Raw genomic sequence first — 56,651 nt, 5'->3', positions numbered from 1 at the left:
CTCCGGGCCGTCCCCGGCCGAGCGCCAAACGCATGCTGGTGATGAGCGGATTCATCCCGCTCTTCGCACTTGTCCAAGGGATCCACTGGATCGGCTTCCTGCTCGACGAGATCTTCTACCGCGGCTATCGTCGTGTCGCGGTCCGCGAGCCGCTGTTCGTGCTCGGGGTACCCCGCAGCGGAACCACCTATTTGCATCGCGTCATCGCGGACGACACCGCACTGACGACCTTCTCGACCTGGGAATGTCTCTTCGCACCCTCGGTGACGCAACGGCGCTTCTGGCTCGGCCTCGGGCGACTCGATGCGCGCGTCGGTCGCCCCCTCGGGCGGATGCTCGACTGGATCGAGCGACACGCCTTCAAGGGCCTCGATGCGGTCCACGCCATGCGCTTGAGCGACCCGGAGGAGGACTACTTCGCGCTCATGCCCGTGCTGGCCTGCTTCATCCTGGTTCTGCCCTTCCCGCACTCGGATCTGTTGTGGCGCATGGGCCTGTTCGACCGGGACATGCCGGAAGCACGGCGCGCACGGTTGATGGACTTCTATCATCGGTGCCTGCAGCGACATCTCTACGTCCAGGGCCCCGAGAAGAGGCTCTTGTCGAAGAACGCCGCCTTCGCCCCACTGGCCGGCACTCTGGCGGCGCGCTTCCCGGACGCGCGCTTCATCGTCTGTCTGCGCGAGCCGCATGCCACGCTCCCGTCTCAGCTGAGCTCGCTCGCGGCCGGAATCGACTTCTTCGATGTCCTCTCGGCGAGCCCCGATTTTCGCGAACGCTTGACCGAGCAACTGAGCTTCTACTACAAGAATCTGGAAAGGGCGTTGGGAGAACTTCCCGAAGAGCGCTGCGTATGGGTTACGATGCGCGCGTTGCAGTCGGACCCGGCTTGTCGGATGCCGGAGATTTACGCGCAGCTCGGGCTCCCGGCGAGCTCGGAATTCCGCGCCGCGATCGCCCGCCGCGCGGCCGAGGCCGGAACCTACCGAAGCGCTCACGGCTACAGCCTGGAGCAGTTCGGACTCTCTCGAGGGGACATCGATCGCGATCCGGGACCCGTCTTCGCACGGCTTGCCGCCCGGTCGGTATGGACCGCGGCCGATGCATCGTCGATGCACCGGGGAGCGAGGCCCGGCGACGATCCCATGGGCTCATCCTCAACCAGGACACCCGTGCGCCATGCTGAACCTATCCACTGCGGAGACCAGTGTTAGGACACCCGTGCAACCCTGCGCCGCCGAGCTGCGTGTTGCCATCGTGTCCGACGCCGCACCCGAGCGCAACGGTGTGGGCGCCTATTACCGCGACCTCGCCGACCATCTCAGAGGCGCCGGCGTTCGCGTCGATTTAGTCGCCCCGCGCTGTCGCGCGGGATCCTGGTCCGGAGGTCTGACACTCCCGCTGCCCGGCGACCCGACGCAGAAGATCGTCTTGCCCGCCCCTTGGCTCGTGAGCCGACGTCTGGATCGCCTGCGCCCGAACGTCGTCATCGTCCCGACTCCCGGCCCGTTCGGCATGCTCGGAATGCACTTGGCCGAGCGCTGCGGGGCGTCGCTGGTGGTCGGATTCCATACCCATTTCGAGGCGCTGACGACGCTGTTCCAGGACTGGGGTTTCGGCGCACGCATCGCCAACGGATACCTCGCTGCCTGTCATCGGCTGCTCTTCCGCAAGAGCGATCTGGTCTTGGCAAACTCCGAAGAAATGATGGCGGTGGCGCGATCGATCGGTGCGCGCAGCGTCAGCCTGATGGCAACCCCCATCCCGCGGCGGTTTCTCGAAATGCCTCCTGTCCCCGCAAGCAGGCAAGTTGCTCGAGTGCTTTTCGCCGGGCGTCTGGCACCGGAGAAGAATCTGGACGCCATCGTCGCGGCAGCGCGTCGACTCCCGGACATCGAGTTCCTGATCGTCGGCGACGGCCCCCTGCGCGCGTGGGTCGAGGAACAGTGCCGAGGCTTGCCCAACCTCGGACATTCCGGCTGGGTCAGCCGCAGTCGGGTCATGGCCCTGATCGACGAGATGGACGCCTTGATCCTGCCCTCGACGGTCGAGTCGTTCGGCACCATTGCATTGGAAGCGATGGCGCGCGCACGCCCGGTGCTGGTGTCCTCGGCCTGCGGCATCCTGAGCTGGGATCTACTGAGCCGAGGCATCTTCCGAATCCAGGAGGGCGAGCACCTCGCAGATGCATTGGCGCGGCTGCGTGACCTGGACCCGGCCATCCGCGAGCGCAAGGCGCGTCTGGGACGCGAAGGCGCTCGGGAGATCAACCAGCGCAACCTGCAACATTGGCTCGCCGTCTTGTCGGGCGACTATGCCGAAACAGTCGATGTCAAACGCTGAACCCACAAGCGGCTCGAGCGCCGGACGCATCCGCGCGCTGGTCTCGGTGCACGACGTCATGCCCGAGACCCTTCCGCAGGTCGAGCGCATCCTGACTCTGCTCGACGCCGACGGGATCGCGCCTGTCACGCTGTTGGTGGTTCCCGGCACCGGTTGGAACAACGAGGGGATCGAGCGGCTGCGCGGATACCAGGCGAGGGGCTGCGAGCTTGCCGGCCACGGCTGGGTCCACCGCGTGGAGCGCATCACCGGGTTCGCGCACCGCGTGCATTCGCGCGTCATCTCGCGCAATGTCGCCGAGCACCTCGCGCTCGACCGGATCGGCATCCAAAGCCTGATCGCGCGCTGCCACGCCTGGTTCGTGGACCGGGACCTCGGTGCTCCGGCGCTCTATTGCCCGCCGGCCTGGGCGATGGGCTCCATCCCGCGCTCGACGCTCGCAAGCCTGCCGTTCACACGCTATGAATTATTCAGCGGTGTCCTCTCGGCCCAAACCGGACGGATGCATCCGGTCCCGCTCACGGGCTACGAGGCGGATACCACCCTACGCACCCTGGCCATCCGGATCTGGAACCGGCTCAATCGTCGGCGCGCCCACCGGCGGGGCTGGATCCGCATCGGGATCCATCCCAACGACCTCGACCTGCGCCTCGCCGAGGATCTGCGTCGGGACCTTCGCCGCTTTCGGTCTCATGCCGGTTACTCCGAGGTCGGTGCCCCGTAAACCGCGTCCAGTCGGGCCTGCACTGTCGTCGCATCGATTCGAAGGCCATTGTGACCTGGACGTCGCGGGCTGCGATCGCGCATCCGTGTGCCACGGACGCGGTTACCGAAGGCGCTGCATCAGGTCTTCCAACAGCCCTTGAGATGCCGCCTCGACCAGATCGAAGACCTGATCGAAACCGCGCGCTCCTCCGTAATAGGGATCGGGCACGTCCCGTACCCCGAGATCGGGCGCAAATTCCATAAAGAGCCGCAGCTTGGACTCCATCCCCGGCGGGCATAGGCCAGACAGAATGCGGTAGTTGTCCCGATCCATCGCCAGCACATAGTCGAAGGACTCGAAATCGGCGCTCTCGGCGAGACGGGCACGCAGATCGCCGATATCGATCCCGCGCTCGAGCGCGGTCGCACGTGCGCGCCGATCGGGCGGCTCGCCGACGTGATAGGCATGGGTGCCGGCGGAATCGATCTCCACGCGATGCGACAACCCCCGCGCGACGACCAGCTGTCGAAAGACACCGTGCGCCGTGGGAGAGCGGCAGATATTGCCCATGCACACGAAAAGCACCCTGACCTTCTGCGATTCAGCCTGTTTGGATTCACTCATGATGGTCTTCGCCCGACGAAATCGATCATGGCTGGTATGATATACCGGCCTCACACGAATATTTCGGTGCAGTGCCGATCCCGCGCAAGGCGCAGCAGCGCCCGGGTCCCGGCGACGGGACCGCGGGGCCGCAGGTCGACTCGAGCATCGGATTAACTGAAGGACGCGGCTTCGATGGAGAACACGCCAGACACGGCCACGTTGGCCGATCAGATCGTCTCGTTGTCGGAGGCGTTGGCGCGCCATCGGCTTGAGTTTCAAGCGGCCGAGAACGCGCTCGTGACGCGAATCGCGGATGTCGACGACGACCGACGGCTGACGACCAATCGTCTGCAGCGCGCTTGGCAGACACATCACGAAGAGACCAACGCCAGACTCAAGCATCAGGTATCGGTCTTTATCGGAGCACTCCTGTTGGTCGCCGCCCTGCTCGGCGGCGCTTTGTTCTTCGTCTACGGCCATCTGGATGCCGTGCAACGCACGCTGATCCAAGATGTTGCCCGGTTGCGTGTCGACTACGAGCAGCTCTCTGCCGTCGCGGCCCAAGATGCGGCCCTGCAGGCGGGATTGGCGGATCTGCGCGCCTCGGTTGCGGCGATGTCGGAGTCCTTGCCCCCGCGCGGCGAGGCCACGGAGCCGCAGGCGCCGCCCGAAGGGTCGGCATCGGCCGATCAGGTGCAGATGCGGCTCGCCCCCGAGCCCACCGATGAGACTGAACAGACCGACGACACGATCGCGATCACCGCCGAGGAGACCCCGAGCGCGCCGGCCGAACCCGAATCAGCGCCGATGGCGCAAGCAGTACCCGATGCCGAGGTCGAGGAATCCCCGTCTGCGGCCGCGATCCGAGACGACACCGCCCCGGCGCCAACGCAAACACCGGAGGAACTCGCCGGTCAAGACACCGAGCCAGCTGCCGTACCCTCGCCCGAGCCCTCGCCCGAGCCCTCATCCGAGACAGTCCCCGAGGCCGCCCCCGAACCCGACCCTGCGTCCGACCTCACGCCGAGCGCGTCACCGACCGGCGACCCGTCCCCGGGCAACGAGGATGCCCGACCACAGAGTATCGAGCCGGTTGCACGGAGCCTCGACGCGAATAGCGAACAGGCCCGGCCGGTTTCGGCTCGTATCCTCGACGAACCCCTGACCGTCGGGAATACACCGTTCGCTTTGCAGCTGATCGGCTTTTACTCGCTCGACGAGCTGCTTGATTTCGCACGCCGCGAAGAGCTGCCGTCGCGTGTTTATTTCCGCGAAGAGAGCTACCAGGGCCGCCCTTGGTTCGTCCTGATTCACAGTCTTTATTCGGGCTACTCCGACGCCTCCGCCGCCATCGACAGGCTGCCGACGCAGCTGGCGATACTCGACACCTGGATCCGCAGCTTTCCCCCCGAGACCAGGCTCGGAATCCTCCACATCGAGCGGTAGCCGCTTTCGGCCCGACCGCTCCCGACGGGTGGTACGCATGTATGTATTGTTGCTCAGTATCCATGGCTTGATTCGCGGACACGACCTCGAGCTCGGTCGTGACGCGGACACCGGCGGCCAAACCAAGTACGTGGTCGATCTCGCCCGTGCACTCGCCGAACGCCCGGACATCTCCCGAGTCGATCTCGTCACCCGGCGGGTGATCGACCCCGCCGTCAGCCCGGATTATGCCGAGCCCATCGAGACCCTGAACGACAAGGCGCGCATCGTCAGGATCGACGCCGGACCGGAAGGCTACATCCCGAAAGAGCAGCTTTGGGACCACCTCGACGGATTCGTGGACAATCTGACCGCCTTCCTGCACGACGAAGGTCGGTGGCCGGGGGTCATCCACAGCCATTACGCGGATGCCGGTTACGTCGGGGTACGGCTCTCCAACCTGGCGGGTATCCCCCTGGTCCACACGGGCCATTCATTGGGGCGCGATAAACGCCAGCGCTTGCTCGCCGCCGGACTCGACGGCGAGCAGATCGATGCACGCTACAACATGGTGCGGCGCATCGAGGCCGAGGAGAGCGTCCTGGGCACGGCGGAGCTGGTCATCACCAGCACCTACAACGAGATCGAAGAGCAATACGCCCTCTACGATTACTACCAACCCGAGCGCATGGTCGTCATCCCGCCGGGCACCGACCTGGTCCAATTTCATCCGCCGGCCGAGGACGATCCGCCGATCGGTTTCGCCGCGGACGTCGATCGCTTCCTCGACGAGCCCGACAAGCCGTTGATCTTGGCACTGTCCCGCGCCGATCACCGCAAGAACATCGTCGCGCTGCTCGAAGCCTACGGCGAATCGCCTGAGCTTCAGGCGCTGGCCAATCTGCTGATCATCGCCGGCAACCGGGACGATATTCGCGACCTCGACGAGGGTGCACGGACCGTTCTGACCGACGTCTTGCTGACCATCGACGCCTACGACCTCTACGGCAAGGTTGCGGCCCCCAAACACCATCGCTCCGAGGAGGTGCCCGAGATCTATCGCCTCGTCGCCCGTTCCGGTGGCGTCTTTATCAATCCGGCCCTGACAGAGCCCTTCGGACTGACCCTCTTGGAAGCCGCGGCAAGCGGACTGCCGCTGGTCGCCACCGAGAACGGCGGTCCGGTCGACATCATCGGCAACTGCAAGAACGGCCTCTTGGTCGACCCCTTGGATCGCCGGGCCATGGCCGACGCCTTGATTCGTGTCCTGGGCGACGAGGACTTCCGCCGCGAGCTCATCCGAAACGGCCTGAGTGCCGTACGCGACCGCTATTCCTGGCAGGCTCACGCCGAGACCTATCGCGAGCGCGTCGCTCCGCTCACCAAGCGGGCCGCGCCGATTCCGGCCACGCCGCCCTTGCGCCGTCGGCTCATCTACCGCGACCGTGCACTCTTTACCGACCTGGATCAGAGCCTGCTCGGCAATGCCGAAGGCGTCCGGCGGTTCATCGAGATGATGCGGACCAACAAGCGCTGCGCGAACTTCGGGATCGCGACCGGCCGCCGACTCGATACACTTCTGGTGGAGCTGAAACGGCACGGCATCCCGGTCCCCGACGTCATGATCACCAGCCTCGGGACCGAGATCCATTACAGCGCCGCACTGGTCGTGGACGACTTCTGGAGCGAGCATGTCGACCATCTCTGGAATCCGCGGGCGGTGCGCCGCGCCCTGGAGGATGTGCCCGGTCTCGTGCCCCAACGCAGGACCGAGCAGAGTCGCTTCAAGATCGCCTATCACTACGACCCCAACGTCGCCCCGCCGGTCGATGAGATCACGACCCTGCTGCGCACCCGCGAGCTGACGGTGAACGTGATTCACGCCTTCGGGCAGTTCCTCGACGTCGTGCCGATCCGTGCGAGCAAGGGCCAAGCACTGCGCTATGTCGCCCATCGCTTCGGGATCCCGCTCGAGCACATCCTGGTCGCCGGCGGCTCGGGTGCGGACGAGGACATGATGCGCGGCAACACACTCGCGGTCGTGGTTGCGAACCGTCACCACGAGGAGCTCTCGCAGCTCGTGGAGATGGACAACATCTATTTTGCCCGAGAGGCCCACGCGCTCGGCATCCTGGAAGCCATCGAGCACTACGATTTCTTCGGGACCTGCAGCGTCCCCGGCGCCAATCCCGGGCGCGGCGCAGGCACGGTTCAGGACGTCCCCGGTACGGCATCATGAAGCCGTTGTTGCTCTGTACGGATCTCGACCGCACCCTCGTCCCCAACGGGGCGGAACCCGAGTCGCCCGACGCACGCCCGCGCTTTCGGCGCTTCGTGTCACGGCCGGGGGTGACGCTCGCGTACGTGTCGGGCCGTCATCAAGGACTGGTGCGCGAGGCGATCGCCGAATACGACCTGCCTGTTCCCGACGTGGTCATCGGCGACGTCGGGACCAGTATCTTCAGGGTCACGACAAGCGACTGGGAGCCGCTCGCGGACTGGCAGGAGGAGATCGGTCGCGATTGGGCCGGCATCGGTCGCGACGGACTCGCCGAGCGCTTGGTCGATATCGATCTTCTGCGGCTTCAGGAGCCGGAGAAGCAGGCGCCTTTCAAGCTCAGCTATTATGCGCCCGTCGATGTCGACAGCGAGGCACTCAAGGCCGAGGTGAACACCCGCCTGATCCTGTTGGGGGTGAACGCCAGTCTGATCTGGAGCATCGACGAAGCGGCGGAGATCGGGTTGCTGGACGTGCTGCCCGCGGGGGCGACCAAGTATCACGCCGTGGATTTTCTCATGCGCCGACTCGGTCACGACGAGACCACGACACTCTTCGCCGGCGACAGCGGCAACGATCTCGAGGTCTTGATCAGTCCGATCCCTTCGGTTTTGGTCGCCAACGGCCACCCCGAGGTGCGCGCGCAAGCGCTGCGTCTGGCCGCAGCCAACGGACAGGCCGACCGACTCTACTGCGCACACGGCGGCTGGTCGGGGATGAACGGGAACTACAGCGCGGGTATCCTCGAAGGCGTGGCCCATTTCAGGCCCGACCTCATGCCCTGGCTGGATCAGTGAGCCGCTCTGGACTCCCATGACCCCGGAGGTCGGATGAGCGAAGCGTCCTCCGACACGCAATATCTCAGCTGACCGCCGAAGTCGAGTTACGGCGCGCACCGGCCTTGGCGCAATCGCCATGCGTTGTGCAAGCGCGCCTAACCCGACCTACGCATCGACACACTCGTTTTCGGAAGATCGAGGAACCAGCCAATGGCCGAGTCATCCACCAAACAGCCGATCGTCGACATCTTCGGCGAGGTCCTCTTCGACTGCTTCCCCGGCGGTCGACGCGTCCTCGGCGGAGCGCCTTTCAACGTCGCCTGGCATTTGCGTGCCTTCGGGGCCGCGCCGCGACTGATCAGCGCGGTCGGGGACGATCCGCAGGGCGAGCAGGTGCGCCGCGCGATGCAGGACTGGGGGATGGACACGAGCACCCTGCAAACCGATTCGGATCATGCGACGGGGGAGGTCCGGGTCATGCTCGACGACGGCGAGCCGACCTACGAGATCATCCCCGATCGCGCCTTCGACCATATCCGTGCCGTCGACCTTCCGCCTGCCGGGGAGCTGCTCTATCACGGCACACTGGCCCTGCGCAGTCCCGTCTCCGCCGCAACGCTGAGCGCGCTCGAGGCCCGCGGGCACGGCATCCGTTTCCTCGACGTGAATCTTCGCGATCCCTGGTGGTCTGCCGAGGCCACGCGCGGTCTGTTGCAGGATGCCGACTGGGTGAAGCTCAACCGCAGCGAGCTGGCGCTTCTGGCTGACGCCTCGGGCTCAAACGACGCCGATGCCGACGATGCGCAGCTCACCGCGCTGGCGTCGGCTTTCCTCGCGCAGCACGGGCTCACCGGGCTCGTCGTCACGCTCGGCGGCGACGGTGCCTTCGCACTCGGCCGCGACACTGCCCCGGTGCGCGTCGCACCGGCACCCGCGCTCGCGGTCAAGGACACGGTCGGCGCGGGCGACGCCTTCGCATCCGTGCTCATCCTCGGAATCATTCGAGGCTGGCCGGTCGCGACGACCTTGGAGCGGGCCCAGTCCTTCGCCTCGCGCATCGTCGAGCAGCACGGCGCCACGTCTGCCGATCCTGCACTCTATCGGCCTTACCTTGATCAATGGGGTATTTGAACCACGTTCAGCGGTTCGTGCGAAGATTGGCGCACCTAATGGAGCAGGTGCAGAGATTCCGAGACCGTCCGAGATTATTTTTATTGTGGTGGTCGTTTTCGTTGTCGTTGTCGTTGTCGTTGTCGTAATCGACCATCGGATACGACCACGATTACGACAACGACAACGACAACGAACGGTCTCGACACATCTGCCTTGCTGCACTAGAGACCGGTCAGACCACTGCAAAGATCGGCGCCGCGCGGTTCAAAGATTTAAATGCACGAATGATCTTGAACTGCATCTCCGCCGAGACGACGGGGCGCCTCCAGACCCATAAAACACGACACACAGCACTCACACACTTCGGACGCAGTTCAAATGTACGAACAGGTTTCTCACGCCCTTCTCAACGACATTCTCGATGAGCTCGATCACGAGGTCTGTCGCGAGGATCTGCGGCACTTCTTCACCCGCCTCGGTGCGAACTTCTACGCCATCCATTCGCTGTTTTTCCATCTCTACGGACACCGGGAAGACTTCAAGACCCAGATGGTGCACCTGACCGAGCGTCTGGCCCGGGCCTACATCGACCGCCCCGCGGCGCTCAAGCAGCTCGACATGGCCCGCGAGGAGGACCACAACTGGTTCCTGAGCCAGCAATGGGTCGGCATGGCGCTGTACTCGGACGGATTCGCCGGCAACCTGCAGGGACTCAACGAGCGCCTGCCCTACCTGCAGGAGCTCGGGATCAACATCGTCCATGTGATGCCGATCCTCAAATGCCCGCAAGGTGCGAGCGACGGCGGCTATGCGGTCAGCGACTTTCGCGACATCGACCCGCGTGCCGGAACCGTCGAGGATGTGCGCGCGCTCGCGGATTCCATGCGACGGCGCGGCATGTTGCTGACGCTCGATGTGGTCGTGAACCACACCTCCGACGAGCATGAATGGGCGCAGCGCGCCCGCGAAGGCGATCCGGAGTACCAAAACTTCTACTACTGCTTCCCCAACCGCGACGTCCCGGACATGTTCGAGGCGACCATGCCCGAGATCTTCCCGGAGACCGCCCCCGGCAACTTCACCTGGGACGAGCAGATGGAGAAGTGGGTGATGACGGTCTTCAACAACTACCAATGGGACCTGAACTACTCCAACCCCGCCGTTTTCATCGAGATGCTCGACATCATCCTCTTCTGGGCCAATCAGGGGGCGGACATCGTTCGGCTGGATGCGGTCGCCTTCCTTTGGAAGAAGATCGGCACGACCTCGCAGAACGAGCGAGAGGCACACCTGATCCTGCAGCTGATGAAGGACTGCTGCCAGGTGACGGCGCCGGGCGTGCTCTTCATCGCCGAGGCGATCGTGGCCCCATCGGAGATCATCAAATACTTCGGCGAGGATGCGGTCATCGCCAAGGAGTGCGAGATCGCCTACAATGCCACCTTCATGGCCCTGCTTTGGGACGCCGTCGCGACCAAGAACGCCAAACTGCTGAATCAGGGCATCAAGAGCCTGCCGAACAAACTCGACCGCGCAACCTGGTTGAATTATCTACGGTGTCACGACGATATCGGCCTGGGTTTCGACGACGCCGACATTCGCGCCTGCGACTACGACCCCTACTCGCACCGTCGTTTTCTCGTGGACTGGTACACCGGCGCCTTCGAGGGCTCTCCGGCGCGAGGACGGCCGTTCGGCGTCAATCTGAAGACCGGCGATGCCCGCATTGCAGGCGCGCTCGCCTCCCTCGCGGGTCTGGAATCGGCGCTCGAAGCCGAGGATCAACATGCCATCGATCAGGTCGTGGATCTCATCCTGATGCTGCACGCCATGATCCTTTCGTTCGGCGGCATCCCACTGCTCTGGTACGGAGACGAGATCGGCACGCTCAACGACAACTCATTCCTCAACGACACGCACAAGGCGAGCGACGCCCGCTGGGTCCATCGTCCGCGCATCGACTGGGCGCGCGCCGAACGGCGTCACCTCAGCGGTACCGTCGAGCGCCGCCTGTTCGATGGTCTGAAACGGCTCATCGCCGTGCGCAAGGACACTCCGGCCTTCGCCGACTTCAACAACCGCGAGCCGATCGACGTGGAGAACCCGCACCTCTTCGTCTTCCTACGCACCCACCCGAGCCTGGCCGCCAACGCGGTCCTGGTTGCGGCCAACTTCGACGCCAAACCTCAGTATCTGGACCTCGACACCTTGAATCGACGCGGACTCTTTCGCTACGGACAGATCATCGATCTTGCCTCGGGCGACACACCCGCCGTCTTCAACAACCGAGTGGTGGTCCCGCCCTACCATTTTTACTGGTTGGCCAACCAACGCCCCGGGGCGCTCTTCGAAGCGGGCCCGATCCGAAACTGATCGGAACATGCCCCGTAGTACGGCCTGCAGACTCTGAATCCTTGATCAGGGTCAGCGTGTGGTCACCGCCGACAACACCCCGTCGCCCGGCGGTTTACTCCAGGATATCGGAGGCGTTTCGGGCTGGCCTCCGAACGGATCACGGTATCGAGGGGATGTCCCAAGCCCTTGGGAGGGCGACTGGAGCATTGCCATCAGTCTGCGGGATGAACGGCCTGCAGGACCCAGGGAGCACAACAGGGGAGTTTGCGGTGTTGGACCCGCGACGCTTCCAGAAATGCCGCCATGCGAGATCTAGCCATTTGAGCATCGTTCGAGGAGCAACGAAGGCGTCAAGAAAACTGTACCCGAAATGGATCCGAGTGATTGTTCGACGCGCAAAGCAGTCGATCGGGGCGAACCGGATCAGCGCCGGCTCTCGCCCGGAACCGGCCATTGGCAACTCCAGTCCTCGTGTGGATTAAGGTCGACACGGTAGGTGATCGGCGGGTCCGGCAGCGCAGTGTAATAGAACGCTGCCCCCCATTGGCGTGCCCGCTGGCGGTGTAGTGGTCAAGGATCAGCTTGTGCGCGAGATCATTGTCGGCCGGCAGGTCCACCGTCGTCGAGGCCAACAACGCATTAACGAACAGCTGCAGCTTCACGGGTCGTAGGTTGAGATCTTCGCACGGGTCGATGTCGTGCTGAGGAACCCCACCCAGGGCTATTCGGTGCGGACCCTGTACCAGGCGGCTCGCTGACCATGTACGTCACGGTAGCGCAGCTCGAACAGGCGCGAATCATGCAGCAGCTGTCGCCAGCTGGCGCGTCCGTACTTGTTGGGCTGCTGTTCAGGACTCCGTTCCGTGATCCAACACCCAGCCGCTGTAACGGGTGTCCATCCGTCCACGGCGAGTTCGCTCGCCGCATCGCGCAAGGCGCGGACAATGCCTGCTGCCGGCCAGAGTACTGTGCCGTCCGGGGCGATGCCATTTAACATCCACACTCTACGCACAGTACAAGCACGGCTCAAGTTCCATGCTGTCCCACGGCCTGTGGCGACGGGTAAGTCGCCTGCTTCGGCGACCCCGTGGCGATCGCTCCAAACCGAGTGTGGAGGCATGAACTACACAGGATCGATCGTTGCCGCGCCAGATGCGCCTGCACGGCAGAGTGCCGTCTGCAAACGACCACAACGCGTCCGGAGCTGTCAGCAATCTTGGAAAAATCAGGGACAGCCAACCGCGAGGATCTGTCAAGGGCGCGCCTCGACACAACTGCTCAGCTCGCGCGACGCCAGGTTGCAACGGCATCGTCCAAGCGCGCTCGGATGCTCGACAGCAGCCGCTCGATCGGTTTCTTGCGGGCGCTGTATTTGAGCTTGAGCAGATCCATCTCGTCCATCGCGGCCAGCAGGAAGTCGTCGCTGGTCTGGATGGCATCCACCAGACCGAGCTCGACCGCACGTTGTCCGTGCCAATACTCACCGGTGGCGACGCGGCCAAGATCGAGCTCGGAGCGATAGGTCGCGACGAATGACTTGAAGAGTGCGTGTGTCTCTTCCAACTGCTCGCGCAGCTTTTGGCGACCCTCGTCGGTGTTCTCGCCGAAAATGGTTAGTGTGCGCTTGTATTCGCCGGCCGTATGCAGCTCGAAGTCGACCCCGTAGCGTTCCAGCAGGCGATGAAAGTTGGGCAGCTCGGCCAGTACGCCGATCGAGCCGACCACGGCAAAGGGTGCGGCGATGATGCGCTCTGCGACACAGGCCATGAGATAGCCGCCGCTGGCGGCGACCTTGTCGACCGCGACCGTCAGCGGGATACCCTTCTGGCGGATGCGCGCCAATTGCGACGCAGCCAGCCCGTGCTCGCTGACCAGACCGCCCGAGTTGTCCAAACGCACCAAGACCTGATCGCCCTCGTGGGCCTCCATCAAGAGCGTCGTCACCAACACCCGCAGCGCGCTGACCTCGCTGGCCCGGATGTCGCCGTTGAACTCGATGACGAAGAGCCGCTTGCGGTCGGCATGCCCCGCTTTCTCGCGGGCCTTCTCCGCCTTGTGCTCGGCCTTGCGATACGCCTTGTACGCCTTTTTCGAAAGCGAAAACGCCTTCAACTCCGAGCTCAGCGCACGATAGCGCTGGTTGAGGTCGGTGATCTCCAGCTGCTCGGAATCGCCGTGGCCGCCCTGTCGAAGCCGCATGGCAAGGATCAGCAACACGGCGATTCCCAGCAGGATCGTGATCGTCTTGGCCAAAAACAGTCCGTATTCGAGCAGGACTTGAATGAGTGATTCCATCAGCGGCAACTCCTCGCCCGGAAGGTTCGTGACTGTTGCGTAAGACCTCGCAACCTAACAGGAGAACAAACACCCGAACACGCAAATCTCGCCGCCCGACCGCTCACCATGTGCTCAATCGACTGATCAATACAATCGATGCCCCGGGATTCGATCCGTAACGTCATGCCGCGCTCCTGTCAAGCAGGACGGCCTGCAAGGATTCCCGCTGGACTTGCCTTGAGGTGAGTGCGCTGAATTCACCGGGGCCTAACGCGGCGTACCGCAATGATCGATGCATCCTCACAGTCCAAGCCTAACCGAGGCCAGGAGGACGATCCCGACCCTGAGCCTGCCCGTCACAAGCCCCATGCGATCCCACTCTGCGACCGTCAAATCGCTATCGGCGCACGAATCGCCGGTTCCGGCTCATACCCGACGATCTCGATATCCTCGAAACAGTAGTCGAACAGGCTCGGCGGACGACGCAGCAGACGCAACTGCGGCAGCGCCCGAGGCTCGCGCTTGAGCTGCTCGAAGACGATGTCGTCGGTCAGATGATTGCGGTAGAGATGCAGGTCGCCGAAGGTGTGGATGAATTCGCCGACCTGCAGATCGCACTGGTGCGCGATGAGATGGGTCAGCAAGGCATAGCTGGCGATATTGAAGGGCACACCGAGGAAGAGATCGGCGCTGCGCTGATAGAGCTGACAGGAGAGCCGCCCATCGGCGACATAGAACTGAAAGAGACAATGACAAGGGGCAAGCGACATTCGCCCGGCCTGCACGTTCTCGCGCGGACTGCGTGTCTCGTCGGGCAGATCCGCCGGGTTCCAGGCCGAGACCACCAGCCGGCGCGAATCCGGGCGGATCCGGATGGTCGCGACCAGCTCGGCGAGCTGGTCGAGGACGCGGCCGTCCGGACAAGACCAACTGCGCCACTGGGCGCCGTAGATAGGACCGAGACTTCCGTCCTCGGCCGCCCACTCGTCCCAGATGGTCACGCCGCGGTCCTGAAGCCAGCGGTTGTCGGTCGAGCCGGCCAAGAACCAGAGCAACTCGTGGATCAGACTTTTGGTATGCACCCGCTTGGTGGTCAACAGCGGGAAACCCTGCTGCAGATCGAAGCGCACCTGACGACCGAACACCGAGCGCGTCCCCGTGCCGGTGCGGTCGGCCTTGTCGATGCCGTTGTCGATCACATCACGCAGCAGATCGAGATAGACGCGCATCCGTCAGACCGTCGCCGGCCCGAGCAGGAGCGAGTGCCCGTCCATCTGCTCCGGGATGGGGATACCCATCAGGTGCAGGATGGTGGGTGCGATGTCCTTGATCCCGCCGCCGACCGAAAGACGCCAGGGCACCTCGTCGATCACTAAACAGGGCACGGGATAGGTCGTGTGCTGGGTATGGGGCTCGCCGGTCACGGGATCGACCATCTCGTCGCAGTTGCCGTGGTCGGCGCTCAGGATGACCGAGTAGCCGCACTCGACGGACGTATCGAGCACACGGCCGACCTCGCGATCCAGTGTCTCCACGGCAGCGATCACCGCCTCGCGCACGGCCGTATGACCCACCATGTCGCCGTTGGCGAAGTTCACCACGATAAAGGGAAATTCTCCGCCGCGCAGGGCCTCGATGACGGCATCGGCCACCCCGGGCGCGCTCATCTCGGGTTTTAGATCGTAGGTGGCGACCTTCGGCGATGGGATCAGGGCACGCTCCTCGCCGGGGAAGGGATCGCCTCGCCCGCCGTTGAAGAAGAAGGTTACATGCGCGTATTTCTCGGTCTCGGCGCAGTGAAACTGCGCGATGCCGTCGTCGCTCAGGATCTGCCCGAGCGTGGTCTTCGGCGTGTCGGTATCGAAGGCGAAGGGCAGCCCGAACCAGGGGTCATATTCCATCATGCCCGTGACCTGCACGCGGGTCACACCGCGGCGGTCGAATTTGTCGAAATCGCTCTGGTGCAAGGCCGTCACCAGTTGGCGCGGACGATCCTTGCGGAAGTTGATATGGATCACCTGATCGCCGTCGCGGATCGGCTCGCCGCCGGCGACAACCGTGGGGCGGATGAACTCGTCGTCTTCGCCGGCGGCATAGGCCGCCTCGATCGCCTCGCGGGCTGTCTCGGCGTGCCGGCCCTCGCCGTCGACCATGGCACGCCACGCCAGCTCCGTGCGATCCCAGCGGTTGTCCCGATCCATCGCGTAATAGCGTCCGCTGACGGTGGCGATGCGCCCGCCCGAGGTCTCCAGCGCCTCGTCGAGACACTTGAGATAACTGAGCGCCGAGCGCGGCGGGGTATCCCGACCGTCCGTGAAGACGTGGACCATGGGGCGCGCACCCTGACGCTTGCACAACTTGATCAAGGCTGCTAGATGACGGACATGACTATGGACACCGCCGTCGGAAACCAATCCCATCAGATGAATCGGCCGACCCCGCTCGGCGGCCGCACGCGCGGCGTTCACCAGGGCGTGATTGTCGAAGAAGCTGCGGTCGTCGATCGCGCGATCGATCAGAACCAGATCCTGGAGGACAACACAGCCCGAGCCGATGCACATGTGCCCGACCTCGGAGTTGCCCATCTGCCCGTCCGGGAGCCCGACCGCCAGACCGGACGCCTGCAGCGCGGTGTGTGGATGACTCGAGAAGTAGCGATCGAGATTCGGCGTGTCGGCGAGCACGACCGCGTTGTTGGCCTTGGCCGGGTTCACGCCGAAACCGTCCAGGATGATCAGGATGACCGGGCGTCCCGGAACCTTCTTCCTCGGATGACTCATCTCTCGCTTACTCCTCTGCCGTCGGGGTTGCATATTGTAGACGTTCGGGGGGCACGTCACCCCTGTTTCGGTCGCGTCCCGAAGCCCCGTCAAGTGGGCTTCCGATAATCGGGAAACCTCCGTTCGACGGGTTTATGATTCTCCAGTGCATCCAGTGGCCGGACCCACTGAAACACTCAACACAACGAAAGCTCCTATAAGCGGGGCACACGGAGGAACCATGCAGACCGATCGAATCATCGCTTTCGTCATGGCCGGTGGCCAAGGCTCGCGACTCCAGCCGCTCACGACGGCGCGCTCCAAACCTTCGGTGCCCTTCGGCGCCCGCTACCGCATTGTCGATTTCGTGCTCAGCAACCTGGTCAATTCCCAGATCCAGACCATCTACTTGCTGGTGCAGTACAAGTCGCAATCTCTCATCGAGCACGTACGCAAGGCTTGGACCATCTCGCCCTTGCTACAGAGTCAGTTCGTGACTGTTGTCCCACCTCAAATGATGTCCGGAACACATTGGTTCCAGGGCACAGCCGACGCGGTTAATCAAAACATCGCCCTCATCGAGGAGCATCGGCCTGATCTGGTCGCCGTCTTCGGGGCCGACCACATCTACCGAATGGACATCCGCCAGATGGTCGATTTCCACAAGGCGCGCAACGCCGACGTGACGATCGCCGCCCTGCCGGTCCCGCTTGCCGAGGCGTCGAGCTTCGGCGTGATCGCCGCGGACGAAGAGGGACGGATCAACGCCTTCGAGGAAAAGCCGGCGAATCCCTCCCCGCTGCCCGGCGATCCGACCATGGCCTTCGCCTCCATGGGCAACTACATCTTCGACGCCAAAGTCCTGATGCAGGCACTCAAGGAGTGCGAGGCGGCGGGGGAGTCGGATTTCGGACAACATGTCCTGCCGCGGCTGCTCAACACCCACCGACTCTTTGCCTACGACTTCGCGACGAATGTCATACCGGGCGTGCACCCCTACGAGACACCGGTCTACTGGCGCGACGTCGGCAGCATCGATGCGTACTTCGACGCCCACAAGGACGTGCTGGGGGCCGAACCGGCCTTCGATATGTTCAACCCCGAGTGGCCTGTCTTCTCCAGCGGCTATCAGGGCCCGGTGGCGCGTGTGCTGGGCGGCGAGCTGCGCAACACGCTCCTGGGTGCCGCGACCATGATCCACGACGGTGCACGCCTGACCAACTCCATCATCCGTCGCGAGGCCGTGATCGAGGAGGACGTCGTCCTCGAGGACTGCATCATCATGGACTATGTCCGCATCTGTCGCGGCGCCCATCTGCGCAATGTCATTGTCGATCGGCACAACGTCATCGAGGCCGGAGATCGAATCGGTTTTGATCCGGTCAAGGATCGGCAACGCTTCCATGTCAGTTCAGGTGGCGTCACCGTCGTTCCGATGGGGCGCGTCGGCTATTTCGCTCGCGACACCCGAGGCACCGGACGCGGCGGCTATTCCGAATAACGACCATCGACCAAGGGCCACGTATGACCGACGCGAATCGTAGGGCTGTTCTCGTCACGGGTGCAAACTCAGGTCTGGGAAAGGCGCTCGCCCGCGCCTTCGCCCGTGACGGGACGCGCGTCGGGATGCTGGTCCGCAACGAAGAACGCGGTCGGGCCGCCCGAGACGAGATCCTCGCCGCGACCGGCAACCGAGAGATCCAACTCTTCGTCGCGGACCTCGGCAATCAGCGGGAGGTTCGTCGCGCGGCTGGACAGATCCTAGACCGCTTCGAGCGCATCGACGCCCTGATCAACAATGCCGGGACCGCTTATGCGAGTCGCTGCATGAGCCCCGAGGGCATCGAGCGCTCGTTCGCGGTCAATCATCTGGGTCCTTTCCTGCTCACAAGCCTATTGCTCGAGCGGATCAAATCCAGCGCACCCGCCCGTATCGTGAATGTCGGCACCAAGATGGAGACCGCAATCGACTTCGACGATCTCGACTGGACCCGGCGCCGCTATCGCATGATGCAAGCGTACGGCCAGTCCAAGCTCGGCAACCTGCATTTCACCTTCGAGCTAGCGCGGCGGCTTGCCGGCACCGGGGTGACCGTAAACTGCGTCTTCCCCGGGATCTTCCGATCCAATCTCGGTGGCAGCGACGGCGCGCAAGGCGTTTTCTGGAAGGCTGTCGATCTGCTGCTCGGCCGATTCATCCCCACCCCGACGCGAGCGGCGGAGCGGGTGCTTTATGCCACCCGATCGCCAGACCTCGACGGGGTCACGGGTCGGTATCTCGGTGACCGATGTTCGATCAAGGCACCTGCCCAAGCACTTGACCCGGAAGCCAACAGACGACTTTGGGCCATCAGCGGGAGACTTGTCGGTTTCTCGCAAGACCCGGCGGCGTCGAGCGCCTGAGCCTCGCGAGCGTCTCCCCGGCAGTCAACGAGGCACGCGGGAATCGGAGCGACATCTCAGGCGGGCAGCAGACCCCCGGGGGGTTCATGCGCGCGGTGTTGCCGGATGTAGTCCCAAACCTTCTCATGGAAGAAATAGACAACCGTGTTGATCGCGGGCTCGACCAGGGCGATCGCCCCGCCGACCAGGAGGCTGCCGCTCAACAGGTAGGCCACGCTGAAGGCGACCGTCATGTGCAGGATCGCAAACGTGATCGTTTTGGCCATGTGAGTGCTCCTCTTCAAGTATTGGATAGGAGCATAGCGGCGACCCATCAATCTTCCTAATCGATTGTTATTAAACTATCGATCGTTATAAACAATCATAGAAGACTCAAGCGCGAGAGCCACCAACTCACCCGGCGGCCACGGCCGGCCAAGACCTCGACCCTCCCGACCCTCGGATGACTGCCTCGCTGACCCGACGACGCGGAGTGCCTCGTTCGTCAATTCGGCCCTCGTGGCACGTGGCGCGGAGCACCACGGGGCATGCGTGATACCGCGGAGCGGATGTCACGAGTCCCCCGATGAAGGTGTGGTCGCTCTAATGAGCGAGAGCACGCGAGCATCATCAGAGTCTTGCGAGAAGGCTCAGGCGAGCCTGGAGCGGGTCGATCACAGGTGTCAGCTTCCGGCGCATGAGGCTGCCGAGTACGCTGGGGTCGAGCGCGACGGCGCGGATGAGTCCATAGCCGACACCCGACAGGACGCGCATGGCGGCGACCTCCGGGGCCATCTCGGGATACTCGCGCAGCAGCCGTGCCGTGTCCGGATCCACGCTCGTCGGTGTTGCGAAGCACGCGGCCTCCGCGATCAGATCCGAAAGCGGCAGGTCGGGGTCTCCCTCCGGACGCAGAGAACCGAAATAGTCTCTGAGCACGCCGAAGGTCGCCGTCACGACGTCCTGGCTGGGCGGTTTGGACAACACGGTTGCGACTGTCGCGAGGAAGGTCTGGCCGGGCGACGAAAAGACCCGACCGAGCAGCCGAGCGCAGGGGTTGCCCGCCTCGGCGAGCGCGACAATCGGCTCGGGAAGCGCGCGCGCCGCGGACCCTCCCGCTCCCGGCAGATCGTCCGGAACGGCCTGCAGGAAACCCACGAGATAGACCTGCTTGCGCGCGGCCTTCTTCCAGAGGTCCTCGCGCCGATCGGCGTCGAGTAGACCGGTCCGCAGGATCAGACGGATCGACTCGGCGATCTTGTCGCTCTCGGTTTCGAACGGGAGATAGTCGATCAGATAGTCCACCAGGACCGGGCCCATGGCGCCCGCGACGATCGCCGGATTGCCCAACATGCGCCGGGCATTCTCCGCGTCCTCCATGGCCCACCAGGCACGCCGAGCCAGCTCGTCGGTGAGTCCGGGCGAGCAGACGGCCGCCACGACCGCCTCCGGTTCGCCGAGCAGGAGCAATTGCTCCAGGCTCTCGTCGCGCATTTGGCCCATGCGAGTCCAGCGGCTCAAATAGATGGGATAACCGCCGGGCGAGCCCAGGACGTGACCCGAAATGAGTTCTTTGACGCCTCGAAGATATTGATCCGGACGTCTGTTGGGGTTGAGACGAACTGTCGCCTCGCCCTGCGGACCTAGACCGTAGACGATCAGCTTGGATTCGTCGATGCGGATGGCTTGCGGACGATTGGCAAGCAGCACGTTCAGCCGGAAGCTGTCTTCATTGCTGAGATCCATGCCGATGCGCTCCGCTCCGGATCAGACCTCGGTCGGCGGCTTGTAGTGCGGATCCTTCGGATTCATGAAGATAAAGCTGAACTGACCCGGCTCCATCTCCACATAGTCCATCGTGGTTTCATCGAGCAGCGGGACCTGCTCGGGGGTCATGACAATATCCACGCCCTCGCAGGTCATGCGGACATCGTCCTCGGTCGGCTCGTCGAATCCGATCCGATAGTCGATCGCACCGTCCGGCATCCGAAACGCGGCCAATCGAAGGGACATGCCCTCGGTGCCGCCTTGCTGCGCGGCCTTGAGCACCTGATCGGCCGCTGCTGTCGTAAGTTTGAACATCTGAGACCTATTATCCTATTGAGTAGTCGCTTGAGATGCGTCCGATCGGCGCCGCTCCAAACCCCGACTGGCGTGATCGGCACCGCTTCAACCTCTGGCTGGGCCGTTCGCGGGCTCGACGCCTCGGCAATCGGTGCGGGTTGGAAGCTCGACTCCTTCCGGCCGGCCTCCAGACCACCTCCGCCCCGCGGGCAGCGGGAACTCACGCGACCCTGGCCGAACGAAATCAGCCGCGTTCTAGGCCCCGAGACAGCGCCGGACATGGTCGAGGAACCGCCGCGTCCAGCCGACTCCGCCCACGTCCCTGAGGTGACTGTAACAGGCCAGCAGATGACCTTGAACGATTCCGTCATGGGCGCCGTCGATTCCGACGCCTCGCAGCACATCATATCCGTACCGCCAAGCCGGGTGGGGCGCGACCACCGCGGAATGGTGAAACTCATGCGCCGGGACCTCGCGTGCACCCCCGGCTGCCTGACCCGGCCACGGAAAGTCGGCGGTTTCGCGCAGACGCACATAGCCGCGCCCCTGGGGTCGAGCGTGTAACCGGACTTCGGCCTCGAGCGCACCCACCATCTCGCGCCGCTCGCCCTTCCAACCGATCGCCTTGCACAGATACATCAGGCCCCCGCATTCGGCATAGACAGGCCCGCCGCGGGCGATGAAGTCTGCAATCTCCTCGCGCATCCCGCGGTTCGCCTCGAGCTCGGCCATGCGGCACTCGGGGAACCCGCCGCCGATGTAGAGCGCATCCACGGACGGCAGCTCGCGATCGGTCAGCGGACTGAACTCGACCAGCTCGGCACCCGCTGCGGCGAGCGCTCGAAGATCATCCGGATAATAGAACCCGAAGGCGGCGTCGCGCGCGACACCGATGCGCACCACATCCCTTGCGGGTGCACCGATCAACAGAGACGACGCGGGCAACGGCGGACGCGGGGCATCCTCGGCGATCGCGAGCAGCCGACTCAGGTCGACCTGCTCGGCAACACGCCCGCGGATGCGGTCGATCCATGCCTCGGCGGCCTCCGCCTCGTTGCTCGGCATCAGCCCCAAGTGGCGCTCGGCGATCTCGATCTCGTCGTCCCGCTGCAGCACACCGAGCACCGGCAGATCCGTATAGTGCTCCAGCGCGGTAATCAGATTACGGGCATGGCGCGTCCCGCCGACCTTGTTGAGGATCACGCCGGCAAGGTTCAGCTCGGGGTCGAAGGCTTGGTAACCAAGCAACAGTGGCACGATGCCGCGCCCCATGCCGTGAGCGTTGATCACCAAGACGACCGGTGCCCCCAGGAGCTTGGCGAGCTCGGCGTTGCTGTTGGAGCCTGCCGGATCGATGCTGTCGAACAAGCCGACATTGCCCTCGATCAGCCCCAGATCCGCAGTGTCGAACTCGTGCGCGAAGGCGTCGAGGATCTCCGCGCGCCCCATGGTATGGAAATCGAGGTTGTAGCAGGGCCGCGAGCAGGCTTCCGTCAACCATAAGGGGTCGATGTAGTCGGGACCCTTCTTGAAGGGCTGAACGCGCACGCCCGCGTCGCGCCAAGCACGGCACAGACCAATGGAGAGAGTGGTTTTTCCCGACGACTTCTGAGCCGCCGAGATATAAAGATGCGACATCGACCCGTCACCTGACCTTCGACCGCTTAGGAATCTCGATGACCGTACGCATCCGAACGGAACTGCAGACCCGAGCGTTCCGGGTGGCGTGAAGCAATGCCGGCTCCGTCCTCGACGGACGGGCCGACCGATCCGCGATCAGGCCTTGGCGCTCGCCGGACCCTGCTCCACGATCTTCTCCTCGTCGACCGGCAGGACATCGTCCGCGAGCGACTCCGGAAGAAACTGCAGGACCCGCACGCCTACGGATGTCACCAAGAGGGCAATCGCCACCCCGCCGAGCCCGAGCAGAACCTCCGGGATTGTCGGTCGATAATGCGCCGCCTCGCCTTGCACGCCATCGAAGAAACCCGAGGCCAGAACCGTCTGCCCGGGGAACATCTGCATCGGATAAGCCTGGCTGCCGATAATAATCACGTACATGCTGGCCAATCCGCCGACGATGACCAAACCGCACGCCGCTGCAATCCAGTTTCTCTCTTTGCTCAATACCGGGTGGTAGATAATCCCGAGCGGCATGAGTCCGCCGACCAGGATCCAGCCGACCCAGAACATGAAGGTGTAGATACCGCCATCGAGCAAGAGCCACCCGACCAGATCGTGGTTTTTCGCGCCGTAAAGCTTGGTCAGGTGATAGACCAGCGTGAAGTAAAATACGCCCAGGATAAAGATACCGAGCAGGTTCTTGAGCCGACACAGGATACGTGCGCCGATGGGGCGACCTTCCTCTGCGAAGGTGAACATCATCACCAGCATGAAGATGGCGAGACCGTAGGCGAAAGACATCACGACGAACATCGGTGCAAGGATGGCCGCGTCGTAGGCCTGACGTGCGACGAGGAAGCCGAAGATGGCGCCGGTACCCGTCGTCAAGGCGAGCCGCCAGAAGGTTGCGAAGATCCCGATGGCGCGGTTATAGGGCTCGCCGTGGCGATCCGCCATGCTCCAGAGATAGGCGATGACAATCGCCATGAATCCCGAATAAAGAAAGATGTTCCACGCGAAGATCGACCGGAAGTTATAAGTGGTCATCGCCACGACCAAGCGCTCGGGGCGACCGAGATCGAGCACCAGCACCAACAGACCGCCCATCAGCAGCGCCGCGGAGAGGAGTCCGGAGAGACGTCCGAGCGGCTTGTAGAGCGGTTTGCGAAAGACGGTCCCGATGGAGGCGATATTCAGCGCGCCGGAGGCTGAAATGATCAGGAATACGGCGAACACGTGGGGCGTTCCCCAGACCACCGAGTTACTCATCCCGGTGACCCAATGACCTTCGTGCTCCATATAAGCGAAGGCGAGCGCGCCGATCCCGACCACCGCGGCGAGAATGCCGAGGAGGCTCCAGTACCGAGCGGGCGGAATGCGCCACTCGCGATAGATGATTCGCTTCATGTCCTGCTCACCTCGCCCAGGTCAGATTCCGGAATACCGAACGCCCGTATTCAAGCTCAGATCTTCTCGGATCTGTCGGCTCGCCATCTCGGCGAGATGCCTTCGGATGTTGCTTTCGGGATCTTTGAGGTCACCGAAGACGATCGCCTCGTGCCCGGCTTCGCGGCAGGCATCGACGCACGCGGTCGACTCCTCGCCGAAATCGCGCCGATGGACACAGAGGTTGCAACTCTCCACGCAGCCCTTGCCGCGGGGTACGCGGGTGAGCTGATCCTCCATCACTTCGTGGATGAAGCTGCGTGCCTTGTAAGGACAGGCCATCATGCAGTAGCGACAGCCGATACAGGTGTGACGGTCGACCATGACGATGCCGTCGGCCCGCTTGAACGAGGCGCCGGTCGGGCAGACGTCCACGCACGGCGGATGCTCGCAATGCTGGCACATCAGCGGGAGATTGGTCACACGCCCGGTCTGGTTGTCCTGGAGCTTGACCTTGCGGATCCAGACGGCCTTTTGATCGTCCCAGTGCTCCTGCGGTGCGCTCGCCGGCTTGCTCTGAAGATTCAGACCGTTCTCGCGGTCGCAGGCATCGACACACGCCGAGCAGCCGTCGACACATTTGGCCGTATCGATCAGCAGACCCCAGCGCACGTCGCTGGTCACCGCCTCCGAACGCGGGGCGGCCGTGACCGAGTGCAGGACAACCCCCGGCGCGACGACGGCCGCCGTGACGCCGGCGGCGACACCCATGAAGGCGCGCCGACCCGAATCGGACGGCGCCGAATCGGACGGACCCGGGTCGGCTGAACGGTCGGTTGGTTCGTGGTGATCTTTCATCTCAGTGGTCTTCCCCATCAGGTCGAGCCTGAACCGATCGATCCACGCCGACGGCTTGAAAGGCGGCGTGCGCCGCCCGCTCGGCGCCCGGCCCTCTGGGCACGGATGCGTGGCAGTCGAAGCAGTTCAGGTTGACGGCCGTGAAGGCATGACAGGCGCCGCAGAACTCTTCCTTGTGATGAATCGGTTGCGGCACATCCTCCGCGTCGGAGCGGATGTGACACTCCACACAACCGGCGAGACTGTGCTTGCTGGAACGGATCCCGCCGTGGACCGTCTCGTCGCGCTGGTGCTTGATGAGCTCCATGTGCTTGCGACGCATCACATCGGTCGGCTCGACACAGGATTCCAAGGCCGCTGCCTTGGACCCCTCGAGCACGTAAGTCTTCGCGTCGGCCGCCAGGACGACTTGGGCGATCAGCACCCAAGCCAATCCAACGGCGACGAGGCCAGCTCTCACTGCGGCTTTTGCCATCGACGCCTCCACCTGCTTACTCGCCGAGACCCATCTTGATGTAGCCGGTCGGGCAGACATCGGCACAGATATGACAGCCGATGCACTTGGCATAGTCGGTGTCCACGTAGCGCCCGGTGGTCCGGCTGTTCTTGTCGACCCGGAAGACGGCGTCTTGCGGGCAGAAGATCACGCAGTTGTCGCACTCGAAGCACATGCCGCAGCTCATGCAACGCTTGGCCTCGTCGATCGCCTCGGCCTCGGCGAGACCGATCACGCGCTCCTTGAAGTGACCGAGCACGTCCTCGGAACTCGGCACATCTTCCTTGCGCAGATTGCGGGGATGGAAGTTGAAGTGGCCGAGGAAGAGCTCCTCATGCGGAATGACCTCGGCACCCGAGCGATCCTCGTAGTTGTGGATCGCGTAGTTCGCACTCGAGGTTCCGCGCATATCGCCGCGCTCGTCGGGAACAAACGCCTCGGGCGCGAGATTCGCCTCGGCCATTTTTTCGAGCAGATTGAAGTGATGCACGTCGACCTTGGGGCGACGCTTGTGCTCGACATGACGGACATACTCGTCGATGGAGTCGACCGCGATGGACGCCTGGCCGATGGCCGTCGTCAGCAGATGCGGACGGATGATGTCGCCCGCGACGAAGTGACCGGGCTTGTTCGGCACCTGGTAGAACTTATCGGCGTTCATCAGACCGCGCCCGTTGTCGAGCTCCTCGAGGCCGGACAGATCGCCGCCCTGACCGATCGCGGCGACGATGAGATCGGCCGCGAGGATGCGCTCGGTGCCGTCGACCGGGGTCGGACGGCCGTCGACCATTTGGCAGTCGGCAACGCGCAGTCCGGTCGCACGCCCGTTCTCGCCGAGCATGACCTCCAGCGGCATGACGCCGTCGAGGATCGTGACGCCCTCCTGGGTCGCATCGTGAACCTCATGCTCGGAGGCCGTCATCTTGTCGCGCGTGAAGAGCGAGGTCAGCGTGACATCGGCGCCTTCGGCCGCAGCGGTCATGGCCGCATCATGCGCGACGTAACCGTCGTGGATGACGGTCTCGGGCAGATCCTTAGGGCCGGTCTTGGTGATGTGACCGAGCCGGCGCGCCACCGAGACGACGTCGATCGAGGTATCGCCGCCGCCGACGCACACGACCTTCTCGGCGGTGATCTTCATGCGACCTTCGTTGAAGGCCTTCAGGAAGGCGACACCGGAGACGCAGTTCGGCGTGCCCTGCCAGCCGGGGACGGGAAGACCGCGCCCGCTCTGGCAGCCGATCGCCCAGAGCACGGCATCGAAGTCCTTCTCGAGCTGCTCGATGGAAATATCGGTGCCGACCTTAGTCTTCAGACGGACCTCGATCTGGCCCATGTCGAGGATGCGCTGGATCTCGGCGTTGAGCTTGTCGCGCGGCACGCGGTAGCCGGGGATGCCGTAGAAAAACATCCCGCCGAGTCCGTCGTTGGCCTCGAAGATGGTCGCGGCGTGGCCTTTGCGGCGCAGCTGGTAGGCCGCTGCGAGACCGGCCGGACCACCGCCGATGATGGCGACGCGCTTGCCGGTGTCGGCCGGAGCGGCCTCGAATCGGTAGCCCTTCTCGATGGCGGTGTCGCCGATGAACTGCTCGACTGCGTTGATCCCGACGAAGTCTTCCAAGGCGTTGCGGTTACAGCCGTCTTGGCAGGGCGCCGGACAAACGCGTCCCATCATCGAGGGGAAGGGGTTGGCGTCGGTCGAACGGCGGAAGGCATACTCGTGATAGTCCATCCCGAGCGGCGGCTTCTCCATTCCGCGCACGATCTGCAGCCAGCCGCGAATATCTTCGCCCGACGGACAGCTGCCCTGACACGGCGGCGTTTTGTGCACATAGGTCGGGCATTTGTGCGATGTGTCCTGAACGAAGATCTTGTCAGTCCACTTGTCCCACTCGTGCTGACCGTCCTCGAAACGGCGCCAGGAAGGTTTGGTCTTCATTTCGTCGGTTGAAGTCGCCATGTCGATCACTCTCCGTACCGGTTGAACCCTGATACATCATCAGGGGGTTCGTATCAGCTCGCAGCTCGGGGCCTTCGGGGAGACCTGCGCCTTGCGGCGCAAGCCTGCCGGGGTCAGGCGGCCTCCTCTGCCTCTTCTTCGTCGTCCTCATCGTCCAGGACAGGAGTCAGCACGATGGCGTTGGACACCAATTGGTGCAGACTGACGATCTGATCCATCTCCATACCGTAATACGGCAGGACCTTCGTGAACTGGCTCTTGCAGATGGCGCAGATGGCGGCCATGTGCGTCACGCCCTTTTCGAGCATCACGTTGTTCAGGGCCTCCACGCGTGGTTTGGCGCCCTTGACACGCAACTCCATCAGGTCGTCCGTCAACAATCCGCCGCCGCCGCCGCAGCAGAAGGTCCGGTCGCGGATGGTGTCCTCGTCCATGTCGTAGAAGTGATTGCAGGTCGCCCGGATGATCGCGCGCGGGATCTCGAACTGCCCGCCGGGCGTATTGCCCATGCGCGAGGCACGGGCGACGTTGCAACTGTCGTGATAGGTTAAAACCTTGTCGTCGTTCTCGCCTTTGTCGAAGGTCAACTTACCTTCCTGGATCAGGTCATAGGTGAACTCGCAGATGTGCTGCGGCACCGGATAACGCGGATCGAGGAAATCCCAGGGCCCTGCCAAGGTGTTCAGAAAACTGTAGGCAACGCGCCAGGCGTGGCCGCATTCGCCGAAAACGATGCGCTTGACCTTGAGCTGGATAGCGGCCTCGCGGATCCGTTGGGCGACCCGACGCATGTTCTCGTAGGAGCCGATGAACATGCCGAAGTTCGCCGCCTCGGAGGCGTGCGAGCTGAGCGTCCAAGAGACTCCCGCCTCGTGAAACACCTTGCCGTAGCCGATCAATCCGTCGACATGGGGCTCCGCGAAAAAGTCCGCCGAGGGCGTGACCAGAAGGATCTCGGCGCCGACCTCATCGATCGGGTAGCGCACGGCAACACCCGTGTCGTCGAGGACGTCCTCTTCCAAGCCCTCGAGGGTGTCTCTCAATGCGGGTCCGGGCAGGCCCAGATTATTGCCGATGGTATAGACTTTGCTAATGATCTCGTTGCAGTACTTCTGCCCCACACCGATACTGTCCATGATCTCGCGTGCGGCCATGGAGATCTCGGCCGTGTCGATCCCGTAGGGACAGAAGACCGAGCAGCGTCGACACTGCGAGCACTGGTGATAGTAGCTGTACCAATCGTCGAGCACTTCTTTGGTGAAGTCCTCGGCCCCGACCAGCTTCGGAAACAGCTTGCCCGCCAGGGTAAAGTAACGCCGGTAGACCTTGCGCATCAGGTCCTGCCGACCGACCGGCATGTTCTTCGGATCCTTGGTGCCCAGATAGTAATGACACTTGTCGGTACAGGAACCGCATTTAACGCAGGAGTCCAGATAGACCCGCAACGAGCGATACTTTCCGAGAAGTTCACCCATCTTGTCGAGTGCCTTCTCCTGCCAGTCGTCCATGAGCTCGCCGGGAAAACCGAGGGGCGCCTGGAACTCGGGCTTGGCCACAAACGGCTTGCTGTGAGCCATGGTCTGCGGCGTCACGGGCGGGACGTCGAGGTACTGACTCAGCTCGGGAACTTCAAACGTTGCCTTAGCCATGGATCAACCTTTGCTGCGGACGGGATGGCGCGAAAAATCTATTCCTGCTCGAGGCGTTTCGCCCACGGCGCAATGTGTCTGCGCTCGCGCGGGTTGTCGACCTGATTGCGGCTGGGACTGAAGAAGAGACCCGGCGCATGAAGCAGCTTGCTGTAGGGGAAAATGATCATCAACGCGGCCACGAGAAAGAGGTGCAGCAGTAGCAGCGGATCGCCGGGCAGAGGCTGCGGGTCGAATCTGTAGAGCCCGATGAAGAATGACTTCACCGCGACCACGTCGGTGTGAAAGACAAACTTCATGAGCAAACCGGTGCTGCCGATCGCGATCAGCAGCGCCAGAATCAGATGATCCGAGGGCGAGGAGATGTAACGTACTCGGTCGACGAAGAAACGTCGCGCCCACAAGCCCGCAAGACCCACGACCATCGCCATGCCGCCATAGATTCCAAAGGGCTGGACCAGCTCGATCGGCAACCACACCGGCTCCATGAAATAGCGCAGATGACGCAACGTAACGAGAAAGAGTCCGAAGTGAAAGATCCAACCGAAGATCCAGGTCCACTTGTTGCCGCGAAACAGGCTCTCGAATAGAACAACCTCGCGGGTCATTCTGAACACGACCCCGCTGCGGGTGGTCGGTGCCGGTGTCGTGGGAATCTTCAGCGGTGCCGGGGTGCGCGCATACTGGGTGACCTTGAAGGTCAAGCCGGCCAACAGGACCAGAGCCGCGAAGTAGTACAGATAGGCGTAGACCATGGTCAGGAACGACATGTGCCTGGTACCTCAGTGGATCGGAGAGTCGCCGGGGGGCGAGCTCGCAAAGAGCCCGCCCCCGGTCACGGCTGACGGATCAGACGCAGCCGGTCGGCTTCGGGAGGCCGGCGAAACGGCATGCCTGCTTGGCCGGTCCATAGGGGAACAAGCTGTAGAGATACTTGCTGTTGCCCTTGTCCTTGCCGAGCTTCTTGCCGACCGCCTTGGTGAGCACGCGCACGGCGGGAGCGATCTGGTACTCCTCGTAATACTCGCGCAGGAAATTGATGATGTCCCAGTGCTCGTCGGTCAACTCGATGTTGTCCTGCGCCGCCATGACGGTGGCGATACCCGGCACCCAATCGTTCAGATTGGCCAGGTAACCTTCCTCGTCTACACCGTATTGCTTGCCGTCGACTTCGATCGTGTCTGACATCTCGATACTCCTATCGGTTTCTAAAAAACTACAACCAGGCCTGAACTTTCCCGTTTTCCGCGGCAAGATCCACGAATCCGGCATAGTCCACGACGCTGACACCCTCGATGATGCGCTCCGCGGAGAAGCCGCGCGCCTGCAGATCAGGGCCCAGAACATAGACCTTCAAGCGGGCGAGCGCATCGTTCACATGGGGTTCGACGGCGGTCCCTTTAAGGGCCGCGTAAACGCCGTCTTCAAACAGCAACAAGGCCGACCCGTCGGTGGCGAACTTCAGACAGGACTCAAGCGCGTTGCGCTCGAACGGGGACTTGTTGACGGTGTGCAGAATACTCATGACTTCCCCCTAGAAGCTGAAGATCGCATCGGATTCGTTCATCAACTCGCCCACGCGGGCCGAATCGATCACCTCGACGATGTTCTCGATCTCTTCTTCGGTCTCGAAGTCCTCCCAGGCGATCTCGACCAGATCGTCCTGAGACAAACCGCGGGCTTCCAGCGAGGCACGATCCACGAAGATCTTCTTCACCTCGTAGTCGCCCAGGGTCCGGAAGGTCGGCGAGAAGTTCTTCATGCCGATCGCCTTGGTATCTTGGCCCTTGGTGAGCTGATAGACCCCATCGTCGATGAACATGACGCTGACGTCCTGATCGAAGGCGGCCCCGATCAGCACCACCTCTAGTGCCTCCCAGGCGTAGATGGTCCCGTACGGCGCCTTGCGATTGAGGTACATGAATTTCTTCACGACTTCCGACATCTCAGCTCTCCTTTAGTCGCCGAAGACGACGAGACGGTCGGCTTGAATGGCCGCCTCGACCAGCTGCCCGAGTCCGGAGATGCGGAACTTGGGATGAATGTTGGTGGCGTCCTTGCCGTTGCGGCTCGCTTCGCCCTCGTCGACGATTCCGCGGCGCTGAGCCGCGGCCACGCAGACCACCAGATCGAGGTTGTACTGCTCGGCCAACTCCGCCCAACGATTGACGATATGACGATCGTCCTGCGGCGGTGTCGTCAGACGCGTCGAGTTATTGACCCCGTCGTGATAGAAGAAGACCCGAAAGATCTCGTGCCCCTTCTCCAGCGCCGCCTTGGCAAATTGATAGGCCGAGTCGGATGACTGGTGCTGATAGGGTCCCTCGTTGATCTGAAGTGCGAACTTCATGCCGACCTCTCGACTGATTGCGATAGCTCTTGAACCGATCCCTCTGCCCGCCTTCAGAAGCGGATGTACGAGGAGCTGTTGAAGCTGGCCCGTGCGCCGCGCCAGGTATCGATGTGATACTTGGTGAAGGGCAGCTCGACCTCTTCGAAGAAACGCGGCCAGCCGATGCGCTCGATCCACTCGTTGACCCGCTCCCAATCCCGCGCGCCCTCTTTATACGCCTTGAGGATACGCTTGACGATGGCGGTTGCCTCGGGCCAGCGCGGCGGATTGTTCGGGATACCGGCAGCGACCAGCTTCTGGAAGGTCGGCTTGCCGCGGGCGTTGGAGTGGTTCCCGCCGACCCAGATCGCCAGCTTGGAATGCTCCGCATCATTGATCTGCATGGGCGGACAGGGCGGATAGCAGGCGCCGCAGCAGATGCATTTGCGCTCGTCGACTTCCAGCGAGGGCTTGCCGTTGACCATGGCCGGACGAATCGCCGCAACCGGGCAGCGCGCAACCACCGAGGGACGCTCGCAGACATTCGCGACCAGATCGTGGTTGATCTTCGGCGGCTTGGTGTGCTGGATGTTGATCGCGATGTCGCCCTGACCGCCGCAGTTGATCTGGCAGCAGGAGGTCGTGATGTGCACGCGATTGGGCATGTTGGCGTTGCGGAACTCGTCAATGAGCTCGTCCATCATGGACTTCACCACGCCCGAGGCGTCGGTGCCGGGGATGTCGCAGTGCAACCAGCCCTGGGTGTGCGAGATCATTGCGACCGAGTTTTGAGTCCCGCCGACCACGAATCCGGCGCCTTCCAAAGCGTCGATCAGTGGCTGGACCTTCGCCTCGTCCGTGACCATGTACTCGATGTTGGAGCGCAACGTGAAGTGCACGTAGCCTTCGGCGAATTCGTCGCCGATGTCGCACAGCTTGCGCAGTGTGAACACATCGAGGATGCGCTGAGTTCCCGCCTTGACTGTCCAGATCTTGTCGCCGCTATAGGCGACATGGAGCAGTACTCCAGGCCGAGGATGGTCGTGATATTTCCACTGGCCGAAATTCTTACGCATCATCGGATGCATGTATTGCCAGGGATCGGGGCATCCGGATTCGATCGGCTCACGCATGTCTGCCATCGCCTTTACTCCAATAGTTCAGTCTGATGGTAAGTCAGTCGGCGGCACCCGCCAGTGCCCGCGTATCGGGATCGCGATGAACCCGAGCACGGCACTGGGGGTGTCGCTGCGGATTTACTTGCCGGCTTCGGCTTGACGCTCGAACCAAGCCTCCGCCGCCTCGTCCCATCCGTCCAGTCGGACATAGGAGCTTTGGCGCGGGTGGCTCAGCATGTTCGGATCCGGCTCGATGCCGATGCCGTCGAGGAAGTTGGCCAAGCCGATACGCTCGATCATCTCGCCGCAACGCTCATGCTCGAGGCCGTTCTCCGCCCAGAAGTCGATGATGGTTTCGGCGAGCTCGACCATGGACTCGTAGTCCTCTTCGGTCTCGAGCTTCTTGAAGGGAACGACGACAGTCCCCATCAGGTCGCCGATCTTCAGAGTACGCTTGCCGCCGATCAGGATGGTCACGCCCTTGTCGTCTCCCGGATGCAATGCCTTCGGCATGACGTTCAGACAGTGCATGCAGCGCACGCAATCGCGGTTGTTGACCACTAGGGTGTTGTCGTCGGTCAAGCTCAGCGCCTGGGTCGGGCAGCGCGTGATGACGTTGTCGATGTAGTACTGGCGACCTTTGTCGGCGATGTAGTTCTTGACCTCGGCCTGGTCGACCTTCATGTCGTCGCGCCAAGTGCCGAGCACGGCGAAGTCGGAGCGCTCGATGGCGTTTTGGCAGTCGTTCGCGCAGCCCGAGACTTTGAACTTGAATTTGTAGGGGAGCGCCGGGCGATGGACGTCATCGACGAAATTGTTGACCAGCGCACGGTGCGCCTTCAGCTCGTTCGTGCAGGACATCTCGCAGCGTGCCGCACCGACGCAAGACATCGCGGTGCGTACGCACGGACCCGCGCCCCCGAGATCCCAGCCGTATTCATTAATTTCGTCGAAGAAGTGCTGGGTGTTCTTGGTATCCGTACCGATGAACATGATATTCCCGGTTTGACCGTGGAAGGTCACCAGGCCCGAGCCCCACTTCTCCCAGCTGTCGGCCAATTGGCGTAGCATCCCGGTAGAGTAGTGGTTGCCTGCCGGCGGCTGGACGCGTAGCGTGTGGAATTCCTTGGATTTCGGGAATGCCTTGCCGACCTCGGAGAAGCGCGGAATGATACCTCCGCCGTAACCGAAGACCGAAACGGTACCGCCCTTCCAATAGCCTTTGCGGGTCTCGTATGAATGCTCTAGCTGACCCAACAGATCATTGGTCATTTCATTGATGCGCGGCTCCGGATGCTCGTCGCGGAGACGCTTGATGCCCGAGATGAAGCTCGGCCAGGGGCCGGTTTCGAGCTGATCAAGCATCGGTGTACTGTGCTTCTCGATAGCCATGGCGCTGTCTCTCCGAATCAGAATGAAGCAGGAAGGGATCGGGATTTCGATAAAACCAATCGGGCATGCGTCGAGTAAAAACCGCTTGACCGAGCGTCTCGCCGTCGCGCGGACTTGTCGGCCTGCCTGGACCGCCGGCGCACAGCGGACATCGTCTTATCGAGACCCCATCGGCATTCGCTAAATTACCGGCTCCCCGGGCTGGCGCCCATTCCACGATTGGGAGGGCTCTTTCCCGACGGACTATCCCATTCGGGATAGAAATTAAGTTCATGACGAGCGCCGCAGCGGGTGTCCTCCCGATTGTTTTTTGGCGGCGATCATGCTTGAGCAAATTGACAGGAGATGCTACCTCCCGATGACTCCTAAGTCAACATTCACTAATATTCAGGTTTGCTCATTCAGGGGAGTATGAGGCTGTGGACGACCCTTTCGATCTCTCGGAAGAACGGACCTACACGCGCTGGAGGGCCCGCAAGCTCAGAGCTTATCCCTCCGAAATCAAGGATCTGCGTGTTCCGCTCCGGCGACTCGACCGACCCTCGCCGGCGGAGCGCGCAGCCCTGAAGACGCGGATCGACACCTTCAACATGGCCCTGGTCGAGGTCGATCCCGACGGGATCGAGACCGAGGCCCTGCTCTCGTTCACACGGGCGTTGGGCCTGCGCAGGACGGATGCCAACCTTTTTGCCGACGCATCGGCCGTCAGCCGAATCGCCGCAGCCCGACCCAACCCCGACGAGCAGGACCGCGCGGGCGCAGGGCACTGCTTGCACGGCCGGGCAACACTCGGCGATTTCATCCCTTACACGGACAAACCGCTGAGCTGGCATACCGACGGGTACTACAACGCTCCGGACCAGCAGGTCGGGGCCTGGTGCCTCTTCTGCGTTCGCGACGCGCGTGAGGGCGGGGAGAACGGTCTGATCGATCACGAGATGGCCTATCTGCGACTTCGCGATGAATCACCGCAGCACATCGCGGCGCTCTCTCACCCGCGAGCGCTGAGCATTCCGGCCCATGTTCAAGACGGTCGCACACTCCGGGCGGCGAGTGCCGGACCGGTATTCTCGGTGCGCAACGGACAGCTGCACATGCGTTACTCGGCGCGTGCACGCCACGTCTCATGGCGCGACACGCCCGATACATACGCGGCGCGAGCCGCACTGGATCGGTTGTTTTCCCGCCCGGATGTCTTCACGTTCAGGTACAGGTTAAGACCGGGCGAAGGGCTCGTATCCAACAACGTCCTTCACTGCCGTGCCGGATTCAGCGACGACGAGGACCCGGCGAAGGCGCGGTTGCTCTACCGCATCCGCTTCCTGGACCGCGTCGCCCTCGACTGAAGATTCACCATAACCGCGGCGCGCGTCCGGCCTGCGGCTCGGTTGCGATCCCCTCGACAGAGGACATGAAAACGACGAGACAAAGAGCCGCAGTCGCATGAGTGCCAAGCGGGCGACGCGCTCAACATCAACCCAACGACAAGGGAGCAGTAGCGGCGACCCATGCTCAAGCTCAGCGAGATACTGGTTTCCAATCAAGACATCGAATCCTTCGACGAGCTCGTTCCCGTCATCCAGGCGGTGGCGCGCTCGGGCGAGCGTTTCTTCAGGATGGACGTCAAGCCACCCTACCCCGATACCCCCGAGAACTGGGAGGACCGACTCGAGGCTGCCTTCAGCGGGCTCGTCCGATGACCCCCGGGCATTCGCCAGATCATTGGAAGGCGCCGTTATGAAGCAATTCGACATTCTGGCAACGCAGATTGCCGATACGGCGGCCGATTCGATCATCAATCGCAGCGCCGAGAACGCATCGCTCGAGTCGCACCTGACGACGCTGCAGGATCGGCTGAAGAATCTTGTCCAGATCCATGCCCCCGCGCATGCGATCGCGGACGCCCGGCTGCAGGTCGCACGCACGCTGGTGAGTCTGGAGCGCGGCGAAGAGGCTTGGCCCATCGGCCGGGCGGCCTTCGATCACTTCATCGCGCACGACTCCTTCGAGCTTGCCGCCGACGCCTGCGATGTCTTGTTTCAGGCCGGCCAAGAAGAGTCACTCTGCGCGCTCGGCCAAGGGATCTGGCTGGCGGTGACATGCCCGATCGATCCCGAGCTGACCATCGAGCTGCTCAGTCACGTGATCGACGAGACCCCGGACGACGCCGACGGTGCCGCAGTCGCCGCGACCACGGCACTCTTCATCGCCGATGTCCGCGCCCGGGAGCGTCAACGCGACGATCTGATGTTCTTCGCGACCCAGATGCTCGGCACGGTCGCACGGCGACATAGCGGGGTCGACTCACCCGAGCAGCTCGAGCAGTGGATGGAGCGCCTCGAGCTCAAGGAGCCGGAGAAGTTCCTGGTGCGCTTACGCAACGTGGTCGACGTTCTGGTGCAGGACGACTGGTGGTTCGACCGACGTGCACTGCAGGATCGCCTCCCGTTCGCATGAGCGTACAAGGCCGCACCACGCGTCGAACACACTCGATAAGCAAAGCACTCCACGGACAAAGACGATGTTTTGGAATGACGACGACAACCCCGACCGGATTCGCGTGCTGGACGACATCGTCGATCTCCTCTTCGGGATCGACTGCAAATGCATCCCGGTCGACCACGCCTACCTGCTCGCCGAGGCGCTGAGACAGACATTGCCCTGGATTGCAGAGGAGCCCGGGGTCGCCGTGCACTCCGTGCACGTCGCTGGATCACAGAACGGCTGGGAGCGACCGGAGCACGGGACGGACTCCTATCTCGTCGTCTCCCGACGGACCAAGCTGACCCTGCGGGTTCCACGACACCGCGTCACGGAGGTATTGCGCGATCTTCCCGGGGCCAAGCTCGACCTCGGCGGAGAAACGCTCGTCGTGGGCGCGGGCAAGACCAGGTCGCTCAGCACCGAAAACACCTTGTTCTCTCGGTATGTTGCACTCGATCTCGCCGCCGAAGCCGACGAAGACGAGGGCGCCTTTCTCGAGACCGCCGCGCGCGCCCTCGCCGAGATGAATATCCGCGTGCGCAAGGCCGTGTGCGGCAGGACCAACCGACTCGCCACGCCCGAGGGTCTCATTTCAACACGCAGCCTGATGCTCGCCGGACTGACGCAAGACGAATCCATCCGACTACAGCAACGGGGGCTCGGTCATCACCCACTTCTGGGTTGCGGCATCTTCATTCCGCACAAAGGAATCGACTCGGTCAAATCAAGCCAAGGCTGAGCACGACTCGACGCCGGCTTCGTCCGCAAAGCAGTCGCGTCCGCTCGGAATACGCGCCACGTCCTCGCGCCGTGGCCGCCGGACCGCCCTCCCGCGGAGCTTCGTCACCTTCGAGCGCTTCACATGGACGCCACCGGATCCGCAGGCGCACAAAAAGATGTGACGCCTGCATCACAAAATCATAAGATTAGGAAGTTTGAATCAACCCCTAATGACGGGTACATCGGCATGCGACGACTGTACCCCGCCGAGCAAAGACGAGAGGAGCAACCATGGCCATCGAAGTCAATGGCAAAACCATCGAGACGACCCCAAGCGGCTATCTTCAGGACCTCGCAAACTGGAGCGAGGATGTCGCGTTGAAGCTCGCCGAGATCGAGGGCATCACCTTGACCGACAAACATTGGGACGTGATCAACTATCTGAGAGACGAGTACCACAACAACGCCCAAAACCAGCCCATGGAGCGCGTGGTTCTGAAGGAAATGGCCAAGAGGTGGGGCTCCAAGCCCACGAGCAAGGATCTCTACACACTCTTCCCGCTCGCGCCGACCAAACAAGGTACCAAGATCGCGGGCTTGCCCGAGGTGCTGCGCAAAGGCGGTTACTGACACGATCCGGTCTGCCGGCGATACGATCCAAGGACGGATCAAGTTCCGACCCGGAGTCGACCGGGGCTTGCCGTTGAAACCGCTGCGACGCATTCGGCCTTCGGCCGTACCCAATCTCTGGTCCGGCTTCCACTGCGTGCATCCTGCTTCTCTCTCGCGGAACCAACGCAGAGAGCGTCCCGACTGATCCTGCTTGCCGCACCCCCGCGATAAGGGCTTCGCCCGGCCGATCCTTCCGCCACACCGGGACTTGACTTGATCATGCCGCGCGAGCGGTGCGCCTGATCGGTCGATCGGTCGGACTCCCTCGAGTCGAAACCTCTCGATTTTCGTTGATCCAGATCATTCTTCCGCTCTTCGCCGGGAGATCACCACAGCGCAACGCGCAATCCGACTTTACTCCACATCCGGCGTCCTATATAAATGCGAACGCTTCTTATTTGTTTTCGTATCGAGCTGGAGTATCGGACATGTATCCCACCCTCAAACACCCCATCGGCCGCGGGCTCGCACTGGTCACGCTGACCTCAGGTCTGTTGGCCGGCTCCGCCTCGCCGAGCTGGGCCTACGACGTCACCGAGAGCTTCTCGCTCGGCGCGGTGCTGGGTGCGGCGGGTCAATGCCAAGAGGGTCTCGGCAGGTTGTTCGACGAGGACGGGCAGTCGCTTGACGGAGACACCTGCCGGGGTGGCATGCCGTTTCAGCTTGAATTGAGCGTTCGCCCCAGCGAGCGCGACGAGCTCTACGCCCTGCTCGGTTATGCGGTGGACAACGGCCTGAACGACGTCTCGCCCTTCGTGCTCGCCCCCTGGGCGGTCGATCTCGAGGACGATCTGAAGGACATCAACGGGCGCGGGCGCGACTACCTGCTGCAGGCCTGGTACAAGCACACCTTCACGCTGGGCGAGGACGCTACCCTCGGCACCACCTTCGGCATCATCGACTCCACCGGCTATCTCGACGAGAACGCCTACGCCAACGACGAGTTCACCCAGTTCATGAATGAGGCGTTCGTGAACTCCGGCGGCTTCAACCTGCCCTCCTACGATGCCGGCGCAGCACTCGAGCTTGCGCTGGGTCACTGGGAGATCAAGGCAGCGGCGCTGAACATCGGCGAGAACAACGACGGCAACAACTACAACTTCTGGGGCGCGCAGCTCGGCTATCGGCTCGACAGCGCGCTCGGGGAGGGCAACTACCGCGCCGTGATCACCGGCACCTCCTCGGCCTTCGTCAAGCCCCGCGCGGACCTCGGCGAGGAGGCGGAGTGGACCGAGGACGCACCGCAGGACGGAGCGCCGGTCGGTGCGGAGAAGACCGATCTGATGGGCTACGGCCTGTCCTTGGATCAGGCCCTCGGGGATCATCTCGGCGCCTTCCTGCGCCTGACCTGGACCGATCATAAGGACATCCTCGACTACCGTGGCCTCTACACCGGCGGCCTGCAGCTCGCCGGCGGCCTCTGGGGCCGCGAGGCCGACACCGTCGGTCTGGCCTACGGCTATCTCGACGGCGCCGAGACCGGGATCTCCAGCACCAATGTCGCCGAGCTTTACTACCGCTTCGCCGCCAATGACTTCCTCGCCCTCACCGCCGACATTCAATACATGGCCGACGCCTACGACAGCGGCGAGGACATCGAGGGCTGGATCTTCGGGCTGCGTCTCGTCGCGGAACTCTGATGAAACCGCGATGAAACCGCGTCCGGTGGCGTCATGTCCTGTGGTCGGGCTGTTCCACCTTGCAGGTATCAGCGAGCGACGGTGTCGACGCGGTTTCATGATTCCAAGGACACTTGACGATGCAGCGCCCTACCGGGGCTCGCAAGTTCACCTCGGCCTACCTATTTCGGTTGTTCCTGAGTCGACCCCAATCTCCTGAACCGCGTCGCGCCGAGGCTGCTCTTGGGCGAAAGGGCCGAGAACACCTCGGAGCATGCGTCTCGCGGAGAACGCGGTTCAGTCGCGGTAGAGTTGCGAATTGCCGGGATGGCCGCATGCCTGCTGTATCGACTCGCAACCGACATCAAACCATCGCATGACACAGCAAGCCATTCGCTTCGCGTTCGACAACAGCTATCGACGTCTGCCCGATCGTTTTCACGCCCGCATCCGCCCGACGCCCGTCACGGCGCCCGGTTTGATCAAGCTGAACGCGATGTTGTTCGAAGAGCTCGGCCTGGATCCATCGGCGGCGCAGCCGGAGGTGGCTGCGCCGCTCTTCGCCGGCAATCTCCTGCCGGAGGGCGGCGATCCGATCGCGATGGCGTATGCGGGCCATCAGTTCGGCAACTTCGTCCCTCGACTCGGAGACGGCAGAGCGATCCTGCTTGGCGAGGTGCTCGACCGTGCCGGAAAACGTCGCGACATCCAACTGAAGGGTTCCGGACAAACCCCCTTCTCGCGCAGCGGCGACGGGCGCGCGGCGCTCGGACCCGTCCTGCGCGAATACATCCTGGCCGAGGCCATGCACGCGCTCGGGATTCCGACCACCCGTGCGCTCGCCGTCGTCATGACCGGCGAGCCGGTCTATCGCGAGAGCATCCTGCCCGGCGCGATCCTGACACGCGTCGCGAGCAGCCACATCCGTGTCGGAACCTTCCAGTATTTCGCCTCGCGCGGCGACACCGAGGCCGTGCGGCATCTCGCCGATCATGTCATCGCTCGCCATTACCCGGAAGCCGCCGGATCAGACTCACCCTACCTCGCACTGATCCAATCCGTCTTGGAGCGACAAGCTGCCCTGATCGCCGCCTGGATGCACGTGGGCTTCATCCACGGCGTCATGAACACCGACAATATGGCGATCTCGGGCGAGACGATCGATTATGGGCCCTGCGCCTTCATGGACGCCTATGATCCCGCGACCGTCTTCAGCTCGATCGACCGCGGCGGCCGTTACGCCTACGGCAATCAGCCCGGGATTGCCCAATGGAACCTCGCCCGCTTCGCCGAAACACTACTGCCCTTGATCGACGGCGCATCGGACGCCGCGATCCAGCAGGCGACCGACCTCATCCGCGGCTTCTTCGGCCGCTACGAGGAGCACTGGACCGCCGGCATGCGACGCAAGCTCGGCCTCGCCACCACCGAGCCGGAGGATGTCGACCTCATCCACGGGCTTTTGGACGCCATGAAGGCATCGGATGCCGACTTCACACTGACCTTCCGCCGCCTTTGCGACGCGGCCGCGGATCCACAAGCCGACAGCGGCGTACGCGATTTGTTCGTCGACCCTCAGGCCTATGACGCCTGGGCCGCGCAGTGGCGGGCACGACTCGAACGAGACCGGCAAACCCCCGCCGAGCGCGCCGCGCGCATGCGCGATACCAATCCGGCGGTCATTCCGCGCAACCATCGCGTCGAGCAGGCGCTGACTGCGGCCGTCGAACAGAGCGACTTCGGACCGTTCGAAACCATCCTGCACGTCCTCGAGCGCCCCTACGAAGATCGCCCCGAGCTTGCCGGCTACACCGAGCCGCCGCAGGAGGATGAGCGTGTGTTGAGGACCTTTTGCGGGACCTGAGGCGACACCGCCGGGAACACCGGTCATCCTGCGCCGGCCGCTGAATCCCCTTCATCGTCGGCAGTCCCGGAATAATCCGCGATGGTTTGCGCACCAATCCGGAAGCAGCATTTCCATTTCGGAAACCCCACTTCCAAATCACAATACGTTGTTTTTATTCAAGTCATCTCGGATTTCACTCAAACCGACGACGAAACCAAATCCAACCGCTACACTAAGCTTTTGATGATGATCATCGTCCACCCTGGCACAAGCATTGCGAAGTTCCGGTTGCCGTTCTCGGCCAACCAGAACACCAACTGAGGGTTAGGAGAAACGCGATGAGCTATCTGAAAGACGAGATCACCGCACGTGTCGATGCCTATAACCATTGGGCGACCCGCCGCCGCTTCGGACCCGATGGCCCGAACAACCGTCGACTCTGGGTCTTGGCCTGCATGGACGAGCGCCTGCCGGTCGATGAAGCACTCGGGATTCGGGTCGACAGCCCGGTCGGCGGCGGAGACGCCCATTGTTTTCGCAATGCCGGCGGGATCGTCACGGACGACGCCATCCGATCGGCGATGCTCACCTGCAACTTCTTCGGGACACAGGAGATCGTCATCGTCCAACACACCCAGTGCGGGATGTTGTCGGCAAACGCCAAGGACCTGGAAGCGGCACTCCGGGCCAAAGGCGTCGACATCGACGAACTGACCCTGGATCCGACCTTGCCCGAGTTGAAGCTCGCTCCGGGCGGCTTCGCGAAATGGATCGGGATGATGGACGATGTGGACGTCACCTGCATGAAGACGGTGGAGACGTTCCGAAATCACCCGCTGATCCCGAAGGACGTGGGTCGTCAGCGGCTGGGTTTGGGAGGTGGAGACCCGGCGCTTGCGCCCGCCCCTGCTCGATGACGAGAAGCGCGCCCGTACGGATGTGACCTCCGCGCAGTTCGGCGTCACGACGCCGCAGCCCAACCGCTGGCGTTGATCGAAACGGCGCCCGGCTCGGGCGCCGACTTGCCTCGCGCCACGACACTTGCTCGACGACGAGCGTCGACATCAAACAGAGAGTCCTCCGATGCCGATCTACGACTACCGGTGCACCTGCTGTCAAACCTCCTTCGAGAGATCCCAGTCCATGAACGCCGAGCCGCCGTCCTGTCCCGCCTGCGGGGGCACAACGGCTCGCGTCTTTCTCTGCGCACCGGCGGTACACGGCCGCATGGCCCGGGGTCGCGATCAGGCCGTTCGCTCGCTGCAGCCTGCCGACACGCCGCGGGGTCACCAACACGGTGCAGGATGCGGGTGCGGGCACTCATGAGAGCCCCTTCTCTTTTTGGCTGAACGATTGACCTTATCGATCATCGAACATGCCTGAAGCAACCGGATCACCGTCACGCGCGGTCGCCTTTCTTCAATCCTTCGTGGCCGAGATCGCCAAGGCGATGGATCGGGCCGAATGCCCCAGTTGTGCCGCTCACCTCGAGCAGATCGAGCAGATCGGCCTGACGGCGGGTGTTTGCCTGGAGGAGAAGGCCCGCGAGGTCCTCGGCTCGCCGGGACCGTTGGACCGGGACCATTACGCGGACCTGATCGTCGAGATCAAGAATCAGATCGGCGGGCGATTTTCCCGCGCGTCCTGCGGAGCCGGGATGGTTCGGGTCGTCAACAGCCGTTGCCCCTTCGGCGAGCAGGTCAAGCATGCACCCTCGCTCTGCCGGATGACGTCGAGCGTCTTCGGCGGAATCGCCGCGCGCCACTTCGGATATGCGAAGGTGGAGTTGCGACAGACGATCGCGAGCGGGGATGGCTCCTGCAACGTCTGCATCTATCTCGATCGGCAGCTTGCCGCACGCAACGAAGGCACCGAGTACCGGGCGGACGGCGAGCGCCTGACCTCGGGAAACCTCACGACACTCATGACACCCGGGATTCGCCGGCGACTGCGCGAGAACTGGTGCCCGCCGCCGGTCGATATCGGCAGCACCGACGCGGCCCTGCAGCCGATCGTCGCAGAGTCCGCCGCGATGCGCTGCGGGCGGTCCGAATCGTGGCGCCGACGGACGTGACCGTCATGATCACCGGCGAGACCGGCTGCGGAAAGGAGCTTGTCGCACGCGCCCTGCATGGGCTCAGTGCACGTCGCGACAAGCCGATGGTCACGGTCAACTGCGGCGCCATTCCGGAGAATCTGGTCGAAACGGCCCTCTTCGGGCATGAGAAAGGCGCCTTCACGGGCGCCTACGAGGTGCATCACGGCTACTTCGAGCGTGCCGAGAAAGGGACGCTCTTCCTCGACGAGATCGACTCGCTCCCGCTTTCGGCGCAAGCCAAGTTGTTGCGTGTCATTCAGGAAGGCGAATACGAACGGGTCGGCGGCAAGCGCCACCTGCGCTCGGATGTCCGGATCATTGCCGCCTCGAACCGCGAGATCGTCGCGATGGTCGACGCCGGACATTTTCGTCGCGACCTCTTCTATCGACTCAACGTCGTGCCGATCGCGATCCCCCCGCTGCGCGAGCGCCCCGAGGACATCGACGCCCTGATCACGCACATCATCCGCAAGCTCGCCCAACGCTATGCCACTGCCGAAAAGACATTGGTTCAAGCCGCGCGGCTCAAAGCCTTGTCCTATGCCTGGCCGGGCAACATTCGAGAGATGGAGAACGTCCTCGAACGCGCCTTCATCTTTGCCGCGGATGCTCGGATTACCGACATCGACGTCCCGGTGACGACGCCGAGCGAATCCCTCCCGGCATGGCGCACACGCAAACAGCAAGCAGCCAAGCAGGCCGAGGTCGAAACGCTGACACGAGCCTTGAGGGTCAGTCGCGGCAATGTCGATCAAATCGCGACTCAGATGGGCATCACGCCGCGAGCGGTCCGCATGAAGCTCAAGGCGCAGGGACTCAGGGCTGCGGACTACAGGTAGGGTCTCGGCGGTTGCGCCGTCGGTCGCCACAGCCGCACCGCCTCCAGAAAGCTGAAATAGATCGTGCGGTTGAAGATGATGTGATCGAGCAACCCGATGCCAAGCAGAGCACCCGCGGCCTTGAGCTGCCGGGTCACAGCGAGATCCGCTGGCGACGGCTCCAGACTCCCGGCGGGATGATTGTGGGCGACGATCACGGCGGAGGCCCGATCGGTCAAGGCGTCGGCGAAGACCTCGCGCGGATGAACGTGCGTGCGGTCGACCAGACCGATGGACACGACCCGAATGTTGATGATCTCGTTCGCCCCGTTGATGCTGGCACAGAGAAAGTGCTCTTGCTTGCGGTCGGCATAGTGCCGCACATGCGACAACAAGTCGGCTGGGGTCTCGATCCTTGCCCCGTCGGGCTTAATGCGGCGACGCGCGAACTCCATGGCCGCCATCACCAAGGTCGCCTTCGCGTCGCCGATGCCATCGAGTCCGCGCAGATCGTCCGCCTCCACCTCGAGCCCCTTCTCGTCGATGACCCTGGCCAGTTTGGCGGCAAGCGCCATCACATCCGTGCCCGGTGTGCCCTTGCCGAGCAGCACGGCCAGCAGCGGTTGATCGAAACCCGTCTGGAACTTGCTGGCCACCACCATCAACCGGTAATCGTCGCCCTCGAAGCGGTTCTCGATCAGCTCGCCGTCCGCGAGCCCGTTGACCGCATGCTCGCTGACCGACACCTTTCGGATACAGCCGCTCCTGATCCGACCCGGGGACGACCGGACAATGAAGTCACCGTGGCCAGGGACGGCGTGGCGGTAAAGGCGACGAAAAGCTGGTTACGGTCATGCTCGCGGATGATCCGGGCGATGGTCTCCTCCGAGTCCTTGTCGTCGCCCTCGGCGTCCTCCGCATCCGGATCCCCCGACGCGCGAAACGGCACGCAGATGGCCACCCCCATCCGGCCCTCTTGCGAACGATGGGCCTCGTCGATCAGAAAGGCCACCCGCAGACCCTCGAGGTCCGGATTATTCTCGATCTGCTCCAGCACCCAGACGAACTTCTGCTGGGTGCTGACGATGATCGACTTACGCTCCTTCAGCAAGCGCGGCAGATGGTCCGCCTTGCGTGCCAGACCCACCACGTCCTTGAGGTGCGCAAAGTTCTCGAGATCGTCCCGGATGTTGGTATCAAGCGATTTGCGGTCCGTCAGGATGAAGACGATGTCCACCAGCTTCTCGCCGGTGCCCGGCTTGAAGAGGCTGTGAAGCCGGTCCGCAAGCCAACAGATGGAGAGCGTCTTGCCGCTGCCGGCCGAATGGCCGATCAGATACTTCCGACCGATGTCGCCCGACGCCGCAAAGTGCGCCGCGGCATCGTCCGCGACCTTCCGCACCATGCGGCTCTGGTGATAACGCGGCAGGATGGTGAAGGCCGGACGTTCCGGCTTGTCGTCCTCGGCCTCGCGGTGCGGCACCCGAACCAGGAAGAAGGACAGCATTTCGAGCAACTGGTCCTGCGAGAGCACCTCGCGGTACAGAAACTCGATCGGGTACTCCCCGTCGGTTTGCGGCCGATTGATCAACCCACTGTTGTGCCAACGGAAGTTCTCGACGCGGCACGGGTCGCTCGCGGCCATTACATCGCTCGTATCCGCAGCGAGATAGAGAAACGGATGTTGGAAGATCTTGTGGCCGTGGTCTCGCGCGGCGAACTGCGCGACGGCGTTGTGAACGCTCTGGTTTTTCTCGTGCTTCAGCTCCAGCACGACGATCGGCAGACCATTCAGGAATCGGACTGGGTGGCCGTGAGGAACCTCCAGAACTCCTCTTCGGCGATGCAGTTCTCGGTGTCCATGATGTCGGACTGTTCGAGCACGCCATAGCCGTGCACACGCACCAGGCAGGCCGCGATGTGCTGCTGAAAGCTCAGCTCCGGGATGTGCCGTCGACCTTTTGCCATGTCGGATCTCGATTCCCTGATCGTCGTTCCGGCCCTAATCGATGCACACGGATGGACGACGTGTGCCTTGAATCCTGTCGGGTTCTAAACCGCGTCCAGAGTGAAATGCGTCATTTTCACGTTTTGTCGGACTCAAGGATTTTTCCGACCTTTGTAGTGACGCGGTTTAGAGTTCAATGTTTTTTAACACGTTAAACCGCGCCGGCTCCGAAAGTTTGCGGAGCTGGCGCGGCCGAGCCAATCCAACAAACAACGCATACCGCACCGGGCGCGGTTTAAAGTCTCTCACGGAGACATGGAGCGCACCAAGAGCAGCCTCGCTTAATCAGGCCCGCCGGCCACCCAAACCTTCAAGGGCTCCACATCCGCCGCCGTGATCCGCCGCCGTCCGGTGACGCATTCATGGATCAGGGATTTTCGGTAAGCGCCGAGTGTATCGATCTGCGACTCGATACTACGAACGATCCGTCCGATGCGATCCAGCTTCTCGTCGAGAAAGGCACAAATAGCCCGTTGTTCATCGATCGAGGGGCGAGGGATCGGGAACAGGCCAACCTTGGTCGAGTTCGTGCTCGCCAAGTTTGTCGTGCGTTTGCCGGTCGCCTCGAAGTAGTCGCGACCATACCGAGAGGCGGTCAGATAGGCCAGAAACTCCGGCAGCAGTTTGTGCTTGAAGCAGCGGATCGCAAAGATGTGGTTCTGATGGAGACAATCCGGGATCTCGCCGTTCCGAACCGTGCCGCGACCCAATTTGTCGAGATCGCCGCCTTCCGTCATCAGAACATCGCCGGAGCAAAGCGTCACCCGAGCCGCACCTCCTCCGGCACGGCGATCGTCGTCACATGCGTCAAGCTCAGATGCCCATCCTGAACGTTGGCGACTCGAAGATAGGGCTTTTCGACCACCCTGCCCTCGTATACCTTGCCGAGTGTGAGGCCGCCTTGAATCTCGGAGACCCGCTTCAGGCTCGACAGCTCCCAACCCGACGGGACCTCGGGCATCCAGACATTGCCGGTTTGCTTCTCTCACAAGCTGTGAGATGAATTGAGCGTCCGTGTAGGTCCGATAGAGCCGAAGCATCCGCCAGACGTTCTGGGGCGACAACCCGGTCGTCCCGGGAAAGGCCGCACTCAGATCACGGGCGATGACCTCGACAACGGATTCGCCCCAACCCATGACCGCCTGCTTCTGGTCAATCGACTGTCCAATGTCCCAATAGAGATTGATCAGATCGCGATTGATATGACGCGCGGTCGAGAGACGCGCGGCGGTGACCCGTGCCTTCAGATCGCCGATAAACTGCCGGTATCCCGAGGTGACGATCATGTCTGAATCGGCGCCTTTCTTCACTGCGCCAAACCCTCCAAGAGCGTCTCCGCCTCCTTCTCCAGACGCCAGAATTCGGCGCGCAGCTCATCCGCGGGCTTGGGCGGCTGGTAGCAGTAGAAGTACTTGTTCGGCAGGATTTCGTAGCCGAGCTGCGGGCTGTCCTGCCAGCGGATAATCGGCTTGGCGATCTCGCGGTCAAGAAACGCCTCGATGTCCTCGCCGAACGGGATGTATTCGTCGTCCTTCACATAGTGTCGGTGGGTCCAGTCGACGGACAGCACCTGCGGCTTATTCTGCATGAGCGCCTTGAACTGCCGAGCCGCGTTGTCCTTCGGACCAAGGGTAAAGGTCCGCGTCGTCTCGGTCTCGCCGATCTTCATGCGCAAGCGAAAGCTCAGCTCGCTGTCGTAAAACTCCTGCTCCTTCTTGAGGTTCGCCGCCGTGAACGCCTTCTCGTAGGGCTCGGTGACGGTGGCGGGCCGGTCGTCTTCGTCCAACTAACTGCCAGAAGACGACGCTGACCTTGTGGTCGGCGAAGTCTTCGCGCCGGAAGCATTTGACCTGCTCGTCGACGAAGCCCTCCTCCCGGCCTTCGCGGTAGCGCTCCTGGATCCAGGCACGGTGACCATCGCTGATGCGGTTGCGCTTGTTGCCGAAGGATCTGGGCTCCTTCTCGTACTGCTGGCGGGCGTCGATCAGCATCACGCGGCCGCGGTGGGAGGCCGGCTTGTCGTTGCGCAGCAGCCAGATGTAGGTGTAAATGCCGGTGTTGTCGAAGAGTTGATCGGGCAGCATCAGGATGGTGTCGAGCCAGTCGTTCTCCAGGATCCAGCGTCGGATCTCGCTCTCGCCCGAGCCGCAATCGCCGTTGGAGAGCGGCGAGCCGTTGAAGATGATGGCGATGCGGCTGGCGCCCTTCTCCGGCTGCTTCATCTTGGCCAGCATGGTTTGCAGGAAAAGGAGCGCGCCGTCGTTTACGCGCGACCTGGCCAGCTTGCGCGCCTCGGTCTCGTAGCCGTCCTTGCCGCCCCAGGTCACGCCGAAGGGCGGATTGGAGAGCATGAAGTCGAAACGGTATCCCGCTTCCGGAAGCTGATCGCCCGGCTCGCGGCTGTGGGAGTCGTGCGGGATCAGCGAGTTGCCGAGATAGACCTTGGCTTGTCGGTCGTTCTTGATCAGCGAGTCGGCCTGACAGATGGCGTAGTTGGTCGGCGACATCTCCTGGCCGTGAACGGTCACGAGCCGCTCCACGCTGTCGCGTTGCTCCGGCGTGGCGGCGCGGTCGAGCAGATGCTCTTTGGCCACCGACAGCATGCCGCCGGTCCCGCAGGCCGGGTCGTAGACGGAGATGTGCCGCTCGGGGACAGGGATGTCCAGCAGCTCCACCATCAGCCGGATCACCTCGCGCGGGGTGAAGTGCTCTCCGGCCTCCTCGCCGCTTTGCTCCGAGAAGCGCCGCAGCAGCTCCTCGTAGATGTAGCCCATCTCGAGCGGCGAGAGCTTGTCGGGGCCGAGCTCCAGTTCCTTGTACTGATTCAGGATCGGAGCGAGACGGTTGTTCTTGACCATCTGCCCGATGGTGCCACGGTAGTTGAAGTGCTCGATGATGTCGTCGACGTTGGGCGAGAAGCCGTTGATAGAGTCACGAAAGCTCTCTTCGAGCAGGGTGTGGTCTTCCTCGTAGACGCTGCGCAGCGTCTTGTCGGTCCGGTTCCAGAATGGAGCCGTGCCGATCTCCAGCCCCTTCACCAGCTTAGCGAGCGCATGCTCGGTCAAGGTGGGCCGGTTGGACCGCACCTCGGCCGCCTTGTCCTCCCGCCACTTGATCAGGACGCACTCCAGGCGCCGGATCACGATGATCGGCAGAACAACGCTCGACGCGGGCGGATAGCGATTGCCGAGACGACTTGACAGCGGACTGCTCGCGAAATAACCTTAATAACAACGATTCGCATTTGTAAACCGACTCACGCGGAGTGACGGCCATGCCGAGAGAATCCCTGCCCGAGAGCCCGAGTCAACGTGCACAGTCCGCCGCCGCACTGCGCGCGGATCTGCCGCGGATCGACAGCAACGCGCTGCTGCGCGGCAACAATCTGCTGCTGATCGATCACGCGGGTGATCGTTACGTCCTGAGAATGACGCGCAACAACAAATTGATCTTGACCAAATAGGCAAGCGCAAGCCTCCGCTCCGGAGGCGCGCAAAACTTTGGTGAATGCCGGGAAATAAGCCACCGGGTGTAGGTGCGAATTTATTCGCACTGACCGCCCTTCAGGTCTTCCGCTCACCCGCAGCCGGGATGCTTACCAGGAAATCACCTTAGGCACGACCGGATCGACGGCGACTCGTCCACCAGAGCGCCAGTCCGGTCAGACCCATGATGTAGCCGATGCCGCCGAGGATGTCCTGGAAACGGATCCGGTCCTCCGCGGCGACAAGTTGCTCGCGCAACGGGCGAATCTGGCGCGCGACGGCGCGCTCGATTGCCGACTCCAACGCGGGGTCCAGGATCGCCACGGAGGTTGCCGATGTAGAAGATGCATCGGTCTCGACGATCACGGGCTCGTCGCGCCGATGAGGTCTTTCAGCTTCTTGGGCGATCGCCCCCCCGTACCCGAAGCCCGTCGCCAGCTCGGCCGCGGGGACACGCCACTCGGCTTGATGACCGTCGCTCGTGATGGCCAGGATCAGATGATCCACGGGCGCAGCAGCCGTATAGACGAACCTGCCCTCGCCGTCCGGCGCCAGCTCGGCCAGCACCCCGCCCTCGCCATCCCGGACCTCGATTCGCGCAACCAAAGCGGCACCGCCGCCGGCGAAGTAGGCCGATCCGCTGATCCGTGCGCCTTCGGCGAAAGCGAAGACTTGGAGCTTATGCGCGAGGGCCGGGTCGCCGAGAGTCAACAACAGCACAAGCGCGGCGACGCGGCGAGCGGCGCTCGTCGATCCGTTCGCGCTGAACGCCATTCGCGCTCGACCCTCGGCGATCCTCGCGCCGATCTCTGCGCCGCGCATCAGCGCATCTCGCGCGTATGGATCCAGATCAGCGCACCCATCTCGACCGGAACAGCTTCCCCGTCGGGATTCTTCATCGGCTCATCGCCCTCGATCAGGGCGGCGAAGCCCCACCAGCCGGCCTTGGGCATGGCATAGCTGAAGACCCCGTTCCCATCGGCCTTGATGACCTGGGTGATGTAAGGATCCGATGGCGGCTTGACCGAGCCGTCGTTGCGCCACTCGACCTCGACCTCGGCAAACGGCACCGCCTTGCCGTCTTGCTTGACGATCCCTTGAAAGAGATTGCCGGCCCAGAGTCCGTAAGGTCGAACCAGAGGTTCGATCTCGACCGGCAGACCGAGATCGGCGTCCCAACCCTCCTCCGCACCGAAGGCATCGACGACGACCTTGGTGTATTGCACGATCATCGCTTCCTCGGCCGGCTCCCAATAAGGCGCGGGCTCCAGATAGAAGACATAGTCGCCCGGCTGCTTGATCTTATAGTCGAGACGATAGGTGCGCTTACCGTCCACATCCCCTGCCTGAAGGCTCGACTTGAGATCTTCCCGACCACCCGGACTCAGAACCCCGACCTGAACGGGCTCTCCCATCGCCATCAGCGGACCACCTTCCATGGGATGCGTGAAACGCATCTCCAGCGTCACGCTGTTGCCGGTCTTCGCGTTGATGATATCCGTGGACGGGATGAGCTCCTGAAAGTGGGCATGGGCAGCGGCTGCGCCTAGGAGTGCGACGGCGAGAGAGACCCGGATCGGGGAAGATTGGCTGGACAAAGGCGTCATGATGGATTCCATCGATAGGTTGCGGATCAGGGTCGGGCTGAGCCGCGTTCCACGCGAGATGTGCGCTCCGAGGTGCTTTCGGCCTCGGAGCGCAAGAGTCGCCTCGGCATGACGCGGTTCAGGAGGTTGTTTATAAAATCATGAAAGCGCGGCGACAACGACAAAGCGATGATCCATCGAACTTAAACCGCGCCCGGAACGAATTCGGGCTTCGGGAGATTTGCTCTTCGGGATACTCGGGGATTAAACCTGCCGGCCGAAGTCCATGCCGCGGGCCAATCGTATGAACGATTGTAAAAAGATATTACGCAGGGGTGTCAAGCATCGTGTTCGGTTGACCGCTGGAGCAGCCAGCCAGCCGCGTGACTCGCACCGCTGGTTTCGCGTTGACAAGCATCAACCCGCCATCTATCTTTAATGCGAACGATTCGCATTACTAGACTAGCCAGCAGTCGGGACGGGGCCTTCCGGATCTCGTGCCGACTGCTCGCGACAGGTTCCAGGCCCGTTCGACGCGGGACTCCCGTCAGCCAAACCCCGGACGCTTCGTCCGTATCGCCAGCGGGGCATTGTTCGACAACAGCTCGATGTCTCAGGAGACACACCATGCCCATCGATACCCCCTTGCATTCGAGCGCCGATCTCTCCCGGCTCAAACCGGAGGATTTAGAGCTTCATCTGGGAGAACTGATTCGCCGCTACGTTCGGCACCGTTCGGCCGATCTCGCCGAACGGGTCGTCGAATACATCGAGGCGCTCTACCTGCATCCGGATCTGGGGCCCGATGCCGAGCGGTTTTGTGCCTATCGCAGACTGGCGCGTCATTGGCGCTGGCTCGCTCAACAGGGCGCCATGGTCGCGCATTGAGCAGGACCTCGCCGACAACAACGCCGACCCTCCGGGGCCAGTCAAGGAGCGTGCCATGCCGCCCTACATCGAGCTAGGAAACATGCCGAGCGCGGCCGTTATGCCGGCCTCTCGACTACGCTTTCGACCGGAAAGCGAGAACACCCCGGGCAATGTCGACCGCTGGGCGGCGTTCCTCCGGGAACTCGTCGGTGCCGGAGAGATCCGCATCTGCACCCGCCAACCCGCGGTCACTTTGGAGCACCGCAGCAACTGGCCGGACACTCGCATCGAAGACTCCTTGGGGATCGCTTCGGGCCGCCGGTTCACGCTTCGGATGCTGCTTGATCGCTGGTCTCACATCGATCGATCCGCAACGGATGCGGCAGACCGAGACCGGCGCGGGGACCTCGCCATCCTGGACATGAAAGGCGCACCCCTGCTGGATCTCGGTTTCGGCGAGGACCATCGAGGGCTCTCCTCGGACATCCTGACTCGATGCCGTGCCCTATGCCGGGCCCCTTCAGGGTCCGAGCCGTCACCGAAGCGCAACGGGGACGCAGGGAAGCTCGACGTCGATGCGGTTCGCGGACTGGTGGCGGAGCTGGGGGATTCGCTCGATCTCGCCGAAGCGACGGGCCAGCTCCGACTCAGTCCCGCACGGCTGCGTGAATGCGGTTGCGCCAAAGCCGTGGACGCCGCGTTGGTTCCCTGTTTCATCGAAGCGCTCGCGGAGCAGGCGCTGCCCGTTCGCATTGCCACCGGAACCGCGGGGGTTGCTTACAGCCTCGACTGCGCCTTCTTCGGCCATCGACGCGACGGCCTCTGGCAGACCCTGCGGAGCGACTCGGCACGCTGGCGAATCGACACCTCGAAGATCGACTCGGCCTGGGTGTTGAAGGTCTCCGAAGCGGCGCACGAGCAGACGTCACTCCGACTCTACGACGCGCGAGGGCGGTCGTTGGCAACGATCGTTTCGCTGCCTGGATGCGTGGCCGGCGAGAATCCGATCTGGCGCACGCTCGTCAACGCGCTTCAGGACTAAACCGCGCCCGCTCCGGCGGTCGTCAAGTCTGCCGGGAGCGATCTCATCCAAACGCATCGCATACCGCGCCGGGCGCGGTTCAAGAAGGAGCCTCCATGCAACGGCTTATTTTCGAGGTGTCCGTCCAGGCTGCGCGACTTGCGATCTATGACTTCGAAAGTCAAGAGTTGCTCGCCGAGGTCGAGGGTTCGTCATGGCACCGCATGCTCGAGGAGCTGCGGATCGGCAGCGGGCCACGCCAGCGCACCTGTTGCGCGCATCATGCCGAGGCCCCGACGGATGAGACCCTACGACAGACCCGAGGCGCGCAGAGCAGGCTATCGCAAGCGCTCTTCCCCGAAACGGACGTGCTCGCGTCGCCGCCGATCGCACTCTCGCGATCGGCGAGCCCGTCGATCTCGGGCGCTGCCTCCGCGGCAGCGTCGACCGAGCTGTCCGACCCGCCGAGCCGTCTGCCGATCCAGAAAACGACGAGGCGGCGCAAGCTGTGGGACCTCCCGCACAAACACCATTGCCCGATCATCGGGACCTGCCTCACGGTAGACGAGCTGCGTCGCATCGCCGAGCGGACGGCCCAACGGCCCGACACGCCCTTGTCGGAGTTCGACATCCATGTGAGTTTCGTCGCGGCGGCGACCGAGAAGAATCCCTTGTCGCTGGCGACATACAAGACACTGGAAAAGAAATTCGCTACGAGCGTTCGACGCTATACCAAGGCACGTGACGCCGACGCGCTCCTGACGCTCTGGAGCGAATCGCTCGCCAGCGGGGATGTCCCCGGCGGGCTCTGGGCACTCATGACACATCCGCGTGCCGACCATCGGGTGATGACACGCGCATACGAAGAGATCCACATGCTCTCGCATCAGATCGGTGCCGGGCAGCGTGCCGATCTCAAGCGGCTCACCGAGACGCGCACGCAGCTCGAGCGACTCCAGCGCGATTTCGATCATCTTCATACGCGCACGCGCCAACAGGCAGACCTGCGCGAAGCGCGAATCCGCGCCCTCGAGACCGCCCTGGCGCGTCGGGAAAGCCAGTACGCCGAATCGCGCGCGCTGGAGCAGGCCCTACGCGAACAGCTCGACGTGATGCATGGGCCAAGCCATCACGAAAGGATAAAGGCACTGGTCGAGCAGGTCGCGGACCTAGACGCCGAGTTGAGGCGGCTTCGCGAGGAGAACGCAATTCTTCAAGACGCCGGCACACAGGCGCGACACCAGGCCAACGCGGCGGAATGCGCCCGGCGCACGGCACAAGCCGAACGCCGGGCGACCGAGCGACTGCTCGAGCACCTGCTCTCGGATCGGTGCGACGGCTGTACGTCGGAGTCGTGCGCGCGGCCCAAGGATCTTGCGGGGCGATTGGTGCTCTGTGTGGGCGGGCGCAAACAGCTTGTCGAGCAATACCGCGCGATGGTGGCGGGCTGCAACGGTCGCTTCGACCACCACGACGGTGGCATGGAGGACAACCAACACCGTCTCGAGGCGATGCTTGCCTCGGCCGACATCGTGGTCTGCGCAACTGACTACGTCAGCCACGGCGCCTACTATCGGACCAAACGGTTCTGCAAACGCACCGAGAAGCCGCATGTCCTGCTCGGCAACTCGGGGCTGTCTTCGTTCGCCTTGGCGATCGAGAACCTGGCGGCCTGAGGCGATCGCTCGCTTTCGGCAAGCGCCGCGCTGCTCGGGAGACGGAGAAAGCGGTCGTCGAGACGGAAGGCCTCGACGACCGCCGCAAGACGAGCCGAAGGGCTCAGGGCATATGATCGAGACCGATCTTCGATCCGGCTCGGGTGTTGGCATCTCCGGGGCGAAGAACCAGCGGGAGAATCACCACAAGCGTGCCGATGAGCAGGAGGATCTCGAGGGCATAGACGACGTCGTATCCCAGCCCGGGCCAGGCCAGATCTTCTCCGAAGACACCGCGGTTTGCCATCCCCATGACGACGTCACGCAAGATGCCGCCAGCGGCGAAGGCAACACCCATCGCCGTCGCCTGAACGGCACCCCAGGCGCCGAGTGCCAAGCCGCTGAAGCCGCCCTCGGCGAGGGCCATCGCCGCAGTCAAGGTTGCCACCATGAAGAGCCCGCCGCCGAAACCGATCAGCCCAGCACCGGCTCGATACAGCCAGGTCGCATCCAAAGGGGCGGACAGGATCACCGCGACAAAGGCGAGGATTCCGATCAGTGCACCGATCGCCGCAATCCGATAGGGCTCGCTACCGCGCCCCATCAGGCGCGCGGCCAGCACGAAAGCGAGCAGTGATCCGGCGGCCCAAATGGCGTTGAGCGCGGTCGTCTGGGAGACGCTGAGCCCGAGGATCTGACCGCCGTAAGGCTCGAGCAGGATGTCCTGCATCGTGAAACCGAGCGTTCCGAGACCCACGACCACAAGCAGTCGGCTCGCTCGACCGCCGCGGGTAAACTTACGCCAGGTCTCCATGAACGGCGGCCGCGGCACCGGATTGGCCGCACGCTGCTGATCGATCGCCTCCTGCTTCCAGAGGGCTACCACGTTTAGGATAATCGTCGCCAGAGCGACACCCTGAATGACCTGAATAAGCAGCTCGTTGCTGAAGTTGGTGAGCAGCTTTCCGAACAAAAGCGAGCTTCCCGCCCAAGCAGCCAAGAGGGTGACGTAGAGCAACGCCACAACCCGCGGGCGCTTCTCCGGCGGCGAGAGATCGGTGGCAAGCGCCAAACCTGCAGTTTGTGTGGTGTGGAGTCCGGCACCGACCAACAGGAAGGCAAGCGCAGCGCCGAACTGTCCGAGCACATTGAACTGGTTATTGACATCGGCAAGCAGCAGCAAGGCGAACGGCATCATCGCGAATCCGCCGAACTGCATCATGCTTCCAAGCCAGATGTAAGGGATGCGGCGCAGGCCGAATGCCGAGTGGTGGTAATCCGACCGATGGCCGATCAGTGCACGCAGCGGCGCGAAAACGAGCGGCAGCGCAAGCATGAGACCGACCAGCGATGCGGGTACGGCAAGCTCGACGACCATCACCCGATTCAGGGTTCCCTGCAGCAGCACCATGGCCATACCGACCGAGACCTGAAACAGGGACAAGCGCAGGATTCGGCGCAGCGGAAAATCGGCCGACGAGACATCGGAAAAAGGCAGTATCCGAGGCAGCAGCTCGCGCCAGGCTTGCGCCCAGGGATCGTCTTTACGACTCATGCCGGGATCAGCTCCACAGGTGAAATAGGCTCGGAAACAAGAGGGGTGAGGATTATCGCACTCGGTGCATCAATGATCCACCATGCCCGGATCGGGACGGAAAGGCACTGGGCCCGATCACGCACGACGCGGCCGGACACCGAACAAGCAATCCTAAGGAGGGGTCAACTGCTCGACGGGAGAGCGGCTTCGGGCGGGAGGTCGATGTCGGTCCGAGTTCGGGAATCGGCGGGTATCGGGTTTTCGAAGGACGGGATTGCCGGGTAGAGGCATCCCCGCCCTTCGGTCACGATAGGCGCGCCGTGCGGCGCCG

At 63.0% G+C, this 56,651-nt stretch carries 56 protein-coding genes and 1 pseudogene (1 of these 57 running past the window's edge); 25 read left to right on the top strand and 32 right to left on the bottom strand.

What is annotated here, in order from left to right:
- The 3 genes in view from B4N44_RS10860 to B4N44_RS10850 are tightly spaced (each overlapping or abutting the next) and all read left to right on the top strand, a layout consistent with a single transcriptional unit that may run on beyond the window.
- Positions 1–1,214 carry the 3' portion of a sulfotransferase family protein gene (locus B4N44_RS10860; RefSeq protein ID WP_296700613.1) on the top strand. 67 nt of this gene lie to the left of the window's left edge, so 1,214 of the gene's 1,281 nt are visible here — the last part of the coding sequence; its start codon lies off the left edge, out of view; it ends in the stop codon at positions 1,212–1,214.
- Positions 1,180–2,343: a glycosyltransferase gene (locus B4N44_RS10855; RefSeq protein ID WP_296700609.1), complete on the top strand. Its 1,164-nt coding sequence runs from the start codon at positions 1,180–1,182 to the stop codon at positions 2,341–2,343. Before B4N44_RS10860 ends, B4N44_RS10855 begins: the two co-directional genes overlap by 35 nt.
- Positions 2,330–3,067, top strand: a complete 738-nt coding sequence (locus tag B4N44_RS10850) for a polysaccharide deacetylase family protein (protein WP_296700606.1) — start codon at positions 2,330–2,332, stop codon at positions 3,065–3,067. Before B4N44_RS10855 ends, B4N44_RS10850 begins: the two co-directional genes overlap by 14 nt.
- Before the next feature lie 102 nt (positions 3,068–3,169).
- Here the strand turns inward: B4N44_RS10850 and B4N44_RS10845 are convergent, their stop codons facing one another.
- Complete coding sequence (locus tag B4N44_RS10845; RefSeq protein WP_296700603.1) at positions 3,170–3,673, bottom strand: low molecular weight protein-tyrosine-phosphatase; 504 nt, start codon at positions 3,671–3,673, stop codon at positions 3,170–3,172.
- 174 nt (positions 3,674–3,847) lie between these two features.
- On the opposite strand from B4N44_RS10845, the gene B4N44_RS10840 reads away from it, so the two are divergent.
- The 5 genes from B4N44_RS10840 to B4N44_RS10820 all read left to right on the top strand — a co-directional run bounded on the left by B4N44_RS10840 (position 3,848) and on the right by B4N44_RS10820 (position 11,623).
- Positions 3,848–5,101, top strand: a complete 1,254-nt coding sequence (locus B4N44_RS10840; RefSeq protein WP_296700599.1) for an SPOR domain-containing protein — start codon at positions 3,848–3,850, stop codon at positions 5,099–5,101.
- A 37-nt stretch (positions 5,102–5,138) separates the two neighbouring features.
- Positions 5,139–7,319 (top strand): HAD-IIB family hydrolase, encoded by a 2,181-nt coding sequence (locus tag B4N44_RS10835; RefSeq protein ID WP_296700597.1) that lies wholly within the window; start codon positions 5,139–5,141, stop codon positions 7,317–7,319.
- Positions 7,316–8,155, top strand: a complete 840-nt coding sequence (locus B4N44_RS10830) for an HAD-IIB family hydrolase (protein ID WP_296700594.1) — start codon at positions 7,316–7,318, stop codon at positions 8,153–8,155. The genes B4N44_RS10835 and B4N44_RS10830 overlap by 4 nt, the downstream gene beginning before the upstream one ends.
- Before the next feature lie 192 nt (positions 8,156–8,347).
- Complete coding sequence (locus B4N44_RS10825) at positions 8,348–9,268, top strand: PfkB family carbohydrate kinase (RefSeq protein WP_296700592.1); 921 nt, start codon at positions 8,348–8,350, stop codon at positions 9,266–9,268.
- Between the two features lie 360 nt (positions 9,269–9,628).
- Positions 9,629–11,623, top strand: coding sequence for an alpha-amylase family protein (locus B4N44_RS10820; protein ID WP_296700588.1), 1,995 nt, complete (start codon positions 9,629–9,631; stop codon positions 11,621–11,623).
- A gap of 703 nt (positions 11,624–12,326) precedes the next feature.
- On the opposite strand, the gene B4N44_RS19805 is transcribed toward B4N44_RS10820, so the two are convergent.
- The 4 genes from B4N44_RS19805 to gpmI all read right to left on the bottom strand — a co-directional run bounded on the left by B4N44_RS19805 (position 12,327) and on the right by gpmI (position 16,662).
- Positions 12,327–12,602 (bottom strand): OST-HTH/LOTUS domain-containing protein, encoded by a 276-nt coding sequence (locus tag B4N44_RS19805; protein ID WP_349681082.1) that lies wholly within the window; start codon positions 12,600–12,602, stop codon positions 12,327–12,329.
- Positions 12,603–12,883: 281 nt separating this feature from the next.
- Complete coding sequence (gene sohB, locus B4N44_RS10810; protein WP_296700585.1) at positions 12,884–13,900, bottom strand: protease SohB; 1,017 nt, start codon at positions 13,898–13,900, stop codon at positions 12,884–12,886.
- Positions 13,901–14,271: 371 nt separating this feature from the next.
- Entirely contained in the window at positions 14,272–15,111 is an 840-nt protein-coding gene (locus B4N44_RS10805) for a thymidylate synthase (protein WP_296700583.1), read from the bottom strand.
- Positions 15,112–15,114: 3 nt separating this feature from the next.
- Positions 15,115–16,662 (bottom strand): 2,3-bisphosphoglycerate-independent phosphoglycerate mutase, encoded by a 1,548-nt coding sequence (gene gpmI / locus B4N44_RS10800; protein ID WP_296700581.1) that lies wholly within the window; start codon positions 16,660–16,662, stop codon positions 15,115–15,117.
- A 220-nt stretch (positions 16,663–16,882) separates the two neighbouring features.
- Between gpmI and B4N44_RS10795 the strand changes: the two genes are divergently transcribed.
- Both B4N44_RS10795 and B4N44_RS10790 read left to right on the top strand, forming a co-directional pair.
- The gene (locus B4N44_RS10795; protein WP_296700578.1) at positions 16,883–18,142 is read left to right on the top strand and encodes a glucose-1-phosphate adenylyltransferase; all 1,260 of its coding nucleotides are present in this window, start codon (positions 16,883–16,885) and stop codon (positions 18,140–18,142) included.
- Between the two features lie 23 nt (positions 18,143–18,165).
- Entirely contained in the window at positions 18,166–19,044 is an 879-nt protein-coding gene (locus tag B4N44_RS10790) for an SDR family oxidoreductase (protein ID WP_296700575.1), read from the top strand.
- A 56-nt stretch (positions 19,045–19,100) separates the two neighbouring features.
- On the opposite strand, the gene B4N44_RS10785 is transcribed toward B4N44_RS10790, so the two are convergent.
- The 16 genes from B4N44_RS10785 to dsrA all read right to left on the bottom strand — a co-directional run bounded on the left by B4N44_RS10785 (position 19,101) and on the right by dsrA (position 33,901).
- On the bottom strand, positions 19,101–19,310 hold the full coding sequence (locus B4N44_RS10785) for a DUF2061 domain-containing protein (protein ID WP_296700572.1): 210 nt from the start codon (positions 19,308–19,310) through the stop codon (positions 19,101–19,103).
- A gap of 343 nt (positions 19,311–19,653) precedes the next feature.
- Positions 19,654–20,769 carry a sulfur reduction protein DsrS gene (locus B4N44_RS10780; protein ID WP_296700569.1) on the bottom strand — a complete coding sequence of 372 codons (1,116 nt, stop codon included), beginning with the start codon at positions 20,767–20,769 and terminating at the stop codon, positions 19,654–19,656.
- 21 nt (positions 20,770–20,790) lie between these two features.
- The gene (locus tag B4N44_RS10775; RefSeq protein ID WP_296700566.1) at positions 20,791–21,105 is read right to left on the bottom strand and encodes a HesB/IscA family protein; all 315 of its coding nucleotides are present in this window, start codon (positions 21,103–21,105) and stop codon (positions 20,791–20,793) included.
- Between the two features lie 237 nt (positions 21,106–21,342).
- Entirely contained in the window at positions 21,343–22,725 is a 1,383-nt protein-coding gene (locus B4N44_RS10770; RefSeq protein ID WP_296700563.1) for a cobyrinate a,c-diamide synthase, read from the bottom strand.
- Positions 22,726–22,863: 138 nt separating this feature from the next.
- Positions 22,864–24,117, bottom strand: coding sequence for an NrfD/PsrC family molybdoenzyme membrane anchor subunit (gene nrfD / locus B4N44_RS10765; RefSeq protein WP_296700561.1), 1,254 nt, complete (start codon positions 24,115–24,117; stop codon positions 22,864–22,866).
- 21 nt (positions 24,118–24,138) lie between these two features.
- Complete coding sequence (gene dsrO, locus B4N44_RS10760) at positions 24,139–24,954, bottom strand: sulfate reduction electron transfer complex DsrMKJOP subunit DsrO (RefSeq protein WP_296700557.1); 816 nt, start codon at positions 24,952–24,954, stop codon at positions 24,139–24,141.
- Between the two features lies 1 nt (position 24,955).
- Positions 24,956–25,429: a sulfur reduction protein DsrJ gene (locus tag B4N44_RS10755; RefSeq protein WP_296700554.1), complete on the bottom strand. Its 474-nt coding sequence runs from the start codon at positions 25,427–25,429 to the stop codon at positions 24,956–24,958.
- Between the two features lie 16 nt (positions 25,430–25,445).
- On the bottom strand, positions 25,446–27,410 hold the full coding sequence (locus B4N44_RS10750) for an NAD(P)-binding protein (RefSeq protein ID WP_296700551.1): 1,965 nt from the start codon (positions 27,408–27,410) through the stop codon (positions 25,446–25,448).
- 113 nt (positions 27,411–27,523) lie between these two features.
- Complete coding sequence (dsrK, locus tag B4N44_RS10745) at positions 27,524–29,059, bottom strand: sulfate reduction electron transfer complex DsrMKJOP subunit DsrK (RefSeq protein WP_296700548.1); 1,536 nt, start codon at positions 29,057–29,059, stop codon at positions 27,524–27,526.
- 38 nt (positions 29,060–29,097) lie between these two features.
- On the bottom strand, positions 29,098–29,829 hold the full coding sequence (locus B4N44_RS10740; protein WP_296700545.1) for a respiratory nitrate reductase subunit gamma: 732 nt from the start codon (positions 29,827–29,829) through the stop codon (positions 29,098–29,100).
- A gap of 79 nt (positions 29,830–29,908) precedes the next feature.
- Entirely contained in the window at positions 29,909–30,247 is a 339-nt protein-coding gene (locus B4N44_RS10735; RefSeq protein ID WP_093027992.1) for a TusE/DsrC/DsvC family sulfur relay protein, read from the bottom strand.
- Between the two features lie 28 nt (positions 30,248–30,275).
- Positions 30,276–30,584 carry a sulfurtransferase complex subunit TusB gene (tusB, locus tag B4N44_RS10730; RefSeq protein ID WP_296700541.1) on the bottom strand — a complete coding sequence of 103 codons (309 nt, stop codon included), beginning with the start codon at positions 30,582–30,584 and terminating at the stop codon, positions 30,276–30,278.
- Positions 30,585–30,593: 9 nt separating this feature from the next.
- Positions 30,594–31,004, bottom strand: a complete 411-nt coding sequence (tusC, locus tag B4N44_RS10725; protein ID WP_296700538.1) for a sulfurtransferase complex subunit TusC — start codon at positions 31,002–31,004, stop codon at positions 30,594–30,596.
- Between the two features lie 12 nt (positions 31,005–31,016).
- A complete protein-coding gene (gene tusD / locus B4N44_RS10720) occupies positions 31,017–31,409 on the bottom strand; it encodes a sulfurtransferase complex subunit TusD (RefSeq protein ID WP_296700535.1) in 393 nt (130 codons plus the stop codon).
- A 53-nt stretch (positions 31,410–31,462) separates the two neighbouring features.
- Positions 31,463–32,533, bottom strand: coding sequence for a dissimilatory-type sulfite reductase subunit beta (gene dsrB, locus B4N44_RS10715; protein ID WP_093027998.1), 1,071 nt, complete (start codon positions 32,531–32,533; stop codon positions 31,463–31,465).
- Positions 32,534–32,647: 114 nt separating this feature from the next.
- On the bottom strand, positions 32,648–33,901 hold the full coding sequence (gene dsrA, locus B4N44_RS10710) for a dissimilatory-type sulfite reductase subunit alpha (protein WP_296700532.1): 1,254 nt from the start codon (positions 33,899–33,901) through the stop codon (positions 32,648–32,650).
- Between the two features lie 419 nt (positions 33,902–34,320).
- On the opposite strand from dsrA, the gene B4N44_RS10705 reads away from it, so the two are divergent.
- The 11 genes from B4N44_RS10705 (at position 34,321) to B4N44_RS10660 (ending at position 44,179) form a co-directional block, all read left to right on the top strand.
- On the top strand, positions 34,321–35,247 hold the full coding sequence (locus tag B4N44_RS10705; protein WP_296700530.1) for a TauD/TfdA dioxygenase family protein: 927 nt from the start codon (positions 34,321–34,323) through the stop codon (positions 35,245–35,247).
- 162 nt (positions 35,248–35,409) lie between these two features.
- On the top strand, positions 35,410–35,601 hold the full coding sequence (locus B4N44_RS10700) for a sulfur relay protein DsrC (RefSeq protein ID WP_093028002.1): 192 nt from the start codon (positions 35,410–35,412) through the stop codon (positions 35,599–35,601).
- A 37-nt stretch (positions 35,602–35,638) separates the two neighbouring features.
- Positions 35,639–36,358, top strand: coding sequence for a hypothetical protein (locus B4N44_RS10695; RefSeq protein WP_296700522.1), 720 nt, complete (start codon positions 35,639–35,641; stop codon positions 36,356–36,358).
- A gap of 64 nt (positions 36,359–36,422) precedes the next feature.
- The gene (gene cas6, locus B4N44_RS10690; protein ID WP_296700519.1) at positions 36,423–37,124 is read left to right on the top strand and encodes a type I-MYXAN CRISPR-associated protein Cas6/Cmx6; all 702 of its coding nucleotides are present in this window, start codon (positions 36,423–36,425) and stop codon (positions 37,122–37,124) included.
- Positions 37,125–37,396: 272 nt separating this feature from the next.
- Positions 37,397–37,735 carry a TusE/DsrC/DsvC family sulfur relay protein gene (locus B4N44_RS10685; protein ID WP_296700516.1) on the top strand — a complete coding sequence of 113 codons (339 nt, stop codon included), beginning with the start codon at positions 37,397–37,399 and terminating at the stop codon, positions 37,733–37,735.
- 470 nt (positions 37,736–38,205) lie between these two features.
- Positions 38,206–39,417, top strand: coding sequence for a carbohydrate porin (locus B4N44_RS10680; RefSeq protein WP_296700513.1), 1,212 nt, complete (start codon positions 38,206–38,208; stop codon positions 39,415–39,417).
- A 355-nt stretch (positions 39,418–39,772) separates the two neighbouring features.
- Entirely contained in the window at positions 39,773–41,260 is a 1,488-nt protein-coding gene (locus B4N44_RS10675) for a protein adenylyltransferase SelO (RefSeq protein ID WP_296700510.1), read from the top strand.
- A 320-nt stretch (positions 41,261–41,580) separates the two neighbouring features.
- On the top strand, positions 41,581–42,159 hold the full coding sequence (locus tag B4N44_RS10670) for a beta-class carbonic anhydrase (protein ID WP_296700507.1): 579 nt from the start codon (positions 41,581–41,583) through the stop codon (positions 42,157–42,159).
- Positions 42,160–42,325: 166 nt separating this feature from the next.
- Positions 42,326–42,568 carry an FmdB family zinc ribbon protein gene (locus B4N44_RS19950; protein ID WP_414718140.1) on the top strand — a complete coding sequence of 81 codons (243 nt, stop codon included), beginning with the start codon at positions 42,326–42,328 and terminating at the stop codon, positions 42,566–42,568.
- Positions 42,569–42,617: 49 nt separating this feature from the next.
- Positions 42,618–43,316 carry a methanogen output domain 1-containing protein gene (locus B4N44_RS10665; protein WP_296700504.1) on the top strand — a complete coding sequence of 233 codons (699 nt, stop codon included), beginning with the start codon at positions 42,618–42,620 and terminating at the stop codon, positions 43,314–43,316.
- A gap of 5 nt (positions 43,317–43,321) precedes the next feature.
- The gene (locus B4N44_RS10660) at positions 43,322–44,179 is read left to right on the top strand and encodes a sigma-54 interaction domain-containing protein (protein WP_296700639.1); all 858 of its coding nucleotides are present in this window, start codon (positions 43,322–43,324) and stop codon (positions 44,177–44,179) included.
- On the opposite strand, the gene radC is transcribed toward B4N44_RS10660, so the two are convergent.
- From radC to B4N44_RS10625, 8 genes and pseudogenes are all read right to left on the bottom strand, one after another.
- Positions 44,170–44,904: a JAB domain-containing protein gene (gene radC / locus B4N44_RS10655; RefSeq protein WP_296700500.1), complete on the bottom strand. Its 735-nt coding sequence runs from the start codon at positions 44,902–44,904 to the stop codon at positions 44,170–44,172. The genes B4N44_RS10660 and radC overlap by 10 nt on opposite strands.
- Positions 44,856–45,932 carry a DEAD/DEAH box helicase family protein gene (locus B4N44_RS10650; RefSeq protein WP_296700495.1) on the bottom strand — a complete coding sequence of 359 codons (1,077 nt, stop codon included), beginning with the start codon at positions 45,930–45,932 and terminating at the stop codon, positions 44,856–44,858. Before B4N44_RS10650 ends, radC begins: the two co-directional genes overlap by 49 nt.
- Positions 45,933–45,949: 17 nt before the next feature.
- A complete protein-coding gene (locus tag B4N44_RS10645) occupies positions 45,950–46,126 on the bottom strand; it encodes a hypothetical protein (protein ID WP_296700492.1) in 177 nt (58 codons plus the stop codon).
- A 321-nt stretch (positions 46,127–46,447) separates the two neighbouring features.
- Positions 46,448–46,903 (bottom strand): hypothetical protein, encoded by a 456-nt coding sequence (locus tag B4N44_RS10640; RefSeq protein ID WP_296700489.1) that lies wholly within the window; start codon positions 46,901–46,903, stop codon positions 46,448–46,450.
- 23 nt (positions 46,904–46,926) lie between these two features.
- Positions 46,927–47,127, bottom strand: coding sequence for a hypothetical protein (locus B4N44_RS10635; protein ID WP_296700486.1), 201 nt, complete (start codon positions 47,125–47,127; stop codon positions 46,927–46,929).
- 31 nt (positions 47,128–47,158) lie between these two features.
- Positions 47,159–47,452: pseudogene (locus B4N44_RS19945) on the bottom strand (DUF1016 N-terminal domain-containing protein); the annotation flags it as partial.
- A gap of 20 nt (positions 47,453–47,472) precedes the next feature.
- Complete coding sequence (locus tag B4N44_RS10630; RefSeq protein WP_296700485.1) at positions 47,473–47,754, bottom strand: hypothetical protein; 282 nt, start codon at positions 47,752–47,754, stop codon at positions 47,473–47,475.
- Entirely contained in the window at positions 47,744–49,309 is a 1,566-nt protein-coding gene (locus B4N44_RS10625) for an HsdM family class I SAM-dependent methyltransferase (RefSeq protein ID WP_296700482.1), read from the bottom strand. The genes B4N44_RS10630 and B4N44_RS10625 overlap by 11 nt, the downstream gene beginning before the upstream one ends.
- 131 nt (positions 49,310–49,440) lie before the next feature.
- Between B4N44_RS10625 and hemP the strand changes: the two genes are divergently transcribed.
- Entirely contained in the window at positions 49,441–49,629 is a 189-nt protein-coding gene (gene hemP / locus B4N44_RS10620; RefSeq protein ID WP_296700477.1) for a hemin uptake protein HemP, read from the top strand.
- A 148-nt stretch (positions 49,630–49,777) separates the two neighbouring features.
- Here hemP and B4N44_RS10615 read toward each other — a convergent pair whose 3' ends face one another.
- Positions 49,778–50,473, bottom strand: coding sequence for a hypothetical protein (locus B4N44_RS10615; protein WP_296700475.1), 696 nt, complete (start codon positions 50,471–50,473; stop codon positions 49,778–49,780).
- Complete coding sequence (locus B4N44_RS10610) at positions 50,473–51,258, bottom strand: DUF4198 domain-containing protein (protein ID WP_296700473.1); 786 nt, start codon at positions 51,256–51,258, stop codon at positions 50,473–50,475. The genes B4N44_RS10615 and B4N44_RS10610 overlap by 1 nt, the downstream gene beginning before the upstream one ends.
- A 606-nt stretch (positions 51,259–51,864) precedes the next feature.
- Here B4N44_RS10610 and B4N44_RS10605 point away from each other — a divergent pair.
- The 3 genes from B4N44_RS10605 (at position 51,865) to B4N44_RS10595 (ending at position 54,804) form a co-directional block, all read left to right on the top strand.
- The gene (locus B4N44_RS10605; protein ID WP_296700471.1) at positions 51,865–52,125 is read left to right on the top strand and encodes an ATP dependent RNA helicase; all 261 of its coding nucleotides are present in this window, start codon (positions 51,865–51,867) and stop codon (positions 52,123–52,125) included.
- A gap of 55 nt (positions 52,126–52,180) precedes the next feature.
- Positions 52,181–53,149 (top strand): hypothetical protein, encoded by a 969-nt coding sequence (locus tag B4N44_RS10600; RefSeq protein WP_296700469.1) that lies wholly within the window; start codon positions 52,181–52,183, stop codon positions 53,147–53,149.
- A 95-nt stretch (positions 53,150–53,244) separates the two neighbouring features.
- Entirely contained in the window at positions 53,245–54,804 is a 1,560-nt protein-coding gene (locus B4N44_RS10595; RefSeq protein ID WP_296700467.1) for a DUF2325 domain-containing protein, read from the top strand.
- 103 nt (positions 54,805–54,907) lie between these two features.
- Here B4N44_RS10595 and B4N44_RS10590 read toward each other — a convergent pair whose 3' ends face one another.
- A complete protein-coding gene (locus tag B4N44_RS10590; RefSeq protein ID WP_296700464.1) occupies positions 54,908–56,338 on the bottom strand; it encodes a BCD family MFS transporter in 1,431 nt (476 codons plus the stop codon).
- Positions 56,339–56,651 lie beyond the last annotated feature (313 nt).

The organism is Thiocapsa sp. UBA6158, assembly GCF_002423035.1.
Taxonomy (GTDB): Bacteria; Pseudomonadota; Gammaproteobacteria; order Chromatiales; family Chromatiaceae; genus Thiocapsa.
Note: the sequence above shows the minus strand (reverse complement) of the source record. Positions and strands in the feature narration are given on the sequence as shown.

Bases quoted from the DNA above. Each gene is read 5' to 3' on its own strand.
- B4N44_RS10855 (WP_296700609.1), top strand. From the start codon at position 1,180: ATGCTGAACCTATCCACTGCGGAGACCAGTGTTAGGACACCCGTGCAA.
- B4N44_RS10850 (WP_296700606.1), top strand. From the start codon at position 2,330: ATGTCAAACGCTGAACCCACAAGCGGCTCGAGCGCCGGACGCATCCGC.
- B4N44_RS10845 (WP_296700603.1), bottom strand. From the start codon at position 3,673: ATGAGTGAATCCAAACAGGCTGAATCGCAGAAGGTCAGGGTGCTTTTC.
- B4N44_RS10840 (WP_296700599.1), top strand. From the start codon at position 3,848: ATGGAGAACACGCCAGACACGGCCACGTTGGCCGATCAGATCGTCTCG.
- B4N44_RS10835 (WP_296700597.1), top strand. From the start codon at position 5,139: ATGTATGTATTGTTGCTCAGTATCCATGGCTTGATTCGCGGACACGAC.
- B4N44_RS10830 (WP_296700594.1), top strand. From the start codon at position 7,316: ATGAAGCCGTTGTTGCTCTGTACGGATCTCGACCGCACCCTCGTCCCC.
- B4N44_RS10825 (WP_296700592.1), top strand. From the start codon at position 8,348: ATGGCCGAGTCATCCACCAAACAGCCGATCGTCGACATCTTCGGCGAG.
- B4N44_RS10820 (WP_296700588.1), top strand. From the start codon at position 9,629: ATGTACGAACAGGTTTCTCACGCCCTTCTCAACGACATTCTCGATGAG.
- B4N44_RS19805 (WP_349681082.1), bottom strand. From the start codon at position 12,602: ATGTTAAATGGCATCGCCCCGGACGGCACAGTACTCTGGCCGGCAGCA.
- sohB (WP_296700585.1), bottom strand. From the start codon at position 13,900: ATGGAATCACTCATTCAAGTCCTGCTCGAATACGGACTGTTTTTGGCC.
- B4N44_RS10805 (WP_296700583.1), bottom strand. From the start codon at position 15,111: ATGCGCGTCTATCTCGATCTGCTGCGTGATGTGATCGACAACGGCATC.
- gpmI (WP_296700581.1), bottom strand. From the start codon at position 16,662: ATGAGTCATCCGAGGAAGAAGGTTCCGGGACGCCCGGTCATCCTGATC.
- B4N44_RS10795 (WP_296700578.1), top strand. From the start codon at position 16,883: ATGCAGACCGATCGAATCATCGCTTTCGTCATGGCCGGTGGCCAAGGC.
- B4N44_RS10790 (WP_296700575.1), top strand. From the start codon at position 18,166: ATGACCGACGCGAATCGTAGGGCTGTTCTCGTCACGGGTGCAAACTCA.
- B4N44_RS10785 (WP_296700572.1), bottom strand. From the start codon at position 19,310: ATGGCCAAAACGATCACGTTTGCGATCCTGCACATGACGGTCGCCTTC.
- B4N44_RS10780 (WP_296700569.1), bottom strand. From the start codon at position 20,769: ATGGATCTCAGCAATGAAGACAGCTTCCGGCTGAACGTGCTGCTTGCC.
- B4N44_RS10775 (WP_296700566.1), bottom strand. From the start codon at position 21,105: ATGTTCAAACTTACGACAGCAGCGGCCGATCAGGTGCTCAAGGCCGCG.
- B4N44_RS10770 (WP_296700563.1), bottom strand. From the start codon at position 22,725: ATGTCGCATCTTTATATCTCGGCGGCTCAGAAGTCGTCGGGAAAAACC.
- nrfD (WP_296700561.1), bottom strand. From the start codon at position 24,117: ATGAAGCGAATCATCTATCGCGAGTGGCGCATTCCGCCCGCTCGGTAC.
- dsrO (WP_296700557.1), bottom strand. From the start codon at position 24,954: ATGAAAGATCACCACGAACCAACCGACCGTTCAGCCGACCCGGGTCCG.
- B4N44_RS10755 (WP_296700554.1), bottom strand. From the start codon at position 25,429: ATGGCAAAAGCCGCAGTGAGAGCTGGCCTCGTCGCCGTTGGATTGGCT.
- B4N44_RS10750 (WP_296700551.1), bottom strand. From the start codon at position 27,410: ATGGCGACTTCAACCGACGAAATGAAGACCAAACCTTCCTGGCGCCGT.
- dsrK (WP_296700548.1), bottom strand. From the start codon at position 29,059: ATGGCTAAGGCAACGTTTGAAGTTCCCGAGCTGAGTCAGTACCTCGAC.
- B4N44_RS10740 (WP_296700545.1), bottom strand. From the start codon at position 29,829: ATGTCGTTCCTGACCATGGTCTACGCCTATCTGTACTACTTCGCGGCT.
- B4N44_RS10735 (WP_093027992.1), bottom strand. From the start codon at position 30,247: ATGTCAGACACGATCGAAGTCGACGGCAAGCAATACGGTGTAGACGAG.
- tusB (WP_296700541.1), bottom strand. From the start codon at position 30,584: ATGAGTATTCTGCACACCGTCAACAAGTCCCCGTTCGAGCGCAACGCG.
- tusC (WP_296700538.1), bottom strand. From the start codon at position 31,004: ATGTCGGAAGTCGTGAAGAAATTCATGTACCTCAATCGCAAGGCGCCG.
- tusD (WP_296700535.1), bottom strand. From the start codon at position 31,409: ATGAAGTTCGCACTTCAGATCAACGAGGGACCCTATCAGCACCAGTCA.
- dsrB (WP_093027998.1), bottom strand. From the start codon at position 32,533: ATGGCAGACATGCGTGAGCCGATCGAATCCGGATGCCCCGATCCCTGG.
- dsrA (WP_296700532.1), bottom strand. From the start codon at position 33,901: ATGGCTATCGAGAAGCACAGTACACCGATGCTTGATCAGCTCGAAACC.
- B4N44_RS10700 (WP_093028002.1), top strand. From the start codon at position 35,410: ATGCTCAAGCTCAGCGAGATACTGGTTTCCAATCAAGACATCGAATCC.
- B4N44_RS10695 (WP_296700522.1), top strand. From the start codon at position 35,639: ATGAAGCAATTCGACATTCTGGCAACGCAGATTGCCGATACGGCGGCC.
- cas6 (WP_296700519.1), top strand. From the start codon at position 36,423: ATGTTTTGGAATGACGACGACAACCCCGACCGGATTCGCGTGCTGGAC.
- B4N44_RS10685 (WP_296700516.1), top strand. From the start codon at position 37,397: ATGGCCATCGAAGTCAATGGCAAAACCATCGAGACGACCCCAAGCGGC.
- B4N44_RS10680 (WP_296700513.1), top strand. From the start codon at position 38,206: ATGTATCCCACCCTCAAACACCCCATCGGCCGCGGGCTCGCACTGGTC.
- B4N44_RS10675 (WP_296700510.1), top strand. From the start codon at position 39,773: ATGACACAGCAAGCCATTCGCTTCGCGTTCGACAACAGCTATCGACGT.
- B4N44_RS10670 (WP_296700507.1), top strand. From the start codon at position 41,581: ATGAGCTATCTGAAAGACGAGATCACCGCACGTGTCGATGCCTATAAC.
- B4N44_RS19950 (WP_414718140.1), top strand. From the start codon at position 42,326: ATGCCGATCTACGACTACCGGTGCACCTGCTGTCAAACCTCCTTCGAG.
- B4N44_RS10665 (WP_296700504.1), top strand. From the start codon at position 42,618: ATGCCTGAAGCAACCGGATCACCGTCACGCGCGGTCGCCTTTCTTCAA.
- B4N44_RS10660 (WP_296700639.1), top strand. From the start codon at position 43,322: ATGATCACCGGCGAGACCGGCTGCGGAAAGGAGCTTGTCGCACGCGCC.
- B4N44_RS10645 (WP_296700492.1), bottom strand. From the start codon at position 46,126: ATGGCAAAAGGTCGACGGCACATCCCGGAGCTGAGCTTTCAGCAGCAC.
- B4N44_RS10640 (WP_296700489.1), bottom strand. From the start codon at position 46,903: ATGACGGAAGGCGGCGATCTCGACAAATTGGGTCGCGGCACGGTTCGG.
- B4N44_RS10635 (WP_296700486.1), bottom strand. From the start codon at position 47,127: ATGCCCGAGGTCCCGTCGGGTTGGGAGCTGTCGAGCCTGAAGCGGGTC.
- B4N44_RS10630 (WP_296700485.1), bottom strand. From the start codon at position 47,754: ATGCAGAATAAGCCGCAGGTGCTGTCCGTCGACTGGACCCACCGACAC.
- hemP (WP_296700477.1), top strand. From the start codon at position 49,441: ATGCCGAGAGAATCCCTGCCCGAGAGCCCGAGTCAACGTGCACAGTCC.
- B4N44_RS10615 (WP_296700475.1), bottom strand. From the start codon at position 50,473: ATGCGCGGCGCAGAGATCGGCGCGAGGATCGCCGAGGGTCGAGCGCGA.
- B4N44_RS10610 (WP_296700473.1), bottom strand. From the start codon at position 51,258: ATGACGCCTTTGTCCAGCCAATCTTCCCCGATCCGGGTCTCTCTCGCC.
- B4N44_RS10605 (WP_296700471.1), top strand. From the start codon at position 51,865: ATGCCCATCGATACCCCCTTGCATTCGAGCGCCGATCTCTCCCGGCTC.
- B4N44_RS10600 (WP_296700469.1), top strand. From the start codon at position 52,181: ATGCCGCCCTACATCGAGCTAGGAAACATGCCGAGCGCGGCCGTTATG.
- B4N44_RS10595 (WP_296700467.1), top strand. From the start codon at position 53,245: ATGCAACGGCTTATTTTCGAGGTGTCCGTCCAGGCTGCGCGACTTGCG.
- B4N44_RS10590 (WP_296700464.1), bottom strand. From the start codon at position 56,338: ATGAGTCGTAAAGACGATCCCTGGGCGCAAGCCTGGCGCGAGCTGCTG.